Consider the following 56,416-nt stretch of genomic DNA (forward strand, 5'->3'; position numbering starts at 1 on the left):
GGCAAGAATCCAGAAAGTTTCGGTCAGCGTGACGGCGGCGCGGTGCTGGCCCGGACGATCAGCTCGGTGCCCAGCTCGACCCGGGTCTGCGCCAGCGGCTCGCCCTGCGCGAGCTTCATGAGCATGGCGGTGGCCGTGGCGGCCATCTCGGTGAGCGGCTGGCGGACCGTGGTCAGCGGCGGGACCGCCCACTGCACCGAGGGCAGGTCGTCGAAGCCGACGACGCTCAGGTCACCGGGGATGCGCAGGCCCAGCTCGTAGGCGGCGCGATAGACGCCGACGGCCTGCCCGTCGTTGCAGGCGAAGATCGCGGTCGGCGGGTCGGGCAGGCGCAGCAGCCGGTGGGCCTGGGCCAGCCCGCCCTCGATGAGGAAGTCGCCCGAGCCGATCAGCCCGGGGTCGGCGGGCACCCCGGCCAGGTCGAGCGCGGTGCGGTAGCCGTCGAGGCGGGCCCGGCTGGACAGGGCCCAGTCGGGGCCGGTGATGACGGCGATGCGGCGATGACCGAGGTCGATCAGGTGGCGGGTGGCCGACAGGCCGCCGCTCCAGTTGCCCGCGCCGACCGAGGGGACGCCGGGGCCGGGATCGCCTGACGGGTCGAGCAGGACGATGGGGATGTCGCGGGTGACGAGCTGGTCGCGCTGCTCCTCGGTCAGTCCGGAGAACACCGCGATCACGCCCGACGGGCGGCGGCTCAGCACGCCTTCGATCCAGCCGTGCCCGGGGCCGGAGCGCTGCTGCATGTCGGAGATCACCACGGCCAGGTGATGCTCGCGGGCGACCTGGTCGACCCCCTTGATCATCTCGATCGGATAGTCGCCTCCCAGAGCGTGGAACACCACCTCCACCAGGGCGGACGCGGTGACGCGCCGGCGCTGCCGGCGGTAGCCGTGGCGGCGGATGAGGCCCTCGACGAGGGCGCGCGTCTCGGGGGCGACCTCGGAGCGGCCGTTGACCACCTTGGAGACGGTCGCGGTGGACACGCCGGCCAGCTCGGCGAGCTGCGTGATGGTCAGCGGCTGGGGCGTGGCGGACGGCTCCTCGGTGGCGGTCATGGCCGCAGTCTAACGAAAAGTTTTCGGAGGCTGGAACCGATTGTTTCGGCCTTCTTACGTGGAGGTTCTTGACGGGTTTCGGGAATCAGACCTAGAGTCCCGGCTTAACGATCGGACCTTGGACCGAAACTTTCCGACGCGCTGGCGAACCCCCCATTCGAAGGAGCGCGGCATGCATCGACCTGTCTCCGAACGCGGCGTGACGGCCGCGCCCGCCTACTACGTCCTGGCCACAGCGCTCCGCTCCTGAGCGCCGGACCCACCGAAAGAGACCGACGTGAAGATCCGCAACGTAACCCCGGTCGTGCTCGCCGCGGCCCTCGCCCTGTCCACGGCCGCCTGCGGTGGCGGCGGTGGCGGCACCCCGTCCCAGCCGTCGGGCGGCGACAGCAAGTCGTTCGAGTTCTGGTCGTTCTCCGGGATCGACCAGAAGGCCTCGGTCGATGAGTACCAGAAGGTCAACCCGGGCGTGCAGGTCAAGCTCACCGAGGTGGGCAGTTCGACCGAGACGGCGCAGGCGCTGACCACGGCGCTGGCCGGTGGCAAGGTGCCCGACCTCGTGCTCATCCAGGGGGACGACCTGCCGAAGTTCGTGCAGCAGCCGCAGAACTTCTACGACCTGCGGCAGCTCGGCGCGGACAAGATCAAGGGCGACTACCTGGACTGGGTGATCAGCCAGCCCACCGCCAAGGACGGCTCGATCATCGGCATCCCGACGGACGTGGGCGGCATGGCCGTGGCCTACCGGACGGACCTGTTCAAGGAGGCCGGACTGCCGACCGACCGCGAGGAGGTGAGCAAGCTCTGGCCCACCTGGGACGCGTTCATCGAGACCGGCAAGAAGTATGTCGCCAAGACCGGCAAGGCGTTCGTGGACAACGCGTCCACCAGCGTGTTCTACCAGGCGGTCAACCAGGGGCCGCAGAAGTACTACGACCCGTCCGGCAACGTGGTCTACAGCACCAGCCCGCAGGTCAAGACGGCCTTCGACCTGGCGCTCAAGGCCATGCAGGCCGGGATCACGGCCAAGCAGAGCTCGTTCACCGACGGGTGGAGCGCGGGCATGAGCAAGGGGCAGTTCGCGGTGATCTCCGCGCCGTCGTGGATGCTGGGCTCGATCCGCAGGACCGCCCCCGACACCAAGGGCAAGTGGGACATCGCCACGATCCCCGGCGGGGCCGGCAACTGGGGCGGCAGCTACCTGGCCATCCCCAAGGGCGCCAAGAACGCCAAGGCCGCCTGGGACTACATCTCCAAGATGCAGTCGCCGCAGGGCCAGCTCGCGCACTTCCTGAACGCCGGCTCGCTGCCCACGACCCCGTCGGTGTACAAGGACCCCAAGCTGACCGGGAAGAAGGACGAGTTCTTCTCCGGCGCGCCGATCGGGAAGATCTACACCGACTCCCTGCTCGGGCTCAAGCCGTTCTACATCGGCCCCGACAGCTCGGCCATCGGCCAGGAGCTCCAGAACGCCCTCAACAACGTCGAGCTGGGCAAGGGTGACGCCGCCAAGGCCTGGGACACGGCGCTGGCCAACATCAAGACGGCGATCGGCAAGTGACCGCCACACTCGAAAAGGTCGCGGGGACGCCCGCGCCCGCGCTCACGACACGGGTGCGGCAGAGCCTCGGGGAGCGCATCGCCCCCTACGCCTACATCGCGCCGTTCTTCCTGCTCTTCGCGGTGTTCGGGCTCGTCCCCCTGCTGTTCACGTTCTACGTCGCGCTGTTCGACTGGAACCCCATCGGCGAGCACGTCTTCATCGGCTTCGACAACTTCAGCCGCCTGTTCGGCGACCCCCGGTTCTGGAACGCCCTCCGGAACACCATCAGCATCTGGGTGTTGTCCACCGTCCCGCAGCTGGTGATCGCGCTGGGCGTGGCGCACCTGCTCAACCAGGCCCGGCTGCGGCTGGCGGTGTTCTTCCGGATGTCGATGCTGGTGCCGTACATCACCTCGGTGGCGGCCACCGCGATCGTCTTCGCCCAGATGTTCGACCGTGACTACGGCCTGCTCAACTGGCTGCTGGGCTTCGCCGGCATCGGGCCGATCGACTTCAAGCAGTCGGTGTGGGGCAGCCACCTGCTGATCGCCGTCATGGTGACGTGGCGCTGGTTCGGCTACACGACGCTGCTCTACCTGGCCTCGCTGCAGGCGATCCCGCGTGCGATCTACGAGGCGGCGGCGGTGGACGGCGCGGGCGGGTGGAAGCAGTTCCGCCACATCTCGATCCCGTCGCTGCGGCCGGTCATCGTCTTCACGGTCGTGACCTCGACGATCGGCGGCCTGCAGATCTTCACCGAGCCCCTGCTGATGGGCCGCTCCTCGTACACCTGCGGGCCGATCCGGCAGTGTCAGACTCTCACGTTGTTCCTGTACGAGCAGGGCTTCGGCCAGTTCCAGTTCGGCTACGGCGCGGCCATCGGCGTGGCGCTGTTCGTCCTGATCATCGCCGTCGCCACGCTCAACTACTTCCTGTCCACCCGCACCCGCCGGAGCAATCATGAATGACCGGGTCCGCTGGTGGGCCTACCTGCTGCTCGGCCTCGCCGCGCTCGCCTGCCTGTTCCCGCTGTACTGGATGTTCGTGGTGGCCACCACCGACTCGGCGACCGCCACCCAGCTGCCGCCCGAGATCGTGCCGGGCGGCAACTTCTTCCACCTGGCCGGGCTGGTGTTCTCGACGGTGCCGTTCGTGCGCTCGATCGTCAACAGCCTGATCGTGGCCGGGACGATCGGCCTCGGGCACGCGGTGCTCTGCTCGTTGGCCGGGTTCGCCTTCGCCAAGCTGCGCTTCCCCGGCCGCAACGTGCTCTTCCTGATCGTCGTGCTCACCATGACCGTGCCCACGCAGCTCGCGGTCATCCCGCAGTACATGATCATCTCCTCCCTGGACTGGGTGGACACGTTGCAGGCCCTCATCGTGCCCGGCCTGGCCAGCGCGTTCGGCATCTTCTGGATGCGCCAGCACCTGTCCTCGACGATCAGCGACGAGATCCTGCAGGCGGCCCGCATCGACGGGGCGAACACCTGGCAGATCTTCTGGCGCATCGCGTTCCCGCTGGTGCGGCCGGCCGCGTTCGTGCTCGGGCTGCTCGGCTTCGTCACCGCGTGGAACGACTTCCTGTGGCCGTTCATCGTGCTGAAGTCACCCGAGATGTACACCGCGCAGATCGCCATCAAGGCCCTGCAGAACAGCCTCGACATCGACCTCGGCCTGGCCATGTCGGGCTCTTTCCTGGCCACCCTGCCCCTGCTGGTGCTGTTCGTGTTCGTCGGCAGGCGGATGGTGGCGGGGATCATGGACGGCGCCTTCAAGGGCTGAGAACTCAGATTAAGGAAGTCATGACATTCGTGAATGAGCCGTGGCGTGACCGCGGCCGCCCGTCCGCCGAACGCGTCGAGGCCCTGCTGGCCGAGATGACGCTGGAGGAGAAGGTCGCGCAGCTCGGCTCGGTGTGGATCCAGACCGACGACCCCGGCAACGTCGCGCCCCTGCAGGACCGCTTCGCCGCGGTGGAGGGGCTGGAGGAGCGGCTGCGCGACGGGGTCGGGCACCTCACCCGCGTGTACGGCACCGCGCCGCTGTCCGCGGCCGAGGGCGCGGCCCGGCTGCGGGAGCTGCAGGAGCTCGTGGTGACCTCGAACCGGCTCGGGGTGCCTGCGATCGCTCATGAGGAGTGCCTGACCGGGTTCGCGACGTTCGGGGCGACCGCGTACCCGACGCCGCTGGCCTGGGCGGCGACGTTCGACCCCGGTCTCGTCGAGCGCATGGCGGCGGCGATCGGTGATGATCTGCGGGCCGCGGGTGTGCACCAGGGCCTGTCGCCGGTACTCGACGTCGTACGCGACTACCGCTGGGGGCGGGTCGAGGAGACGCTGGGCGAGGACCCGTACCTGGTGGGCAAGATCGGCGCGGCCTACGTGCGCGGGCTGGAGGGCGCCGGGGTCATCGCCACCTTGAAGCACTTCGCCGGATACGCGGCCTCGCGCGCGGCCCGCAACCACGCGCCCGTGAGCATCGGGCCGCGCGAGCTCGCCGACGTGATCCTGCCGCCGTTCGAGGTCGCGCTGCGCGAGGGCGGCGCCCGTTCGGTGATGAACTCCTACACCGACCTCGACGGCGTCCCGGCCGCCGCCAGCGCGGACCTGCTGCGGCGGGTGCTGCGGGACGAGTGGGGGTTCGAGGGGACCGTGGTGTCGGACTACTGGTCCGTCCCGTTCCTCGCGTCCATGCACCGGGTGGCCGAGGACGTCGCGGCGGCGGGCGCGATCGCGCTGTCGGCCGGGATCGACGTGGAGCTCCCCGACACCCGCGGGTACGGCCGCAACCTGGTCGAGCAGGTGAAGGCCGGCCACGTCGACGAGGCGCTGGTGGACGAGTCGGTACGCCGCGTGCTCCGGCAGAAGATCGACCTCGGCCTGCTGGACGACGCCCCGCTCGTCCCGGACGGCGCCGAGGACGTGGACCTGGACAGCGCGCGCAATCGGGAGCTGGCCGCCGAGGTCGCGGAACGTTCCATCGTGCTGCTGGCCAACACCGGCCGGGCCCTGCCCGTCGACCCGCTCGTGACCCGGCGGCTGGCGGTCATCGGGCCGTGCGCCGGCGACCCGCGTACCCTCATGGGCTGCTACTCCTTCCCCAACCACGTGCTCGACCGCTTCCCCGAGCGCGGCATGGGCCTGCCGGTCGCCTCGATCCTGGAGGGGCTGACGGCCGAGTTCCCCCACGCCGACGTGCGCCACTGCCTCGGCGCCGAGGTGTCGGGCGACGACGCGTCGGGGATCCCCGAGGCCGCCGGGGTCGCCGCCCAGGCCGACCTCGTGCTGCTGTTCGTCGGGGACCGGGCCGGGATGTTCGGCGGCGGCACGTCGGGCGAGGGCTGCGACGCGGCCGACCTGCGGCTGCCCGGCCGCCAGGCCGACCTGGTCGAGGCGGTCCTGGCGACGGGCACGCCGACCGTGCTGGTCGTGGTGTCGGGGCGGCCTTACGCGCTCGGCGCCTACCAGGACCGGGTGGCCGCGCTGGTCCAGGCGTTCTTCCCCGGGGTCGAGGGCGCGGCCGCGGTCGCCGGCGTGCTCAGCGGCCGGGTCAACCCGTCCGGGCGGCTGCCCGTGCAGATCCCGCACTCGCCGTTCGTCAACCCGTCCACCTACCTCCAGCCGCCTCTGGGGAGGAAGGCGGAGGGCATCACGGTGCTCGACCCGACGCCGGCCTTCCCCTTCGGGCACGGGCTGTCGTACGCGGCGATCACGTACGAGGCCATGCGGACGTCGCAGGCGGAATACGGCACGGACGGCACGGTCGAGGTGCGGGTGAGCGTGCGCAACGACGGTGACCGGCGCGCCGAGGAGGTCGTGCAGCTCTACGCCACCGACCCGGTGGCCCAGGTCGCCCGGCCCGCCCAGTGGCTGGTCGGCTTCGCCCGCGTGCCCCTGGAGGCGGGGGAGAGCCGCGAGGTGGCCTTCGAGGTGCCCGCCGAGGCGTTCTCGTTCACCGGGCTCGGCGGGCGGCGGCTCGTCGAACCGGGGGAGATCGTGCTGTCCTGCGGGCCGTCGGCCGCCGACCTGCCGCTGAGCGCGTCGATCCGGCTGGTCGGCCATCCGGGGAAGGAGTTCTGAACGTGCGTACGTACGGGAACCCCGTCGTCGCCGGGTTCCACCCGGACCCCAGCGTGTGCCGGGTCGGTGACGACTACTACCTGGTGTGCTCCAGCTTCGAGTATTTCCCGGGCGTCCCGATCTTCCACAGCCGCGACCTCGTGCACTGGCGCCAGATCGGCAACGTCCTCGACCGGCCCTCGCAGCTGAACCTGCCGCCGGACGTGCCCGCCTCCGGCGGCGTCTACGCGCCCACCATCCGCCACCACGACGGGCGCTTCTACGTGATCACCACCAACGTGAGGGCCGGCGGCAACTTCATCGTCACCGCCGAACGCCCCGAGGGCCCCTGGTCCGACCCGGTCTGGATCGACCTGCCCGGCATCGACCCCGACCTGACCTGGGACGAGGACGGCGCCTGCTGGTGCGCCTTCTCCGGCACGCAGGTGGCGCGGATCGATCCCGCCGAGGGGAAGGTGCTGGAGGGGCCGTACCAGGTCTGGTCCGGCACCGGCGGGAAATATCCGGAGGCGCCGCACCTCTACGAGGTGGACGGCTGGTGGTACCTGCTCATGTCCGAAGGCGGGACCGAGCGCGGCCACGCCGTCTCGATCGCCCGCGCCCGCACGCCGCGCGGCCCGTTCGAGCCCGGCCCGGTCAACCCGATCCTGACGCACCGCGGCACCGACCGGCCCATCCAGAGCACCGGCCACGCCGACCTCGTGCAGGCCGCCGACGGGACCTGGTGGATGGTCCTGCTCGGCACCCGCCCGCGCGGCTACACCCCCGAGTACCAGGTCCTCGGGCGGGAGACGTTCCTCACGCCCGTACGGTGGGAGGACGGCTGGCCGGTCGTGGGCCCCGTCGAGGAACGCCACCCGGCGCCCGCCGCCTGGCACCCGCTCCCGCCCGAGCCCTCCCGCGACGACTTCGACGAGCCCTCGCTACGGCCCTGCTGGATCTCGCCGCGCGGCCGCCCGGACGGCTCCTGGTCGCTGACCGAGCGGCCCGGCCGGCTGACCCTGCACGCCACCGGCCCGACCCTCGACCGTCCCGGCCACACCTTCGTCGGCCGCCGCCAGCAGCACCACGACTGCCGCGTCACCGCCCTGCTGGAGCCGGGCGCGGGCACGGCCGGGGTGTCGGTCCGGATGGACGAGGCCCACCACTACGACCTGGAGGTCCAAGGGGGGATGGTGCGGGTGGTCGCGCGCATCGGCCCGCTCCGGCAGTGCCTGGCCGAGCGGCCGGTGCCGGCGGGGCCGCTCACGCTCGCCCTCGACCTCCGCACCCGCGACGTCCTGCCGCCGTCCGTCATCTCGCCGGCGGACGAGCCGGTGGGGGTGGACGGCCGGGGGCCGGACACCATCGCCTTCTCGGCGAACGGCACGCTCCTGGCCGAGCTGGACGGGCGTTACCTGTCCACCGAGGTGGCCACCGGGTTCACGGGGCGGGTGATCGGGATGTACGCGACGGAGGGGAGCGCGAGCTTCGACTGGTTCGACTACCAGCCCGCCACCCCCTGACCCGCCGTACGGGCCGCGGTCCCTCGGAGGGCGCGGCCCGCACCCCGCCACCTCCCGAGGGACCGCGAGGTGGGCCGCCCTTCTCTCCCGAGGACGGCGACGCCGTACGGGGCTCCCCTCCCGAGGGGCCGCAACCCCGTGCGGTGGGGCAGGCGTTTAAGGTGCTTCCCTTATTAAGGCAGTCGCCTTAGGGTTGAGGGCGACTCGTCAACGACAATGGGGGCGTCATGACCGAAACCATGCCCGATTACCCCTTCCCGCGCACGACGGCACTGGAGCCGCCGAAGGAGTGGGCCGAGCTGCAGGACCGCTGCCCCGTGGCCCACGTGCGGCTGCCCAGCGGCGACGCCGCCACGCTGCTGACCCGCTACGACGACGTCCGCGCGCTGCTCACCGACACCAGCTTCCAGCGCGGAGGCGAGGGCGCGGCACGCGTGTCCACGACGGATGACGGCGGGATCTTCAGCCGCGGCAGCACCACGCGCCTGCGGGAGGGGGAGGACCACCTGCGGTGGCGGCGGCTGCTCAGCAAGTCCTTCACCATCCGCAAGATGGAGTCCTGGCGTCCCCGGGTGCAGCAGATGACCGACGAGCTCGTCGACGACCTGCTCAAGTCCGGCTCGCCCGCCAACCTGTCGCTCCAGCTGGGCCTGCCGCTGCCGGTGCGGGTCATCTGCGCGCTCGTCGGCGCCCCCAGCGAGGACCAGGACAAGTTCGCGCACTGGTCCCAGGTCATGCTGACGCTGACGCGCTACACGCAGGAGGAGGTGCTGAAGACGTACGAGGAGTTCGGCGCGTACGTCTCCGCCCTGGTCGAGGAGAAGCGGACGAACCCCGGCGACGACCTGCTCAGCGAGCTGACCCAGATCTCCGACAGCGAGGACGGCCGGCTCGGCCACGAAGAGCTGATCACCACCGTGATGGCGCTGCTGCTGGCCGGGCACGAGACCACGTCCAACATGATCGCCATCATGGCCGCGATGCTGCTGGCGGAGCCGGAGCGCTACCAGGCGGTCATCGACGACCCGGAGCTGATCCCCGGCACCGTCGAGGAGGTGCTGCGGCTGGACAGCACGCTGAGCGTGGTCGGCTTCCCCAGGGTCGCCACCCAGGACTCCGAGTTCGCCGGCACCACGGTGCCCGCGGGCAGCACCGTGATCCCGTGCCGGCCCGCGGCCAACCGCGACCCGCGCAAGTTCGACGATCCGGACGCGTTCGACCCGCGCAGGGACAACGCCAACCAGCACCTGACGTTCGGCGCGGGCCCGCACTACTGCCTCGGCCAGCCGCTGGCCAGGCTGGAGCTGCAGGTCGTGCTCGGCACGCTCGCCCGCAGGCTGCCCACCCTGCGCCTGCGCGACAGCGCCGACGAGCTGCGGCTGCGCACCGGGCTGCTGTCGGGCGGGCTCCAGGACGTGTGGGTCACCTGGTGAGCTCGCGATGAGCGTCCAGGCGTCCGCGCGGGCGGTGACCGCGAGGAGCGCGATCATGCGTGCGGCGGAGCGCCTGTACGCCACGGAGGGCTTCGCCGGGGTGTCGATCCGGCAGATCGGCGAAGCCGCCGGGCAGCGCAACAAGTCCGCGGTGCAGTACCACTTCACCTCCCGGGACGAGCTCGTCAAGGCCATCCTGGCCGAGCACGCCGAGGCCATGGAGGTGCACCGGCTGGCGATGATGAGCCGGCTCGGCGAGCCCGCCGGGATGTCGCCGCGCGACCGGATCCGCTGCGTCGTCCTGCCCCACATCGAGCACCACGTCGACCTGGGCGTCCCCTCCTGGTACGGCCGCTTCCTCGCCCAGGTCGTCGTCGAGCCCGCGCTGCGTGAGTACGCCGTCAGCGTCCACCTGGAGCGGCCGTCCCTGCGCCGCCTGTACGACGCCACCCGGGACCCGGGCGAGCGCGATCCCGCCCGGACCGCGCGGCGGGAAGCCATGACCCGCGTGCTCATCGTGCACATGTGCGCCGAACTGGAACGCGACCTGGCCGCAGGTCACGCCACCGCCGCGTCCGCCGCGACGGCCTGGCGGCGGCTGGGCGACGACCTGGTCACGGCGGTCTGCGGCCTCCTCGGCGCTCTGCGCTCCGACCCACGCTGACCACCGGGTAGGGGCGGGCGGCGCGCTTGTCCGTGACTTGGTCGCGGGTTGGGCGGGGCTCGTCCCCGGTCCAAGAACTCGCGAAGTCCGCGACAAGTGCGCCTGCCTAACGTTGCTCCGTGGACGCCCAGCAGGGCGTCCGGCCCCCGCCAGGCGGCGGGGTGCTCATCCGTCTTCTCCCGGAGGGGCCGCAGATGCCAGGCGAGACTTTCATCCTCACCGCGGACGGGAACGCGCGCGCCGAGCGGGTGACCGTGCTGCTCGATTCCCGCTGGGCCGAGATCGCCGACGGCCGGACGGCGCCGCGCGGCAACCCGTACCTCAGGGGCCTGATGTCCGCGCTGCTGTGGGCGGCGCTGGCCGTGCTCGGGTCGGTCATGTACGTGTTCGGCTGGATGCTGTTCGGCGGCGGCGCCTGAGAAGAGGCGTCGGAGCTCGGCTCGCAATAAGCTAGTGTGCTATGGAATCAATAGCACGCCCGGTTCCGGGTGGTACCGGGAGGTAGGCTGGTGACCATGGCCGAACACGTCTCCGAGACCGTCGCGACGGACGGGAGCCCGCGGGGCATCTCGTGCGACGTGCAGTTCGTCGACGTGTTCAAGGTGCTCGGCAAGCGCTGGAACGGCATGATCCTCGTCGCGCTGATGGAGCGGCCCGCGCGGTTCGGCGAGCTGGCCAGGTCGATCTCCGGGATCACCGACGGCATCCTGTCCGACCGCCTGCGCGAGCTGATGGCGGCCAGGCTCGTCGAGCGCCAGCTCGCCGACGGCCCCGCCACGGCGGTCCTCTACCGGCTCACCCCCATCGGCGAGGACCTGCGCGGCGCCTTCCAGGAGCTGCACGCCTGGGCCGCCCGCAACAACATCCACGAGCAGTGCGCCCCCTGACCGGCGGGCGTCACCGGCGGGCGAGGTCGATGAGCTCGGCGTAGAGGCCGAGCGTCTCGTCGATCCCCGGCTCCTCCTCGGGGCTGCGGCCGGAGGGGGAGAACAGGACGTGGTCCACCCCGGTGCCTTCGAGCCCGGCCAGGTCGTCGGCGATCTGGCGCGGTGAGCCGCCCAGGAACGGCCGGTCGTCGCCTATCGGCTCGGTGGTGATCGGCACGTTGGCCCTGGCGACCACGGTGACCGACTCCGGGTCGCGGCCGAACTCCTCGACCGCCGCCCGGAAGGCCTTGCCGAGGCCGAGCAGCGCGTCGCGCGAGAAGGCCACCGGGTTGAGCCCGTCGGCGATGCGGGCGGCCCGCCGCACGCCGCCCGGCGTCATCGCGCCCAGCAGGATCGGCACCCGTGCCTGCACCGGCTTGGGGTTGATCTCCGACTCGGCGATCCGGGTGAACTTGCCCTCGTACGAGACGGGGTCCGGCCCCCAGCAGGCCCGCATGGCGGCGACGACCTCGTCCATGCCGGGCCCGATCCGGCTCATCGGCACCCCGGCCGCCTCGAACTCCTGCGGCATCCACCCCTGGCCCAGCCCGGCGACGACCCGCCCGCCGCTGAACCGGTCGAGGGTGGCGAAGCGCTTGGCCAGGACGGCGGCCGGGTGCAGCAGGGCGTCGATGATGCTGGTGCCGAGCTTGACGTGTTCGGTGAGCGCGGCCACGTAGCTCAGCGTCTCCAGCGGCTCGTAGGTCTGCCGGTAGACCTCGGGGACGGGCTGGGGCTCCCCGCCGCCCATGGAGACGGGCGCGACGGGCCGCAGCAGCCGCTCGTAGGTCCACACCGAGTCGTACCCGAGCCGCTCCGCCTCGCGTGCGACGCGGGCGATGTTCTCCGGGCCGGCCAGCGGGCCCGACGTGGGCAGGGCGATACCTAGTTCCATACGCGAAGCGTACTATATTTTTCGTAGTTCGCTAGATAACTCTGAGCGAACTGCAACAGCCGTAGTTGACCACGAGAGCGGGCTGCCATACCTTTCTTCCCGAAATGTTCGTTTTCCGCCCGAAATTTTCGGGAACCGAGCTAGAGGTAGGGCGCTGAAGTTGGGGCACTGGGTCACCACGTGGACGGCGATGCCGCAGCTCACCGAGCCGGACAACCTGCCGCCCGCGCCGTACACGCAGGAGGACCTGGTCCTGGCCGACAGCACCGTCCGGCAGACCCTGCGGGTGTCGGTCGGCGGGCAGCGGTTCCGGCTGCGCCTGTCCAACGCGTTCGGCGGCGCCCCGCTGCCCGTCACCCGCGCCACCGTGGCGCTCCCGAGCGGCGGGAAGGCAGGGGTGAGCGCGATCCGGCCGGAGACCGTCCGGCCGGTGACGTTCTTCGGCCGGCCCTCGGCGGTCGTGCCGGTCGGGGCGCAGGTGGTGTCCGACCCGCTCGACCTCGCGCCGGCCGCGGGCACCGTACTGACCGTGACCCTCTACCTGGCCGACGGCCAGGCCTCGACCGGCATCACCTCGCACCCCGGCTCGCGGACCACCTCCTACCTCGCCCGGGGCAACCAGGCCGACGCGGCGGACCTCACCGGTGCCACCCCCGTCGAGCACTGGTACTTCCTCAGCGGCCTCGAGGTGTGGGCCGAGGCCGACACGGCGACGCTCGCCCTGGTCGGCGACTCGCTGACCGACGGCAGGGGCTCCACCACCGACCAGAACAACCGCTGGCCCGACCAGCTCTTCGACCGCCTGCAGGCCGACCGCCGCACCGCGGGGGTCGCCCTCGCCAACCAGGCGGCGGGCGGCAACCGCGTGCTCAACGACGGGCTGGGCCCCAACGTCCTGGCCCGCCTCGACCGCGACGTGCTCGCGCAGAGCGGCGTGAAGTGGCTGATCCTCTTCGAGGGCGTCAACGACCTCGGCACCGCGGAGGCCACCCAGGAGGCCCAGAAGAGGGTCGCCGACGACCTGATCGCCGCCTACGACCAGATCATCGTGCGCGCTCACGCGCAGGACATCCTGGTGTACGGGGCCACGATCACGCCGTTCGGCGGCAGCTTCTACGACGACGCCCAGGGCTGCCGCGAGGCGGCCCGGCAGACGGTCAACGACTGGATCCGCACGAGCGGCGCGTTCGACGCGGTGATCGACTTCGACCGCGCGCTCCGGGACCCGGCCGATCCCCGGCGGATGCTCCCGGCCTTCGACGTGGGCGACCACCTGCACCTGAACCCGACGGGCTACAAGGCGCTCGCGGACGCGGTGCCCGCGCGGCTGCTGCACTGACCCGTCAGTCCCAGGGTTGCCGGTAGGACGGCTGGTAGGCGTGCAGGCGCAGGCGCAACGTGAGGGTGACGGTGGTGCCGGCGGGCAGCTCCACCGTCAGGTGCGGGCCGTTCACCGCGGTCTCGGTGACCGACACCACCGGCTCGTGGTGGACGTACTCGGTGTCGTGGCCGGTCCAGCCCGGCTCGGCGGCCGTGGCCGCGACGCCGGTGATCTCGTGCTCCCCGAACGCCCCCGCCTGCACGACCAGCACCCGGTCGGCGGTGGCGGAGAGGTTGACGAGGGTGACCACCGTGGCCTCGGGCTCGATCGAGCTGACCAGCGCCGCCACCTGCTCGGGCACGCCGGGACGGCGGCGCACGGCGTCGAAGTAGCGGACCCTGGCCTGCTGCAGGCCCCCGTTGTAGATGACCTGCGGCCCGCCCCACATGAGCTGCGTGAGGGCCTCGGTCACCACGGGGTTGACGTTCTGCCAGAGGTGGATGTCCGACTCGGGCAGGTCGCGGTCGGCGTTGTCGAGCAGCAGGGCGATGCGGCGGCGGGCCTGGGCGTGCGCGGCGGCGAGGATCCGCTCGGGGTAACCGGGGTTGTCGCCGCACAGGTACGCGTACCAGGGCTCCTCGTGCCCGGCCTCCTCCTTGTCGCGGAACGGCCGCACCGTGGCCCAGTCGTAGCCGGTCGCGGCGCGCAGCGCGTCCAGGCGGGCGCGGTCCTCAGGGGCGCCGGTGTGGTGCCAGAGCGCGAGCGGCACCGAGGTCTGGACCGGGTTGTAGTCGAACCAGCCCTTGTCGCTGTGCCGGTAGGGGACCAGCAGGGTCGGCACGTCCACGTCGGAGCCGAGGTGGGCGCGCCAGCGGCCCTGGTTGGCCGAGTCGCTCTTGCTGAACGGCAGCCGCACGCCCCTGGCGATGACCGCGTCCAGCAGCGACCTGACGAGGTCCAGGTAGCCGTCGTCGCGGGTGGCCAGGGCGGCGCTGAGGGCGCCGACGGCCGCCGCCTGGCCGATGCTGTACATGCCGTGCGGCCAGGTCCAGCCGTAGTGGCCGCCGTACCAGCGCCCGTCGAGCAGGCTGCCGACCACGCCGTCGAGACCGACGTTGTCGGGCACGACGCCGCCGTTCTCCTCGGCCCGGCGCCGCCAGGCGCCGACGTACTCGCGCAGCCAGGCGGCGTACCGCTCGTCTCCCGAGACGAGGTAGGCGTTGCAGACCAGGCCCGCCACGCTGAGGTTGCCGACCGCGTCGCCCCGGCCGAGGCGGCGCTGCATCTCGGCGCCCAGGCGGGGGTCCTCGGCGAGCGGCGGCACGGGCGCGCCGTCGGGGACGAGCCAGTCCAGCGGGTAGCCGTACTGTGCCGCCTCCGCCGCGGTCCACGGGTACGACGGCGAGCCGGACACCCCTTCCCGCGCCCCCCGGCTGCCGTTGTGCGGGGCCTTGATGATGCGGTGCGCCGGGTCGTAGTTGCCCTTGGCCGGATCGAGGTAGAGGTCGGCGAACCTGGTCGCCCGCCCGGCCCAGGCCGCCGGGTCGGCCGCGGTCAGGAAGTACGTGAACAGCAGGCTCTCGCCCTGGTGGAACCAGTCGTAGCCGATCTCGAACTCGTCGGCGAACATGCCCAGCTCGGTCATCTGCCCGACGACCCCGTGCCAGTGCCGGGCGCTGGTGTCGAGCAGGTCGTCCGCGCCGCCCAGCAGGTAGAGCTGCGGCCAGTTGAAGAACGGCTCGAAGAAGTCGTCCGCGCCGTCGCGGGAGGACAGCCGGCCGGAGTACCGCAGCGACCCGTCCGGCCGGGTGTAGCGGTCGGAGAACAGCCGCCACCCGCTGTCCAGCAGGTCGAGCAGGGCACGCTGGGCCAGCGCCCACGCCGGGGGGTCGAGGACGGGGACGCTGGCTTTCACGACGGTCATGTAACTCCTAGGAGAGGCGGTCATCCCTTGGTCGCCCCGGCGGTCAGCCCGGCGACCAGGAAGCGCTGGGAGAAGAGGAACACCAGCAGCACGGGAGCGATGGACAGCAGGGTCGCCAGGATGAGCTCGGGCGGCTGCACCTCGGCGTTGGCGCCGACGACGGGGTTGAACGTGGGGGTCGCGGCCAGCATCTGCGTGAGCCCGACCTGCATGGGGTAGTTGTCGCTGTCCGGCAGCATCACGTACGGCAGGAAGAAGTTGTTCCAGTTCGTCACGAAGCTGAAGAAAGCGACCAGCGCGACCACCGGCTTGGCCAGCGGCAGCGCCACCCGCAGGAACGTCGCGCCCTCCCCGCACCCGTCCAGCCGCGCCGCGTCGAGCAGCTCGCCGGGGACGCTGGTGGAGAAGTAGATGTACGTCAGGTAGACGCCGAACGGGAAGAACGACATCGGCAGCACGACCGAGGCCGCCTGGTTGACCAGGCCGACGTAGCTGAGCTCCAGGAAGATCGGCAGCACCAGCGCGGTCGCCGGCATGAGCATCACGACCAGCGTGACGATCAGCAGCAGCCGCCGGCCGGTGAAGCTCATGAGCGCCATCGCGTAGCCGGCGGGGATGCTGACCAGCAGGGTCAGCGCCACGGAGAACGCGGCGTAGGTGACGGAGTTGCCCATCCAGGTCAGCACGGCGCCGTCCTGGAAGGACATGAGGTGCTGCCAGTTGGTGACGAGGGAGCCGAGCGAGCCGGGCGACAGCGGGTTCCCGTGGATCAGGTCGGCCGGGCTCTTGGTCGAGGCGAGCAGCAGCCACAGCATGGGCAGGACGAAGAACACCGCGAAGACCAGCAGGAACGCGATGACGAGCACTTTTGCGACAGCCCGCGCGGGGTCAGTCCGTGTCAAAGAGACCTCCCCGCGCGACGAACAGCCCGGCGCAGCACAGCGCCACGATGAGCAGGTCGACGGCGATCGCCGCGGAGCCGTTGAAGTCGTTCTGGTTGAAGGCGTACAGGTACGCGAGCTGGTTGATCGAGTAGTCGTTGCCCACCACGCCGAAGCTGGCCTGGGAGACGAGCTGCGGCTCGACGAAGAGCTGCGTGCCCGCCGCCAGCGACAGGATCAGCATGTAGACGATCCACTTGCGCAGCATCGGCAGCTGCACCCGCAGCGCGATCTTCACCGGCCCGGCGCCGTCCACCCGGGCGGCCTCCATGACCTGGTGGGGGATCGTGTTCAGCGCGCCGTACATGACCACGATCCAGCCGCCCGCACCGGTCCAGAACGCGATCAGGGTGAAGATCCACGGCAGGTGACCCGGCGCGATCACCTGCACGAAGGTCTCGCCCCAGAGGGCGCGGACGAGGTCGTCCACCGGGCTCACGGACGGGTCCAGCATGAACAGCCAGAGCAGCACGCTCGACGCGCCCGCCAGCGCGCCGGGGACGTAGTAGACGAACCGCAGCGCGGCCCGCGACCAGCCCGCGGTGAGCCGGTGGACCAGCAGCGCGAGCAGCAGGACCAGCACGGTCAGGGTGACCAGCCAGAGCACGAGGTAGGTGGCCACGTGCTCGACGGCGGCCAGGAACCGGAAGTCCTGGGCGGTCCTGACGAAGTTATCGAAACCGGTGAAGACCCCGCGGGCATCGGTGAAGGCCAGGTTGAGCGCGTACACCGTGGGCACGATGCCGAACGCGACCAGCAGCACCACGTACCCGGAGACGAAGACGTGCCCGGCGGAGAGCCGCAGTCTCGATCCGGTCACTTGGTGACCTGGTAGCCGAAGACCTGGGCCTGCTGCTCGATGGCCGTCTGCCACTCCGGCAGCAGCGACTCGATCGTCTTGCCCGCGGTCTGCCCCGGGATGACGGTCTTGGCCCAGACCGCCTCCTGGCTGAACTCGGGCGAGCCCCAGCCGGACCACACCTGCCCGGCCGCGGCCGAGATCGGCCCGGCGAGGTCGCCGGCGTAGTAGCCGCTGTCCTGCTGCTTCTTGATCCACTTGGCCGCGGCGGGCGCGTACGCGGGATAGCCGGGGGAGAGCTCGACCTGGTACGCGTCGGCCGTCGCCACCCAGCTGATGAAGTCCTTGGCCGCGTCGAGGCGCGCGCTGTGCCGCGACAGCCACCAGGTGCCGCCGCCGACGTTGCCGGTCACCGGCGTGCTCTGGTCGGACCAGCGCAGGGCGTCGCCCACGGCCAGCTCGCCCTTCGGGGTCTTGAGCGTGCCCTGGAAGACCGCGCCGCCGTACCAGGCCGGGCCGGGCAGCATGAGCACCTTGTCGCCCTGGCTCTTGGCGAACTCGGGGCCGAACAGGGACAGCATCGACATGGTCTTGTTCGCGACGAGCTTGTCCATCATCTTCGCGGTGCGCACGCACTTGGGGTCGGTCGCCTTGACGGTGATCGCCTTGGGCCCGGTGACCTGGTTGGCCGGGCACTCGCCGCCCCACATGTAGATCTCCGGCGCCCACGCGTCACCGGCCGTGCCGATGATGTAGCCGGGATGCTCGGCGGCCACCTTCTCGCCCAGCGCCTGGTACTCCTCCCAGGTGGTGGGCAGCGGGTAGCCGAACTTGTCGAGCAGCTTCTTGTTGTACCAGAGCACGACCTGGGCCAGGTCGTTGCGCAGGCAGTAGACCGTGCCGTCCACGGTGCACACGTCGAGCGCGCCCTTGGCGAAGCCGCTCAGCGTGGCGTCGTCGAGCAGGCCCTTGTTGAGCGGGGCGACGAACGCGTTGTCGCCCTGCGAGGCCCAGGACGCGGTGTTGTTGTCCGTGGTGAACACGACGTCCGGCCAGCCCTCGCCGGCCCGGTCGAACAGCTGCACCTTGGTCTTGAGCGTGTTGGAGCCGTTGGCGTTGCCGTCGTAGGTGACGATGTCCAGCTGCACGTCGGGGTGTGCCTTCTGGTACGCCTTCGCGGCGTCGAGCCGGGTGGAGTCCACCCACACCAGCAGCTTGCCGGCCTTCTGCTCGGCGGGGGTGAAGCCGTACTGCGATGCGGCGGAGCCGGTCGGCTTGGCCTGGGTCGGGGCGTTCGGGGGAGCGCAGGCCGCGACGGTGAGCAGGGCCGCTGCCGCGGTGACCGCCAGGTGGGTGCGTCGTCTCATGGGGGCTTCCTTCGGACAAGGCGGCTTGAGGTACGTAAACGCCGTGTTTCCGGATATGACATCATACGTGTGACGTATTCACAATGCCTTACACTGAAGGGCGTTCGGGCGGACGGGAGGATGCGTTGACTCAGCACGCGACGACGGGGCCTTGGGGTTCGCAGCCGCCCGAGAGGCCCGGCAAGCGGCCACCGCGCCGGGTCCGCGGGGCCAAGCTGGGCACGACCGTGGTGGAGCAGCTGGTCGACGACATCGTCCGCGGGGCGCTGCCGCCCGGCACGGCGCTCCCGCCGGAGGCCGACCTGTGCGAGGAGTTCGGGGTCAGCCGGACCGTGATCCGCGAGTCGGTCAAGGTGATCCAGGAGAAGGGCCTGGTCAGGATCGAGCACGGCCGCGGCACCCAGGTCACCGACCCCCGGCAGTGGAACCTGCTCGACGACGTCGTGCTCACCGCCGTCATCGCGCACGACGAGAACGTGACGTTCCTGGACGAGCTGGTGTCCGTGCGCACGGCCCTGGAGGCCGAGATGGCCGCGGCGGCCGCTCTGGCGCGCACCCCCGACGACGAGGAACGCATCGGCGCCGAGCTGGCGGTCATGCGGGCCAACCTCGCCTCCACGCCCGACTTCGCCGCCGCCGACGTGCGCTTCCACGACGTGATCATGGCCGCGTCACGCAACCGGCTGGGGCGGGCCATCGTCAACAGCATCCACGACAAGGCCCGTACGAGCATGCTCTACCACGGCGAGTACAACGAGGCCGTGATGCGCCAGACGTTGGCCGAGCACCAGGCCATCAAGGACGCGATCGCGGCCGGCGACCCGGAGGGGGCGGCGGCCGCGATGCGCAGGCACATCACCGACTCCTGGAACCGCCGCCGCCCCTGACGCCATAGATTCGCGGGTCCGGCTCCATCTGGACGGGTGAGACCAGAGGAGAGCCTTTGCACCCCGACCAGCAGCGAGATTTCACCGAGTTCGTCACCGCGCGCTCGGACAGCTTGATCAGGCTCGCGTACGTCCTGACCAACGACCAGCACGCGGCCGAGGACCTGCTGCAGACGGCGCTGGCGAAGACCGCCGGACACTGGCGTCGGATCCGGGACAACCCGGAGGCGTACGTGCGCCGCGTCATGTACCACGAACAGGTCGGGCGGTGGCGAAGTCCGCGCTGGGGCCGCGAACGCGTGGTCCAGGCGCCTCCCGACCGGGCCACGGGCGACCGGACCGGCGAGGTCGACACCCGCCTCACCCTGGATCAGGCGCTGCGCGCCCTGCCGGCGCGCAAGAGGGCCGTCCTGGTGCTGCGCTACTACGAGGACCTGCCGGAGTCCGAGGTCGCCAAGATCATGCGCTGCTCGGTGGGCACCGTGCGCAGCCAGACCCACCAAGCCGTCGCCCGGCTGCGCGAGCTGGTCGGCGAGAACGTCACCCTGGAGGCCTAGATGACCATCGACGAACAGCGGATCGGCGCGGAGCTGCGGCGGATGGCGGCCGAGGCCAGGCCCGTCGACGCCCTCGCGTACGCCCGGCGGGCGCGGAAGGGCGCGTTGCGGCGCCGGCGCGCGGCCTGGTCGCTCGCCGGGCTCGCGGCGGCCGCCTCCCTGGCGACGCCGGTGGCCGTCACGGTCTCCTCCGGCGGGCCGGGCCCGGACCTCGCGGTGGAGGTCGCCCGGCTGCCGGAGAACACCCCCGAGCAGCTCCAGGTCGTCCGCGAGTGCATGCCGAACGGCGGTCCCGTCCACAACATGGACGGCAAGCGGCGCCTGCCCGAGCAGGGCTCGGCCGAGGACTTCCGGGTGCTGGCCGATTATCGGGACAAGAAGGGCATGACCGCCCTGGTCGGCAGCGTCGCCGGCTTCGTCCTGTGCACGCCGACCACGCAGAAGGACATGGCGGAGCTCGCGGTCTTCACGTACTGGGGGTTCAAGCCGCCCGGGGACCTGACCGGCTTCCAGGGGGACCTCCAGGTGGACGCGTACACCTCGCACACGCACTCGTACGCGACAGGGCCGGAGCGGATCCAGCACGACGACGTCTACCGGGTCGTCGTCGGCCGGGTCACCTCGGGCGTGAGTCGGGTGGAGATCGACTGGGCGGACGGGCGGCGCACCGACGCGCGGCTCGCCAACGGCTTCTTCATCGCCCGGGTGCCGGGCAAGGTGGGCCCGACCAGCATCCTGGAGTCCCCGCCGGTCACGGTCACCGCGTACGGGTCGCAGGACCAGGTGCTGGGGCGGCAGGAGGACGTGGCGTTCGGCCCGCTGGGCCGGGGGAGCGGCTACTGAGGCCGCCTGAGGCCGCCTGAGGCCGCCTGAGGTCGTCGGCAAAAAGTTCGTGCGGACGTCGGCGACACGCCGTACCCAACCGCTCTTTGCTGCCATTAGTGGGCACTTTTCGACGTAACTCGACATAAGAGGTCCGTGTCGGGTTCGGGGGAAGGAAGGGCCGGGGCCGGAGGAGCGCTCATGTACCGTCTGCTGGGTGCCGTCGTCGTCATCGCACTGGCCGTCATGGCGAGGGCCGCCCATGCCGCGCCGTGGGAGGTCGACAACATCGCGCATCGCGGCGGATCCGGGTACGCGCCCGAGAACACCATCGTGGCCTGCGAGGTGGCCCGGACCCAGCGGGCCACCATGTGCGAGTACGACGTCCAGCAGACGAAGGACCACCGGCTCATCCTGATGCACGACCAGACGCTGGCCCGCACCACCGACGTCGAGCAGGTCTTCCCCGGGCGGTCCCCCTGGAAGGTCTCCGACTTCACGCTCGCGGAGATCCAGCGCCTGGACGCCGGCTCGTGGTTCTCCTCCCAGTTCGAGGGCGAGAAGGTGCCCACCCTGGAGCAGGGACTGCGGGTGATGAGCAGGAGCGGGGTCGGGATGCTGCTGGAGATCAAGCACGATCCGGCCAGCCCGGACATCGACGAGCGGGTGGCTGCCGAGCTGAGGAAGTACCGAGCCCTGTGGAGGGGCAAGCGGCTGGCCGTGCAGGCGTACAACTGGGAGTCGATGCGGAACCTGCACGAGATGATGCCCGACCTCCCCGTCGCGTTGATGGGCAAGCCGGACGCCTCCCGGCTGGAGGACCTGGCCGGGTTCGCCGCCGCGATCACGGTGCCGCACAGCGGCCTCACCGCGGCCTACGTCAGGCAGGTCCACCAGCACGGCATGCGGGTCTACACGTGGACGACGGACCGGCGGGCCGTCATCCGCCGCCTCATGTCGTACGGCGTGGACGGCATCATGACCGGGCGGCCCGACCAGATCGACGCCGTCAAGCGCCGGGCCCTGCGCGTGGTCATGAGGGCCGGCGCGGGCCGGCTGTAAGGCCGTAGCCGGACGCGACCCGGCGTAGGCCGCACCGGTCAAGGGACGTGGCAGCCCTTCGTGTGACGCCGCTTGCACGCCACTCCCGCACGACGCACGCACCCTGCCGCGCGAGCGACGCACGCGCTCTGTCCGCGCCAGGCATCCGGCGATGCTCATGAGGCGCGCACGCCGGACGGGCGCGCGTCGAGGATGGCGGCGGGGTGGTGGGCGGCGGGGTGGCGGCTAGTGTTCGATGCTGGCGTTGAAGTGGGCCAGGCCCCGGGCGAACGCGGCCAGCTCCTCCGGGCTCCAGTCCTTCAGGACCGTGGCGAGGCCCCGTAGCCGGTACTCTCGCTCCCCCTCGACCCGCCGCAGCCCCTCCTCGGTGATGCGGAGCTTGCGGGCCATCCCGCCCTCGGGGTCGGGGATGCGCTCGGCGAGCCCGTCGCGGAGCAGGACGGCGGTCTGCCGGTTGACGGTGGAGGTGTCGAGGCTGAACGCCTGCGCGAGCTGGCCGATCGACATCGGCCCCTCGGCCTCCAGCCGGCTGAGCAGGATGTAGCTGCTGCCCCGCTCCAGCCGTCGCTCCGAGGGAGGCGCGGCCGACGACGCCAGCTCCTTGTATCGGCCGATCAGCATGAGCTCGCGCTCGATGTCAACGATCTCCTCGCGCATGAATACCTCCCCACGGCGGTCAGAATATCCCTCTATATGGTGATGTGTAGGATACATACCATATGCATCGTGCATATAATTCTGCGAGATACGGGAGAACTCATGGGTTCAACGCGTGCCGCACCGTCCAGTGGAGCGATCATCAGCGTGCTGGCGGCGGCGGGCATCACGGTCTCGCTGATGCAGACCCTGATGGTGCCGCTGATCGCGACCCTGCCGATCCTCCTGCACACCACGGCCGCCAACGCCTTCTGGGCCATCACCGCGACCCTCCTGGCCGGCGCGGTCGCCATGCCCGTCTCGGGGCGGCTCGGCGACCTGTACGGCAAGCGCCGCGTCATGATCGTCAGCGCGGTCCTGCTGGCCGTCGGCTCCCTGGTGTGCGCACCCGCCAACTCGCTGGCCCCCATGGTGATCGGCCGCGCGCTGCAGGGATTCGGGATGGGCGTGATCCCGCTGGGCATCGCCATCATGCGGGACGTGCTGCCGCCGCAGCGGCTCGGCTCGGCCATCGGCCTGATGAGCTCCTCGCTCGGCGTGGGCGGAGCGCTCGGCCTGCCCGCCGCCGCGTTCGTCGCCCAGTACGTGAGCTGGCACGCGCTGTTCTGGGGAGCCGCCGGGCTCGGCGTGGTGATGAGCGTGCTGATCTTCATCATCGTGCCGGAGTCGCCGGTCAAGTCGCCGGGGCGCTTCGACTTCGTTGGGGCGGCGGGGCTGGCGGCCGGTCTCGCCCTGTTCCTGCTGCCGGTCTCCAAGGGCAGCGACTGGGGCTGGACGAGTGGCATCACGCTCGGCATGTTCGCCGCCTCGGCGGTGATCCTGCTGCTGTGGGGCTGGTGGGAGCTGCGCGTGTCCGCGCCCCTGATCGACCTGCGCACCAGCGCGCGCCGTCAGGTGCTGCTGACCAACCTGGCCTCCATCGTCATCGGCTTCGCCATGTACGCGATGTCACTGATCACGCCGCAGCTCCTGCAACTGCCCGAGGCCACCGGGTACGGCCTGGGCCGGTCGATGGTCGAGGCCGGGCTGTGGATGGCCCCGGCCGGGCTGGTCATGATGGCGATCTCGCCGGTGGCCGCCCGCCTGTCGGGGGCTCGCGGGCCCAAGACGTCCCTGCTGCTCGGGACGCTCGTCATCGCCTCCGGCTACCTCCTGGCCCTCGTCCTGATGGGCCACGCGTGGGGCGTCCTGATCTTCTCGGCCGTGGTCAGCGCCGGGATCGGCTTCGCGTACGCGGCCATGCCGTCCATCATCATGAGCGCGGTGCCGCGTACCGAGACGGCCGCCGCCAACGGGCTCAACAGCCTGATGCGCTCGATCGGCACGTCCTGTGCCAGTGCCGTGCTCGGGGCGGTCCTGGCCAACCTGACGGTCACATTCGGGTCGGTGACGCTGCCGTCCGAGGCCGGGTTCCGCGCCGGCTTCCTCATCGGCGGCGGGGTCGCCCTGGTGGCGGCGGTGATCGTGCTGACCATCCCCGGCCGCCGCGCCGCGCGGCCGGAGCCGACCGGCCTGCCCGCCGACACCGACGAGCAGGTCCGCACCCGTTGAGCCGCTACCCCACCAGGCCCTGGTGGGGTAGCGCTACGCGGTGCCGCCCAGCTGGCCGCGGCGCAGGCGGGCGGCCTTGGCCATGTTCCAGCCCAGCACCGCGGTGACCACGCCGTCGAGCCGGTAGAGGGCGACGAAGCGGTTCTGCTCGGGGTCGCCCTCGACCACGCTCACCTCCGCCTCGGGCGTCGGCAGCCCGTGGACCTGGAGCTTGACGTCGTACTGGTCGGTCCAGAAGTACGGGACGGGCGCGTAGGCCAGGTCCTCGCCGAGGATGTTGGCGGCCACGACCTGGGCCTGCTCGACGGCGTTGGTCCGGTTCTCCAGCCGCAGCCGGCGGCCGAGCCCCTCGTGCTGCCAGGAGGCCACGTCGCCCACCGCGTAGACGCCGTCGCCGGCGCGGCAGCGGGAGTCGCACTCCACGCCGTCGCGCAGGGCCAGCCCGCTGTCGCCGAGCCACCCGGTCGTCGGGCGGGAGCCGATCGCCACCACCACCGCGTCGGCGGGCAGCAGCTCGCCGGAGGCCAGGCGTACCCCCGTGACCCGGCCGCCCTCGGAGGCCAGGCCCTCGACCGCGACGCCGAGCCGCAGCCGGACGCCGTGCTCGGCGTGCTTCCTGGTCAGCAGCGCGGCGGCCGGGTCGCCGAGCTGGTCGGCCAGGACCGCGCGGCCGAGGCCGACGAGGGTGACGTCCAGGCCGAGGCCGCGCGCGGTGGCGGCCACCTCCGCCCCCAGCACGCCCTCGCCCACGACGACGAGGCGCGGCCCTTCGAGCAGGTGGGCGCGGAGCGCGAGCGCGTCGTCCAGGGTGCGCAGCACGTGCACGCCCGCCAGCCCATCCTGGCCGGGCAGCCGGGACGGGGTCAGGCCGGTGGCCAGCACGACGGCCCGCGCGCGCAGGGTCCGCCCGGACGCGGCGGACACCTCCCGCGCCTCGGGGTCCAGCCGGACCGCGGGGTCGCCGAGAATGAACGTCGCGCCCAGCTTGTCCAGCTCGGTCCCGGCCCGCAGGTGCGCCCGCTCGCTCTCCCACGTGCCGGCCAGCACCTGCTTGGACAGCGGCGGGCGATCGTAGGGCGGGTGCGGCTCGGCGCCCAGGACGGTCAGGCCGCCCTGGTGGCCCTTGCGGCGCAGCGCCTCCGCGACGGCCAGGCCGCCGGCGGAGGCGCCCACGATCAGGACGTCCGTCAAGACGGCCCGTCCAGGGTGATCGCGGAGGCCGGGCAGACGCCGGCGGCCTCGCGTACGGCGGCGTGCAGGGGCTCGGCCGGCGACGGGTCCAGCAGGATCACGATGCCGTCGTCCTCACCCTGGTCGAACACCTCGGGGGCGAGCAGCACGCACTGGCCTGCCCCGCAACATTTGTCCGTGTCGACGGTGACGTTCATCAGGGGGTTCCTCCAGAGGGATAAGGCCGGTCAGGCCGCCGACCAGCCGCCGTCAACCGGGACGATCGCCCCGTTGATGAACGAGGCGGCGTCCGAGGCGAGGAAGAGCGCGGCGTCGGCCATCTGCTCCGGCTGGGCCAGCCGCTCGCCGAGGGCGAGCACGGGGCCGAGCCGGGCGGCGCCGGTGGGGTCGAAGGACGCGTTCGTGGCGATGTTGGTCATGGTGGGGCCGGGCAGGATGGCGTTGCAGCGGATGCCGTCCTTGGCGTGCGCCCAGGCCACGCTGCGGGTCAGGCCGACCACGCCGTGCTTGGAGGCGGTGTAGGCGGCGCCGGCCGCCCCGCCGCGGATGCCGGCCTCCGAGGCGGTGTTGACGATCGAGCCGGAGCCCTGGCGCAGCATGTGCGGCAGCACCGCGTGGGTGACCAGGAACGTGCCGGTCAGGTTCACCCGCAGGACCCGCTCCCACAGCTCCACCGGGATGTCGGCGGGCAGCGCCATCGTGTCCATGATCCCGGCGTTGTTGCACAGCACGTCGATGCGGCCGTACGCGCCGATCGCCGCCTCGGTCAGCGCGGCCACCGACGCCTCGTCGGAGATGTCGGCGGAGACCGCGACGGCCGCCTCGCCGATCTCCTCGGCGGTCTGCCCGGCCGACTCCTTGTCGATGTCGCAGGCCACGACGCGGGCGCCCGCCTTGGCGAACGCCACGGCCATCGCCCGGCCGATTCCGGACCCCGCACCTGTGATCAGTGCGACGCGATCGTCGAATGTGCTCAAGAGCCCGTCCTTTCGCCAGCCGTACTCCGGCCCGCCAACAACCGGACAATGTCGTCCGGTTCGCTACGATACCCGCTGTGCCGGAGTCACGTCGACCCAACAGAGGACCGAGCGCCGCAGCCGAGAACCGGGCGGCGCTGGTCGCGGCCGCACGGGAGGTGTTCGCCAGCGCCGGATACAACGCGCCGCTGAGCGCGGTCGCCCGCGCCGCGGGGGTCGGACAGGGCAGCCTCTACCGGCACTTCCCCGACCGGATCAGCCTCGCGATGGCCGTCTTCGAGGACGGCGTCACGGAGCTGGAGGCGCTGGCGGCCCGGCCCGGCACCACGCTCGACGACCTGCTGGCGCTGCTGACCGAGCAGGCCATCGCCTCGACCGCGTTCATCGAGCTGGTCAGCACGCAGCCGAGCGAGCCCGATCCCCGCATCATCGACGTACGCGATCGCGTGTCCAGGGTCCTGGCGGGCGTGCTCGCCGACGCCCGGCGCGCGGGGCAGGTCCGTGACGGCGTCTCGGCCGACGACCTGGTGCTGGTCGTCGGCATGCTCGCCGGGGTCCTGGCCAAGACCCCGGCGCCCGACCGGCGCGCCACCGCCGGCCGGGTGTGGGCGCTGCTGCGCGAGGGCATCACGCCCTGAGCGAGCCCGCGCCGCCCGCCGCCGGGAGAGGTCACTGGCTGGCCGCCCGCTTGTACAGGCGCGTGGCCAGCGGCACGAACACCACCAGGATCAGCACCGACCAGAACAGCGACACCGCCACCGCGTGCTGGAGCGGCCACGCCTGCGGCCGGGTCGCGGCCGCGTTGCCGAACAGCTCGCGGGCGGCCTGGACGACGGTGGAGACGGGGTTCCACTCGGCGACGGCCCTGAGCGGCCCCGGCAGGCGGCCGGCGTCGACGAAGGCGTTGGACAGGAAGACCAGCGGCATCGACACGATGGTGGCGATGTTGTTGAACACCTCGGGCGTGCGCAGGGCCAGCGCCACCGCCGCCGTCACCCAGGAGAAGGCGTACGCGAAGAACAGCAGCAGCAGGAAGCCCAGCACGGCCTCCAGCGGCGAGGTGTGGATGCGCCAGCCGACGGCCAGGCCCACCAGCGCCATCACGACGATGCTGGTCACGTTCATGAGCGCGTCGCAGATGGTCTGGCCGACCAGCACCGCCGAGGGCGCCATCGGCAGCGTGCGGAACCGGTCGAAGATGCCCTTCTGCAGGTCCTGGGTGAGGGTGTAGCCGGTGATCTGCGCGCTGGTGACGATGGTCTGGACGAAGATGCCCGGGATCATGTACTCGCGGTACGACATGCCCGGCAGCTCGATCATGCTGCCGAAGACGTAGGCGAACAGCAGCACGAACACGATCGGCAGGATGACCGCGCCGCCGAGCAGGTCCGGGGCCCGCCTGATCTTGAGCGCGTTGCGCTTGGTGATCGTCACGCCGTCGGCGAGCGCGATCTGGAGGGCGTTCATCGGGCGGGCTCCTTGTCTGCGGTGACCTCGTGGCCGGTGAGGGTGAGGAAGACGTCGTCCAGGGTCGGGCGGCGCAGCCCGGCGTCGCGGACGGTGACGCGTTCGGCGGCCAGCAGGCCGAGCGCGGTGGTGAGCGCGGCGGTGCCGCCGGTGACCGGGACCGTCACGTGCAGCGCCGCAGGGTCGACGCGTACCTCGCCGAAGGAGGCCAGGGCGTGCCGCGCGGCCGCCAGGTCGCCGGCGCCGGCCACGGTCAGCTCGATCCGGTCGCCGCCGACCTGGTCCTTCAGCTCGTCCGCGGTGCCCAGCGCGATCACGTGACCGTGGTCGACCACCGCGATCCGGTCGGCGAGGCGGTCGGCCTCCTCCAGGTACTGGGTGGTGAGCAGCACGGTGGTGCCGCCCGCGACGAGCTCGGAGATGACGTCCCACAGGCCCGCGCGGGCGCGGGGGTCCAGGCCGGTGGTGGGCTCGTCGAGGAAGAGCACGGGCGGGTCGGCCACCAGCGCGCCGGCCAGGTCGAGCCGGCGCCGCATGCCGCCGGAGTAGCCCCGCACCGGGCGGTCGGCCGCGGCGGTCAGGTCGAAGCGCTCCAGCAGCTCCCGGGCGCGCTGCTTGCTGCGCCTGGCGCCCAGGTGGTAGAGGCGGCCGACCATCTCCAGGTTCTCGGCGCCGGTCATGTGGTCGTCGACGGCCGCGTACTGGCCTGACGCGCCGATGCGCGAGCGCAGCCGGTCGGCCTGCGTGACGACGTCGAGGCCGGCGACGGTGGCGTGTCCGGCGTCCGGTCTCACCAGGGTGGTCAGGATCCGTACGGTTGTGGTCTTTCCTGCGCCGTTGGGGCCGAGCAGGCCGAACACCGTGCCCTCGGGGACGGACAGGTCCATCCCGTTGAGGGCGACGACGTCGCCGTACTTCTTGACCAGGCCCTCGGCGTGAATGGCGGGGGGCATCGCCCGATTTCTCCTTTTGTTGGGGGGTTAACCATGATTTATGGGCATGACGGGATGGCGGACGGTCGCCCGCCCGCTGGGATCAGCGGGGTCTAGATGTCCAGGTCCTCGACGGCCGGCCGCTCGGCCAGGTCGGCGATCAGGTCGTAGAACTCGTCAGGGATCTTGCCGCGCAGCTCCTCGACCGTGTCGAAGACGTCCAGCGTGGCCGCGCCCTGCACGAAGCCCCATCTCGTCTCGCCCAGGCCGAGGTAGCCGCGCCAGGTGCTCACCCAGTCGTCGGACTCCGAGCCGCTCACCCAGTCGGGCGAGCGGTCGACGTGCAGGACGAACTTGCCCTTGCGTGAGCGGTACACCCGGAACATCTCCACCCGCCCGCTGCGGCTGGTGCGGCCCCACTCGCCGAGCAGCACGCCGGAGAAGCGCTGCTTGCGCCCGGCGCCCTGGCCCACCTGCACGATGATCTCTTCGTAGCCCTCCTGGCGGCCCTCCTCCATCTCGACGTAGCGCCGCAGCGCCACGCTGATGGCGGTCGACAGCTTGCCGCCGGCGAGCTCCTGCGCCCGCTGGAAGATCGGCAGATCCTCGTCCGACACGTAGATCGTTTTGTTCGGCATCGTCTCATCCTCATCCCGTATACGTATGAGTCTACGTATATAGGACGAGGATGGCAACGGCTGTTCAGTCCCGGTTGTACGACGTCGCCCTGAACAGGAAGGACGCCCAGGATCGGTAGGGCCGCCACGCCTCGGCCAGCTTCCGGTACGCGCTCGGCGCCGCGTCCTCCGGCAGGCCGTACGCCTCGCGCAGGATCGCGAACAGGCGCGGCTCGTCGCCGGGGAAGGCGTCCGGCGCGCCCGCGCCGCGGATCAGGATCAGCCCCGCGGAGAACGGCCCCACGCCGGGCAGCGCCCGCAGCTCGGCCAGGGCGTCCTGCGGGTCGAGCGCGCGCAGGTGCTCGGTGGTGAGCAGGCCGTCGAGCGCCGCCCGCGCCAGGCCGCGCAGCCACTCCTCCTTCTGCGCCGGCAGCCCGAGGCCCCCGGCCTCCAGCAGCGACACGGGCGGGGGGAAGGCCGAGTGGGCGTGCCCGTCGACGACGACCTTCGCGCCGTACCGGTCGGCGATGCGCTGCTTGATCCGCGAGGCGATGAGCATCGACGAACGCTGCACGATCACCGCCCAGCACGCGGCCTCCCACGGGCTCCAGAAGCACACCGGCCGCAGGCCGGGGCTGCGCCGCTGCAGGTCGCCGAGCACCGGGTCGGCCTCGCCGAGCTTGGCGAAGCCGGCGCCGTCGACGTCGAGGGACAGGATCCGCGCCACCTCGCCCCGGATCCCCGGCCCGGCGGGCCGCGTCGTGGCCACGGCGACCCCGCCCGGCGCGCCCGTCACGGTGACGCCGATCGGCAGCCAGTCGGATTCCGCGCAGTAGGCGAAGCGCATCGCCCGCCCGTCGGAGGGCAGCGCGCTGGTGGCCGGCCAGTCCTCGATGAAACGCAGCGAGGCGGCGAAGTCGAACGGGCCCTCGGCGGTGAGCGTGAATCCGTGCATGGTCATCTGGTACAACCTCCCGCTGGAATCAGACCTGGAGCAGGCGGGCGCAGGCGGCCGCCGCCGCGTCGGCGTCACCGACCACCACGGCTCGGGCCAGAGCCGTCAGGCGCTCGCCGGAGACCCGGGCGTCGTCCAGCGGCGCGGCCTCCGAGAGCAGGTCGTCGAGATCGGCCAGCAGGCTCGACCCCGCGAGCCTGCGCACGCAGGGCCAGGTGTCGGAGAAGCGCACCGGCCGGCCGTCGGCGTCGAGCAGGGCGAGCCGGAGGCTGCGGTCGGGATGCGCCGCCGCGCTGCGCGCCAGCCCCGCCATGATGGCCTCGCGGGCCCGCGCGAGCTCCATCGGGTCGCGCTCGGCCAGCGATAACTCCGCATCCACCCGCGTCTCCTGCGGCGCCGGCGCGAGCACCACGGCGCCGTTGCCGTGCTGGACCTCGACCATGCCCTGGACCTCGAGCGCCACCAGGGCGCGGCTCAGGGTCGCCCGGCTGACGCCGAGCTCGGCGGCCAGGCGACGCTCGGGCGGCAGGCGGTCGCCGGGGGAGAGCCCTTGGGCTTCGATGAAGCGCGCGATGTGGTCTGCCAGCTGCACATAGAGGCGGGGACGCTCCATCCGCTCGGGAACTGCGGAGGTCTGCGGGCGCTTCTTGGTCACGGGGGACAGTCTATTGACATCCGGCGCAGTGGCGCAGAGGCTAGGCCAATCCGGAAATACGCACGTAACCGGAGAGTCACCTGACCCGAGGAGTCGCCGATGTCAGCGGAAGTCGTTGCGTTGGTTGTATTGGTGTTGGTGTTCCTGATAGCCACCGTCCGGTCCATCAACATGGGCGCGCTGGCGCTCGTGGCGGCCTTCGTCGTGGGCACGGCGGTGTTCGGCGTGAAGGTGTCGGACGTCCTCGGCGGCTTCCCGGCGAACCTGTTCGTCATCCTGGTCGGCGTCACGTACCTGTTCGCGCTGGCCAGGAACAACGGCACCGTGGACTGGATCGTGCACCGGGCCGTGGTCGCGGTACGCGGGCGCGTCGCCCTGATGCCGTGGGTGATGTTCGTGGTGTGCGCCGCGATCACGGCGATCGGCGCCGCCAGCCCGGCCGCGGTGGCCATCGTGGCGCCGGTGGCCATGGGCTTCGCGGCCCGCTACCGGATCAACCCGGTCATGATGGGCCTGATGGTGGTGCAGGGCGCCACCGGCGGAAGCTTCTCGCCGATCGGCATCTTCGGCGCGATCACCAACGGCGTCGTGGACAAGAGCCACCTTCCGGGCAACCCGGCCGTACTCTTCTTCAGCGCGATGGGCGCCTGCGCGCTCATCAGCCTGGTCGGCTTCCTCACCCTGGGCGGCACGAAGCTGCTGCAGCGCGACCGCGAGACGCCGAAGGAGCAGGTCGCCACCCTCGCGCGAACGGGCGCCGCCACCGGATCCGCCGGCGACCCCGCGGGCAACTCCACTGGGGACCCCGAGCCCGCCGACGACGCCCTGCCCCGCCTCGACGCGCAGCGCTCCCTCACGCTGATCGGCCTGCTCGTGCTCGCCGTGGGCGCCCTCGTCTTCGACCTCGACATCGGCTTCCTCGCCCTGGCGGTGGCGGTCGCGCTCACGCTGATCTTCCCCTCCGCGGCCCGCGGCACCGTCGACAAGATCAGCTGGGGTACGGTGCTCCTCGTCGGCGGCATCGTCACCTACGTCTCCCTGCTGGAGGACCAGGGCACGGTGAAGTGGCTCGGCGACGGGGTCGCCCACGTCGGCGCCCCGCTCGTGGCCGCGTTCCTGATCTGCCTCATCGGCGCCGTGGTCTCCGCCTTCGCCTCGACGACCGGCATCCTCGGGGCGCTCATCCCGCTCGCCGTGCCGTTCCTGCAGACCGGCCAGGTCGGCGCCGTCGGCCTGGTCACGGCGCTGGCGATCTCCTCCTCGGTGGTCGACTGCAGCCCCTTCTCGACCAACGGCGCCCTGGTCGTCGCGAACGCGGACGTCTCCGAACGCGACAGCGTCTTCAAGCGCCTGATGACCTGGGGCATGACCATCATGGTGGTCGCGCCGGTGCTGTGCTGGGTGATCCTCGTCGTGCCGGGGAGCCTGTCATGAGCGGCCCGCTCGCCGGTTACGTCGTCGTCGACCTGACCAGGGCGCTGGCCGGGCCGCACGCCGCGATGATGCTCGGCGACCTGGGCGCCCGGGTGATCAAGGTGGAGCAGCCCGGGAGCGGTGACGACACGCGGGGCTGGGGCCCGCCGTTCGCCGGCTCGGAGTCCACGTACTTCCTGTCGTGCAACCGCAACAAGCAGTCGATCGCCCTGGACCTGAAGGACGAGACCGGCCGGGCCACCCTCGAGGCCCTGATCCGCAAGGCGGACGTGCTGCTGGAGAACTTCCGCGCCGGCGTGCTCGACCGGCTCGGCTTCACCACCGCGCGCCTGCTCGAGCTCAACCCGCGGCTGGTCGTGCTGTCCATCACCGGGTTCGGCCACGACGGGCCGGAGGCCGGGCGGGCCGGCTACGACCAGATCGCGCAGGGCGAGGCCGGGCTGATGTCGCTCACCGGGTCCGGACCCGACGACCCGCAGCGGGTCGGCGTGCCGATCGGCGACCTGCTGGCCGGCATGTACGGCGCGTACGGCGTGGTGTCCGCGCTGCTCGAACGCGAGCGGACCGGGCGCGGCCAGGTCGTGCGCACCTCGCTGCTGGCCGGGATCGTCGGGGTGCACGCCTTCCAGGGCACCCGCTGGACCGTGGCCGGCGAGGTCGGGCGCGCCCAGGGCAACCACCACCCGTCCATCGCCCCGTACGGGCTGTTCCGGTGCGGGGACGGACACGTGCAGATCGCGGTGGGCAGCGAGGGGCTGTGGCAGCGTTTCTGCGCCGAGTTCGGCCTGGACCCGCAGGAGGCCGGCCTGGCGACGAACGCCGAGCGGGTGGCCGCGGGCCGGCGGCTGGTCGAGCTGGTCGAGGCCGCCTTCGCCCCCTTCGGCGCGGACGAGCTGCTGCGCCGGCTGGCCGCCGCGGGCGTGCCCGCCGGCCGGGTGCGCAGCCTCGACGAGGTGTACGAGTGGCCGCAGACCAGGTCGCAGGGCCTGCTCATCGACGTCGAGCACGAGAGCATCGGCGAGATCACGCTGCCCGGCCCGCCGCTGCGGTTCTTCGACCCGGCCGGGCCGGACGGCGAGGTGGAGACCACCCGGACCGACCACGCGGCGCCTCCCGTGCTGAACGCCGATGAGGAGGAGATCCGCTCATGGCTGGCCGGATGACCGCGCTCGAACTCGTCGAACTCGCGCTCGACGACGGCTCCTTCCGCAGCTGGGACCGGCCGCTCGGGCCGGTGGCGGACGCCGACGTGACCGCCGCCAGGCAGCGCACGGGCCTGGACGAGGCGGTGATCACGGGGGAGGGGCTGCTGCACGGCCGCCGGGTGGCGGTCGTCGCCTGCGAGTTCGGCTTCCTCGCCGGATCCATCGGGGTCGCCGCCGCCGAACGCCTGGTCTCGGCCGTGGAGCGGGCGACCGCCGAGCGGCTGCCGCTGCTCGCCGCGCCCGCCTCGGGCGGCACGAGGATGCAGGAGGGCACGGTGGCGTTCCTGCAGATGGTGAAGATCTCGGCGGCGGTCACCCAGCACAAGGCGGCGGGCCTGCCGTACCTGGTCTACCTGCGCAACCCCACGCTCGGCGGGGTGCTGGCCTCGTGGGGCTCGCTCGGGCACGTCACGGCCGCCGAACCCGGCGCGATGATCGGCTTTCTCGGTCCGCGCGTCTACCGGTCCCTGTACGGGGAGCCGTTCCCGGAGGGCGTCCAGGTCGCCGAGAACCTGTACCGGCACGGCCTGATCGACGCCGTGCTGCCGCCGCAGGCGCTGGCCGGCATCGCCGACCGCGCGCTGCGCATCCTGCTCGCTCCACCGGCGGAGCCGCCAGTGGAACTGCCCGTGGGTGGCACGCCGCTGCGGGAGCCACTGCCAGAGCCCCTGTCGGAGCCGCTGCCGGACGTGCCCGCGTGGGAGTCGATCACCCGCTCCAGGCGCGCCGACCGGCCCGGCGTCCGCCAGTTGCTGCGCTACGCCGCCTCGGACGTCCTGCCGCTGAACGGGACCGGCGAGGGAGAGCAGGACCCGGGGCTGTACCTGGCGCTGGCCCGCTTCGGCGGCGTCTCGTGCGTGCTGCTCGGCCAGGACCGCCGCACCCAGACCGACGTGGGGCCGATGGGCCCGGCGGCCCTGCGCGCGGCCCGGCGCGGCTTCCGCCTGGCGCACGAGCTGAACCTGCCGCTCGTGACCGTCATCGACACCCCCGGCGCGGCGCTCAGCCCCGAGGCGGAGGAGGGCGGGCTGGCGGGCGAGATCGCCCGGTGCCTGTCCGAGCTCGTCACCCTTGAGGCGCCGACGCTGTCGATCCTGCTCGGCCAGGGCTGCGGCGGCGGCGCGCTCGCGCTGATCCCGTGCGACCGGGTGCTCGTCGCCCAGCACGGCTGGCTGTCACCGCTGCCGCCCGAAGGCGCCAGCGCCATCGTGCACCGCGACGTCGAGCACGCCCCGGAGCTGGCGGCCGCCCAGGGTGTGCGCTCCGCCGACCTGGTCGCCGACGGCATCGCCGACCGGGTCGTCCCCGAGCACCCGGACGCGGCCGACGAGCCGGAGGCGTTCTGCCGCCGTGTCGGGCGCGAGCTGGAGCGGGAGCTCGCCGCGATGCTGCACCGCCGCCGCCCCGACCTGCTCACCGAACGGCTCCGGCGCTACCGCGCCCTCGGCACCACCCGCGATCGGGCCCAGGCGGTCGGCTAGAAGCCCCGCCCGCCCACCGAGGCACCTCCAGGCAGCGGCCGCTCAGGCGTCCCCGCGGAGCGCCCGTTCAGGCGTCTCTGCGTAGTGCCCATTCGACGCCCGGACAGCGGTCCATGACGACGTCGAGGCCGGCGCTCAGGGCGCGTTCGGCGGCCGCCTCGTCGATCACGCCGAGCGGGAGCCAGATCGCCTTGGCCCCTGCCGCGATCGCCTCGTCCACCGACTCCCCCGCCAGCTCGGCCCGCCGGTACACGGCGACGACGTCCAGCGGGTCCGGCACCTCGGCCAGCGACGCGTACCCGGGCTCGCCCAGCACGGTCTCGGCGGCCGGATGGACGGGAATGATCCGTTTGCCGCGTGCCTGGAGCAGCCGGGCCTGGTCGTAGGCCGTGCGCTCCGGGTTGTCGCTCAGGCCCACGAAGGCCCAGTGCCGCGCCTCGTGAAGCAGGCGCTTGATGACGTCGCCGTCAGCGAAGCGGTGTCCCATGCTCGGCACCAACACGGCGCGCCCGCCGGAACTTCCCGCATTCATCTTCCGCTCAGCGGTTGCGGTGCTTTCACCGCCGCATATGGTCCGGGGCGGCGTAGAGCTCTTGTGACCGGCCTTACTGCCCCACAGAGGTGGAGCATGAGAACTTCTCTCGTTGTCGTCGCGCTGGTCGAGCGCCTTCGGCGACCCGCAGTGGCTGCGGATCGGCTCCGGCGGCACCGCCGCCATCAGCCCGCTTCGCCCCGTTCCTGTGCGGCAGCCCGCGGGACGCCGACCGGAACAACACTTCACTGGTGACCCAGTGGACGGACACCTGCCCGTTCTGAGCGGCGCGACCGGGCGCGGCTCCCAGGAGGGGCCGTGCCCGGCCCGGGCTAATTGAGCGCCGAGTGGCGCCGGCCGTAGGCGAAGTAGATGATCAGCCCGATCAGGAACCAGACGGCGAAGCGCAGCCACGTCACCGGATTCAGGAACGTGATCAGCCAGATCGAGAAGAGCGCCCCGATGCCCGGCACCACCGGCATCCCCGGCATGCGGAACTGGCGCGGCAGGTCGGGCTGCCGGTAGCGCAGCACGATCACCGCCACGCACACGACCACGAACGCCAGCAGGATCCCGATGTTCGTCAGCTCGGCCGCCTCCCGGATGGGCAGGAACCCGGCGATCAACGCCGACGCGACGCCCACGATCCAGGTGACCCGCGTGGGCACCCGGCGCACCGGATGCAGCTTGGCGAACCAGATTGGCAGCAGCCCGTCCCGGCTCATCGAGAACCAGACCCGGGTGACGCCGAGCATGAACGTGAACATGACCGTGAGGATGCCCACCACGGCCCCGGCCGCGATCAGGGACGCGAGCCCGGGCAGCCCGACGGAGGCGAACGCCGAGGAGAAGCCGCTCTCGGGATCGATCTCCCGGTAGTTCTGCATGCCGGTGAGCACGAGCGTGGCCAGCACGTACAGGACCATGGAGATGGCCAGCGAGTAGATGATCGCCTTCGGCATGTGCCGCCGCGCGTCCCGCGACTCCTCGGCGGCGGTGCTCATCGCGTCGTAGCCGAACACCGCGAAGAACACGGTGGCGGCGCCGGTGATCGCTCCGCTGACCCCGAACGGGAAGAACGGGGTGTAGTTGTACGGGTTGATGTAGAAGAACCCGACCACGATCACCAGCAGCACGACGCCGACCTTGATGGCCACCACGGACGTCTCGAACCTGGCCGCGGCGCGGATCCCGAGGTTCAGCAGGAAGGCGATGAACAGGCACAGGATCGCCGCGAACAGGTCCACCACGTGCCCCGCGCCGGTGCCGGGCGCGCCGAGCATCCACGCGGGCAGCGTGAAGCCGAGCTGCTGCACGAGGAAGCCGAAGTAGCCGGAGATGCCGATGGCCACGACCGCGACGATGGCGGTGTACTCCAGCAGCAGGTCCCAGCCGATGCACCAGCCGACGATCTCCCCGAGGACCGCGTACCCGTAGGTGTAGGCGGACCCGGCCTTCGGGATCAGGCCCGCGAACTCGGCGTAGGAGAACGCGGCGGCGGCGCTGGCGATCCCCGCGATGATGAACGAGACGAGCACGGCCGGCCCCGCGGTCTGGTTGGCGACCGCGCCCGCCAGGGCGAAGATGCCCGCGCCGATGATGCCGCCCACCCCGATGGCGGTGAGCTGCCACAAGCCGAGCGACCTGGCCAGCTCGCCCTCGTGCTCGGTGGCGATGAGCTCCACCGGCTTGCGTCTGAAGACGCCTCCTGAAGTGACCATGACGCCCCCGATGCGGCTATGTGCGTCCGTCCTGCCCGCCAGGGCCGTCCCCATGCGAGGCAGCCCTGACGGGCGGGGTCGCGGGCGCCACGTGCCGCCCGTTCGCGAGGTGCTGCTGCAGTTCGATGTGCCGGAACTGGTAGTACGGCCCTTCCGTGCGCAGCAGGCCCAGCCGGTGGGCGTCGTCCAGGAAGTCCATGGCCCGCAGCGGCAGGCTTCCCCGGCTGGCCAGGCGGGGGACCGTCAGCTTGTAGGCCAGCCAGGCGTGGTGGCGGCCGAGGACGAGCCCGAACAGCAGCCCCAGCACCAGGCCGACCATAATCGCCATGCCCGTGGGGAGCCTTGAATACAGCAGGACGCCGGCGGTCGCGAACCCGACGACGAGTCCGCCGATGATCCGGATGGCGGTCAGGTTTCTGTCGGCCTGCCAGGTGGAGCGCGGGGATCGCGCTGTCAGATCAACGGTGGGGCTCTCGACCCAGCGGATCAGGCTGAGCAGGGCGACGAACCCGATGAAGGACAGCAGACCGATCTGCACCGAGGACCTCGCGGCGAATTCTGGCGTCCTGCTCGCGTAGGGCATGAGCCACCCGATGACGGCCCCCAGAGCTCCGACGATCAGCCCGTCCTGAAGGGCGGGGAGGAGTTCGGCGAGCCTGCCGCGGAGGTGGAAGTCGGCGTGTCCCGGCGACTCGGTGAACCAGGAACCGATCAGAATCTCGGACACGAGAGCGGAGAACAGCCCGATCATCGCGCCGAGGTAAGGCTCCCCTGTCAGCAGTGCGAAGGCCAGCCAGACCATGCCCCCGACCACGATGGCGGCCCCGATCCGGACCGTGCGGCTGGAGGTGAAGCGGGCCAGATGCCACCACGCCATGTCGCGCGTGTCCTCCTGGTTGCGCGCGAGCTGGCGGGACAGGTACCTGAGCCAGCGGTCGACCTGCTCCGGGGTCCACGTGTGTTGCGGCCGGAACGGCTGCGGCGGGCCGCCGGCGGGCGTCCGCGTGCTCACCAGGGCGGGGATGAGCTGGTCGCACAGATGGTCGTGCAATTCGGCCGCGCTGCCGCGCCCCAGCTCCAGCAGCGGCGTCGGATCCACCCGCGGCGCGATGTATGTGGCACGGACCAGCCAGAGCCCCAGAGACGTCGAGGCGATCTCGGACATGGCGGGAACGGTGCCCTTGCGCAGCTCCGTCAGGACCTGGCGCCAGACAGGGTGGGGCACGGGAGGCAGGCACGCCTCCAGGTAGCCGGCCGCCGCAGCGGGGGACATGGGCTGGGGCTCGATGACCGCCGCTGCCGTGAGGGCGTCGCCGATCTCCTCGACGGACTCGGCGAACTGCTCCGTACGGCAGGTGAGAATCAGCTGGTCGGTCTCGTACAGTGACCGGTTCAGTGCGTTCAGCATGTCGGCGCGGGCGGTGTCGGGCAGCTCGTCCAGCCCGTCGATGACGGGCAGCACCTCGCCACGGGTCACGAGCGTCTCCGGGATGTCCGTGCCGAGGGCTTCCGCGCGCAACGCGGGGTAGTCCGTTGCCAGGCTCGAGGCCAGCCAGTCCTGCAGCCGCCGATATACGCGGTCGTCCCAGCGAGCGGCGGATACCAGCACCGGGACGGGCTCATCCGGCTCTCGCGTACGCAGCAGTTCGAGCAGGAGTTGCACGGCCAGAGTCGTCTTCCCGGTGCCGGGACCGCCCAGGATGACCAGTCGGCGGCAGCGCAGGGCGCGAAATTTACGCGCCATGTCGGCGATGTGCACGTCCAGGCCGGGGAAGGCCACGGTGCCCTTGGCGATGATCTCGGGACGGTCGGCGAGTTCGCGATGCCCGGTCGAGTGCCAGGGCAGCGGCATGGGCTCGGGGTCGCATAGCGAGCGCACGACCGTCTCGTCTCGCCACTGCTGGGTCACCAGTCCGGCGAGGACGTCCTTCGCGGTGGCGATGGTGGCGGACGTGGGCGCGGACACGACCGTGCCATGCTTGCGCCACCAGGACAGGAACTGCACCAGGCCGTTGCCCAGCCCTATGACGGCCGTCACGGCCGCCACGATCTGCGCGATTCCGGTTGGTATCCCCCACTCCTTCGGGAATTTGCCGACCACGGCCAGGATCACGGTGGCCAGAACCAAGAGGAGAACACCTATCACTACTGACGTCTTGGCCTGGCGATTCTGCCAATATCGTGCGGACATATAACCAGTATGTGCAGATTTGATGGCATAAAGAGGATGATCATTCTCTACGGAAGGTCGATAAAACGGAAAAACCTGTCACCTCATTGATGGGGCTGCCAATTGGGCGGCATTGATTCGGAAACTCTGCCGGTCGCGGCGGCCAGCCCCCGTCGGCCGGGCAGGACGAGGTTGCCGTCGATGATCAGCATGAACCGCTCCAGGTCCGGCACGATCACGTGCACGGCGGTGACCCCGCAGGGGAGGACGCGCACCATGCGGTGGTAGGCCGGGTGGCCCCGCGCGGCCAGCATCGCCGTCACTTCCCGCAACTGGCTGCCGGGGGGCCCGGCAGCCGCGGCGGCCCGCGGGAAGGGGACCATATGCGCCTCGCGCAGGGCGCCGGTGAGGTCGAACCGCCCGCACGCCAGCAGCGCCGGGTGCGCCGCCAGCCCTGTCAGATCGCCGCGTACGGCGGCACCGGAGTGCGGCAGGCTCTCGCCGAGCGTGGTCTGGACGAGCTCAGTGAGGGCGCGCCAGACGGCATAGGCCGGGTCCAGCGAGGTCCCGCCGCCGCGCCGGTGCGGATGCCGGGAGGTCGGAGCCGTGTACGCCAGCATCGTCGGCACGTCGAGGTCACTGGTGATGTCCAGCAGGTGCACCGTTGACTCGGTCAGCTCTTCCGCCGTCGCGTACGCCCGCGCGAGGCCGTGCGGAAGCGTCCGCGGGTCGATCAGCCTGGGCCGGAAGCCGTCCCCGCCCAGGAAAGCCCTTATCAGGAGCAGGGACAGAGCATCCCGTTCGATCGCCTCGTTGACGGCGTGCAGCAGCGCCTCGGCAGCGGTGACGCCGACGGCCGAGCCGCTGTTGCAGCTGTAGCGCATCAGGTGGGCGTAGTCGCAGTCGTCCCCGGCCAGCTCACGCAGCGGGGCGGCACCGATCTCGACGTACCAGGGAGCAGACAGGAACAGCGGCACTAGTGCCTCGGTGTGGGTACGGGGAAGGGCCGGGCCGCCGAGCGGGTGGTAGCGCATGCAAGCCATCCGCCCACCGGGCGTCCCGGTCAGCAGCAACGCACAAGCGTCCCCTTGCAGGGGTCCCGTGGCGAGCGCGGCAGGCGGAACGGACCGCACGGCGGTGGGGTCGAAGCCGGCGGGGCCGGTGAGGTAATGCTCCACGGCCTCGAACAGCGCGCCCACGCGTGCCTCGTCTGGGCGTCCTTTGCCCATCCCGCACGCGACCGGTGAGACGTCCCCCTCGCCGCCGAACAGGCGGCACCGCCAGGCGGTCGGGTCGCGGCCGTCGCCCGCGTCCACGAGCTCCGCCCGCAGGCCGAGCGCGGTCAGTGCTGCGGAAACCCGCCTTCCGGCCTCGTCCACCGGCACCGCCCGTTCCGTCTCGCAGAATGGCCGCCCCGCCCGCCGCGAGGATTCCGGAAATTGATGCGATCTACTGTCTGCCATCGCCGGTTGTGGCGGTCAGCAGTTCACGCAGCCGGTCAAGTTCGGCCTGGGTCAAGTGCTGGGTCTCGCGATCCAGCGACTCGACCGCGCCAAAGTCCGCGCCTCCTCCCATGAGCTTCCCCCTTCCTTCACTCTTAATTGTAGCTCCACCTCTGCAAAGCCCTAGAAAGGCTATTTATGGACTTATTTGCATATCGGGGCAGGACGTCGGTTCGCCCTGTGTTCATCCGGAGTTCCAAGATCGTCACTCTGAGTGAGATGTGGGTCGTTACGGTCACGAACCGTGTGCTGACAAAGAGTCAACCCGCCATTCGTGATGTTTCTTCGCATCTGTACCTTGAAGTACCCCTGCCCCATCGGCATAGTGGACGCACCACAGGCGTGCCAGTCGTGGCGGACATTCTCGGGGTAGTGCCGGTTCGCGACTGCCCGGCGGCGCATCATCCGGTGCGCGGAATTGGACATGATGGATGAGTTCGCCCCCGCCGATCCGTACCAAGCTGCTCAGGATTCTCCTGCTTCCGCTGGTCTCCATGGTCGCTCTGTGGGGGTTCATCGCCTACTCCAGCGTTGAGGAGATCATCACCGTCTCCCAGGCGCAGGACCGCTGGGAGGGCATCGGGTCACCGGTGCTGCAGCTGATCGTCGAGTTACAGCGGGAGCGCCAGCTCTCGGCCGAGGCGGTCCGCGGCACCGGCTCGTACGAGCCGCTGGCCGAGCAGCGGCGGGTCACCGACGGCAAGGCCAAGCACCTGCGCGAGGTGATCAGCGCCCTCGACGTCGGGGCGGCGGACGGGGAGACCCCCGTCCAGGTGCAGGCGCTGCTGCAGGCGCTCGACGGGCTGCAGTCGCTGCGCGATTCCGCCGACGGCGGCGTGCTGGCCCCGCCGCTGACCATCATCGAGGCGTACAACAACCTGATCAGCGTCGCCAACGGGCAGTTCAACGACCGTGACGCGCTCAGCGACGTCTCGTCCTACCAGGCGGTGCGCGGCATGGCGGCCTACAGCGCCGCGGCCGAGTATCTGGGCCGTGAGCACGCCGTGCTCACCACCACGATCGTGCACCGCAAGATGACCCCCAGGGACCGGGCCTCGTTCGTCTCCGCGATGACCAGCCGCCGGCTCGTCTTCGCCAACGCCGAGCGCGACGTGGGCCCCGAGCTGCGGGCGAACTACGACCGGCTGGTCGCCAGCGCGTCGTACAAGCGGCTGGTGGACGCGGAGGACCTGCTGTTCGGCTGGGACACCAGCGGCGGCGCGCCGCCCGTGGACCCCACCGTGTGGAAGCGCGACGCCGACGCCATCTTCGGCGCGATCAGCCGCGACACGCAGACGGAGCTGGCCCGCACCGCGGCGGAGGCGCAGTCCCAGAAGTCCGGCGCGTACTGGCGGATCGGCCTGGTCCTGCTCCTGGGGCTGGCCGCGGTGGTGGCGTCGGTCGCGCTGTCGTACCGGTTCGGCCGCTCGCTGATCACCGAGCTCAGCCGGCTGCAGGAGTCGGCCGTGGAGCTGGCCGAGCGGCGGCTGCCCCGGCTCGTCGAGCGGCTGCGCCGCGGCGACGACGTGGACCCGGCCACCGAGGCGCCCGGCCTCGACCGCGCCGACACCGCCGAGGTGGACCGGGTGGTGCACGCCTTCTCCGCCGTACGCCGTACGGCGGTCGAGGCGGCCGTGGGCCAGGCGACCCTGCGCAAGGGCGTCGGCCTGGTCTTCCTCAACCTGGCCCGGCGCAACCAGGCGCTGCTCCACCGCCAGCTCACGCTGCTCGACACCATGGAACGCCGGGTCGAGGAGCCGGAGGTCCTGGAGGACCTGTTCAAGCTCGACCACCTGACCACCCGCATGCGGCGGCACGCCGAGAACCTGATCATCCTGTCCGACTCCGTCCCCGCGCGGCGCTGGCGCGACCCGGTGCCGCTGTTCGACGTCGTACGCGCGGCGGGGCTGGAGGTCGAGGACTACACCCGGGTCACCGTCGTGCCGATGCCGAACGCCCCGCTGCTGGTCGGCCCCGCCGTCACCGACGTGATCCACCTGGTCGCCGAGCTGGTGGAGAACGCCACCGTCTTCTCCCCGCCCGACACGACCGTGCACATCCGCAGCATGACGGCGGCCAACGGCTTCGCGCTGGAGGTGGAGGACCGGGGCCTGGGGCTGAACCACGCCACCCTCGACGAGCTCAACGCCAGGCTGGCCGACCCGCCGGAGTTCGACCTGGCCGACAGTGACCGGCTCGGCCTGTTCGTGGTGTCCCGGCTCGCGGCCCGGCACGGGATCAAGGTGTCGCTGCGCCGCTCGCCGTACGACGGGACCACCGCGATCGTGCTGCTGCCGGCCTCCCTGCTCGTCAACCTCCAGCCGCCGGTCGCCGTGGCGCCCGTCGCGGACCGCGTCGCCGCGCACATCGCCAGGCCCATGCGCGCGCTCGGCACCGGGCCCGCCGAGTCCCGGCCCGGCGGGGTGGCCGTCGCGCCCGAGCCCTTCCCGCCCCTCGGGCCGGACGCGCCCGCCCGCGCGCCGGAGCGCGGGACCTGGTTCGAGGCCGGACCGGCCCCGACTCCGACCATCGGGAACGGGCTCGCGAACGGATTCGCGGGCGGATCTGCGAACGGACTCGCGGATGGGCCTTCCAATGGGCTCGCGAACGGACTCGTGGGCGGACTTGTGGACGGGTCTTCCAATGGGCTCGCGGACGGGCCGGTGGACGGGCCGGGTGATGGGCCCGCCACCGGGCCGATCCGGATCCCGATGCCGGTCCCCGGCCCCGCCACCCCGCCCGGCCCGCCCGCGGGCTGGAGCGTCACGGTGCCGGCCGAGGAGGCCGACGACGACCTCGACGGGCTGCCCATGCGGGTGCCGCAGGCCAGCCTTGCTCCCCAGCTCCGCTCCGCCAGACGCGCGGACCGGCGCAGCACCTCGGCGCGCTCGCCGGAGGAGCTTGCACAACTCATGTCGTCCATGCAACGCGGCTGGCAGCAAGGCCGCCGGCAAGTGGAGCAGGGAGAAGACGTGTGGAACCGAAAGGACGACCATCCCGATGCCCGACCCGAGAAGTGAACTGAGCTGGCTGCTGGACGACCTCACCCAGCGCGTCCCCGGCATCCGGCACGCCATCGTGCTGTCCGCCGACGGGCTGGCCATGGGCGGCTCCCGGAACCTGACCCGCGAGGACGCCGAGCACCTGTCCGCCATCTCCGCCGGCAGCCACAGCCTCGCCATGGGCGCCGGGCGGCACTTCGGCATGGGCGGCGTACGGCAGACGATCATCGAGATGGAGGACGGCTTCCTTTTCGTCACCGCGGCCGGCCAGGGCGCCAGGCTGGCCGTGCTCGCCACGGGCGACGCCGAGCTGGGCATGGTCACGTACGAGATGGCGCTCATGGTCAAGCGGGTCGGCGAGCACCTCTCCGCGCAGCCGAGGGGAGCGGCACCGGCACCCGCCTGGAACGGCGCGAGACAGTGACCGGGGAGGATCCCGGGCCGCTGCTCCGGCTCTTCGGGCTGACCGGGGGCCGGGCGCGCCCCCAGGGCGAGGCGTTCGACCTGGTGGCCATCGTCACCACGGTCGCCGGCACCTACGAGCCCACGGAGCTGCTCCCGGAGCATCGCGCCGTGCTGTCGCTGTGCCAGCGGCCCACGCCGGTGGCCGACGTCGCGGCGCACCTCAGGCTGCCGCTCAACATCACCCGGGTGATCCTGAGCGATCTGCGGCGAGAGGGCCTTGTCACCATCGAGCGCCCGCGCCCCGCGGCGCAGACGATCGACGAACGCATCTACAGGGAAGTGCTGCATGGACTACGCAGCCTCTGAGCCGGGGACGACCGCGGTCGCCTCGGCCTTGGCCATCAAGATCCTCATCGCGGGCGGTTTCGGCGTCGGCAAGACCACCCTGGTCGGCACCATCAGCGAGATCCGGCCGCTGCACACCGAGGAGCTGCTGAGCGAGCGGGGCATCGGGGTGGACGACACCTCGGGCGTGGAGTCCAAGACCACCACCACGGTCGCGCTCGACTTCGGCCGCATCACCATCCGCGACGGGCTGTGGCTGTACCTGTTCGGCACCCCCGGGCAGGACCGCTTCTGGTTCATGTGGGACGAACTGGCCCTCGGCGCGCTGGGCGCCGTCGTGCTCGCCGACACGCGCCGCCTGGGCGACTGCTTCCCCGCGGTGGACTACTTCGAGCAGCGCGGCGTCCCCTTCGTGGTCGGCGTGAACTGCTTCGAAGGCGCCCGCCGCCACGACCCGGCCAAGGTCCGGCGGGCGCTCGCGCTGAACGAGCGCATCCCGATCGTGCTCTGCGACGTCCGCGACCGCACGTCGGTCAAGGAGGTGCTCACCACGTTGGTGAAGTACGCGGTGGAAGGCGGATGAGCCGGCTTCAGGGGGCCGGCGTGAGTGGCGGGACGGCGTTGCGCGCCCGTTCCAGGGCCTGGTCGGGCCACCACTGGCCGGAGGCCGGGGTGACGATGCCGTACACCGGGTCGGCCGGTCCCGGGGTGCCCCGGGTGCACTGGCCGTTGGAGAACCCCGGGCTGTTGAGCCAGAGGTACGCGTCGGCCAGCGGCTTCCCGGTGTCGGCGGACGGCCGGGCGCCCGCGCCTCTGCCAGGGGGATTGCACCATTCGTCCGGCACCCGGAAGCGCCCGGCGGGCGGCTGCCACTCGCCGGTCCCGTTCCGGCTCGTGTCGACGACGAAGTGCGGCAGGCCGGGCGCGTCGTCCGGCACGGCGGCCAGGGCCGCGTCGGCGCACGAGGCGGTCCCCGACGCCGCCCTCAGGTAGACGCACCTGGACAGCTTCGCGGCGTACGTGAGCGATCGCGCGGTCTGCCGGTAGCCGACGGCGTTGACGTAGAAGCCGTCGGCGCGCACCGCCCCCGCGTTGACCAGCCGGTCGGCGATCTGCGTGAACGCGGGCCAGCCCGCCAGCCCGCCGTCCAGGTAGACGCCGGTGCGGGCCAGGCCGGTCAGGGTCTCCACGGCGTAGGAGAGATCGGCGTACCGCTGGACGGCGGCGGACTCCCCGCCCCTCGGGCACTCGGGGCTGCCGGGCATGCGGGCCAGGCCGCTGGGCTCCAGGGCGACGACCGCGGGCCGGTTCCCGATGCCCTCGGCCACCGCGTCGATCCACGCCCGGTAGCTTGCGGTGTCGGGGGCGCCGCCGTTCCAGCAGTCACGTCCCGGGATGTTGTTGGTGACGAACACCGGGACGGTCCGCCCGCCTGCGGCCTGGGCGGCCGCCTCCCGTACGGTGCGGGAGACGTCGGCGGGGGAGCCGCCGGCGAGCCAGATCGCCTGGGGGACCTGCGACAGGGACCGCATGAGGGCGGCGTCGGCCGTCCTGCCCTGCGCCGACCACGTCCGCGCCTGCCGGGCCGCGTCGGTGTCCGGCTGCACGTAGAACCGCACGCCGTCGGCGCGCAGCGGGTTCTCGCCGGGGAGCTCCCGCCACAGCCTGCCCGCCTCCTCGACGGCGGGGTGAACGGCGGGGTTCACGGACGGGTTCACCGCCGGGCTGCCCGCCTGGGTCACGGCGGGCAGGCCGGGCAGCAGGCCAGGCACCAGCACCACGCCCGCCGCCGCCACGGCGAGCGCGGCCACCGCGCCGCCGGCCCACGCCCAGCGCCTGGACGCGCCCCGTCGCCGCCCCCTGTGCGCCGGCGCGGCGCGGCCCCGGTCGGGCGCAGTGCGGCTACGGTCCGGGGTGGTGCGGCTCCGGTCCAGCGCGGCGCGGCCCGGGTCCCCGGCGGTGCGGCCCTGGTCCGGCGTGGTGCGGCCCTTCTCCGTGGCGGGGTGGGCTCCGTCCGGGGTGGCGTGGCCCTGCTCGGGGACGGCGTGGGTCCGGCCCGAGGCGGTTTCAGCCGGGTGCGGCACCTGGGGTTCGTACGGGAAGCGGCCGCTCGACCGGCGTCGTGGAAGGGGCCCGATCGGGACGCAATCGGGCGAGAGCCGCAGCGTGGCGCCCCCGCCGAGCGCGTCCACGAGCTCGGCGGCCGTCGGCCGGGCCGCCGGGTCCTTGCTCAGCGCCCGCGCCACCAGCTGGCCGAGCACGCCGCCCAGCTCGGGGAGCTCGGGCTCCTCGTGGACCACGCGGTAGAGCACGTCATGCCCCGCCCCCGAGCCGAACGGCGGCCGCCCGCTCGCGGCGAAGACCATGACACCGCCCCAGGCGAAGACGTCGGAGGCCGGCGACGCCAGCCCGCGCACCTGCTCGGGCGACATGTACGCCGGCGTCCCCATCCGCGTGACGGACAGGGTCGTGGAGTCGGAGACGAAGGCGAGGCCGAAGTCGATGACTTTCGGGCCGACGGGGGACAGCAGCACGTTCGACGGCTTGAGGTCGCGGTGGACGACGCCGGCCGCGTGGATGGCCCACAGCGCCACCGCCGTGCTCATGGCCAGGCCCTCGAGCTCGGAGCCCGACATCGGGCCCCGCTCCACGACCGCGCGGAACAGCGTCGGTCCTGGCACGTACTCGGTGACGACGTACGCCGTCTCGCCGTCCAGGTCGGCCGTGAGCACGGGAGCCGTCGAGAAGGGGGCGACCCGCCGCATGGTCGCGACCTCGCGGCGGAAGCGCCGCCGGAACTCCGGGTCGCCGGCGAGGTGCCGGTGGATGACCTTGATCGCCACGAGCCGCCGCGAACGGCTCTTCGCGAGGTAGACGATGCCCATCCCGCCGGAGCCGAGCCGGCGCACGATGCGGTGGCCGCCGATCCGCCGCGGGTCGTCGCCGGTCCGCCCGTCCACCGCCTCGCCGTGTTTGGTGCCGTACGCCATCGCCCGCCCATCCCGACCCGACAGTCGACAGGAGGTACGGCCGGGGCGGCACCGGGGTTCAGCCGAACGCGAGCAGGACCTTGCTGGAGCGCCGGGCGTCGGCCGCCTCCTCGAACGCCGCCACCGCCGCGCCGAGCCCGAAGACGGACGTGACGATGGGCGCGAACCGCCCGGCCTCCCGGCTCATGATCGACAACGCGGCCGGCATCTCGTGGTAGAAGCGGCTCGACCCCATCAGGGTCAGCTCGCGGGTGACCGCGAGGTGCAGCGGCGCGGTGACCCCGCCCGGAGGCAGGTGTCCCACGTTGACGAGGGTTCCGCCGGGGCGCAGCGCCTCGAGGGCCGAGACGAGCCCGGCCTGGGAGCCGGAGGACTCGATCGCGACGTCGGCGGAGGGGATCGGCTCGCCGCGGTCGGCCCGTACGACATGGGTCGCGCCCACCTGGAGCGCCAGCCGGAGGGGTTCGCCGAACACGTCGGTCGCCGTGACCGTCGCCGCGCCCGCGCAGGCGGCCAGGGCGGCGGAGAGCAGGCCGATGGGGCCCGCGCCGATCACCAGGACGTCGCGGCCCTCGACGCCGGAGCTCGGCCGGCGCAGGCCGTGGAGCGCCACCGAGGCGGGCTCGGCCAGCGCGGCCGTCCGCAGGTCGAGCCCGTCGGGGATCGGCACGAGGCGGTTCGCGGGCACGACGAGGCGCTCGGCGAACCCGCCGTCCGTGTGCGGCACCCGGGCGGCACTGCCCAGATAGCGCAGCTCCTCGCAGAGGTTCTGCTCGCCGCGCAGGCAGTGGCCGCAGCGGCCGCACACCTGGGCGGGGTGGACGGCGACGCGGCCGCCCGCCGGCGGCCCCGAGCCGTCGGCGGCGGGCTCGGCGACGATCCCGACCACCTCGTGTCCCAGGACCATGGGGGAGCGCAGGACGGACTCGCCCACCCGCCCGCTCCTGTAGTAGTGCAGGTCGGAGCCGCAGATGCCGCCGTAGACGACCGTGACGACGGCTTCGTGCGGCCGTGGCGCCGGGGTGGCCCGGGTCTCGATCGTCAGGTGCCCGGGGTTGGTCACGACGAGGGCCTTCGCGTCCATCAGATCACCGCCGTCATGCCGCCGTCGACGTAGATGACCTGGCCGTTGACGAAGTCGGACGCCGGTGAGGCGAGCCAGATCGCGGGGCCGACGACGTCCTCGACGCGGCCCCAGCGCGCGGCGGGCGTGCGCCGCGTGATCCAGCGGCTGAAGTCGGGGTCGGCGACCAGGGACGCGTTCAGGTCGGTGTCGATGTAGCCGGGGGCCAGGCCGTTGACCTGGATGCCGGCGGACGCCCATTCGGCGCACATCGCCCGGGTGAGCCCGCCGAGCCCGCTCTTCGCGGCCGCGTAGGGGGCGGTGGTGGCGCGTACCAGGTGGTTCTGGACCGAGCAGACGTTGATGATCTTCCCGCTACCCCGTGGGAGCATGTGGCGCGCGAAGGCCCGGCCGACGAGGAAGCCACTGGTGAGGTTGACGTCGACCACGCGTTTCCAGTCGTCGACCGGGAGCTCGGTCAGGGGGCCGCGGATCTGCACGCCGGCGTTGTTGACGAGGATGTCCGGACAGCCGTGCGCCGCGACGACGGCCTCGCAGGCCTGCTCGACCTGCGCCGGATCGGCGACGTCGAACGCGTGGACCTGCACGTCGCCGGGCGGACGGCCGGGGGCGAGCTCCTCGCGCAGGGCCGCGGCCGCCGCCTTGAGGCGTTCCGGGTCGCGGCCGTTCAGCACGACGCGCGCTCCCGACAGCGCGTAGCCGCGCGCGATGGCATGTCCGATGCCGCGACCCGAGCCGGTGACCAGGGCGAGCCTGCCTGTCAGGTCGAACGCCGGAACGCCTGGAGCGGTCTGGAGGGGCACGTCATCTCTCCCATGCTGGTGCGGATCCGAGAACCTCGACGCGTGACGCGCGGACGAGCACCGCGGCCACGGCCTGCGCCGCCGTCGTTGCGGCCACGGACTGCGCCGCCGTCGCTGTGGCCGCGGCCTGAGCCGCCGCCGCGTCCATGGCCGCGATGGCCTCGACGACCTGCTCGCGCCGGTCCGGCGAGGCGTCGGGGACGTCCGCTCGCCGGGCGATGACCTGGGTGTTGACCAGCGCCCCGCTCTCCTGGGGCTGGACGGTGGCGCCGGCGTTGTGGCGCTGGCCGCGGACCATGCCGAGCACCTCCAGCGAGCACAGCGCCTCGCGCACGACCGTCCGGGACATCTCGTACTCGGACTTGACGCGTCCAGGGGAGACGAGGCCGCCCACGGGGAAGCCGCCGCTTACGGGGAAGCCGCCGTGCGTGATCGGGCGTGCCTGCGTGATCGGGCGTGCGTGCGTGATCCGGCGTCCGAGCGTGATCGGGCGTGCGTGCGTGATCCGGCGTCCGAGCGCAATCAGACGTCCGAGCGCAATCCGGCGTGCGTACACGATCCGGTGTCCGAGCGCGTCCACGAGCTGCGCGTGCAGGCCACCCGGCCCGGCGCCGGGCGCTCCGAGGCTCGTCATCCGCAGCTCCTTCGGGACTCGATGGAAGACGACGCTACCGCCGGAGGGGGCGTCGCACGGAATCGGCGGACCCAAGGCTCGCCCGTGCCACCGACCGCGACAGCTACCACTACGCCGGAGTCGGGGCCGGCTCGTCCTGCCCGTCGTCGATCCCACCCCGAGCCCTGCCTTCAGCTTCCTCGGCCTGCAGACCAGCAGGGGAACCGGCCAGCCATTCATTACGAGAAATGCTCATAAATATCAGAGCTATGTGTATGAGTATTGGTTTTCTCTGCCTTGGCCGCATAAAAGCGTAACCGCAGGTCTATGGGCCACTTCAGTGTGATTCGTAACCCCCCTACGCTGTCCCCCGTTCCACTTACGGCGAGGGGGATCACGTGCTCGGAATCGACACCTGCCTGGCGGAGGTCATGTCCATACCGGGGGCGCTGGACGCCATGCTGCTCGACCACACCAGCGGCATGGCGGTGGCCTTCAGCAGCGCCTCGGGCGTGGACGCCGACCGGTCGGCCGCCGCGTTGACCGAGGCGCTGCGGGCCACGACCGACGGCCTGGCCCGAGCCTGCCCGGGCGAGATCGTCCGCATTGACGACATGCTCGTCACGACGGACAAGGGGCATCATCTGCTCAGGCCGCTGGAGACGGTCTTCGAGGGGCCGCTGGTCATCTACGTACGCCTTGACCTGGAACGATCCAACCTCGCCCTGGCCCGCCACCGCCTGCGGTCGGTCTCCAGCCAGCTGACGACGTGAGTCATGACGAGGCTCGACGCACTCCTGGCCGGGCTGGCGCGCGAGCGTTCGACGGGCGCGCTCCGGCTCGGGAGGAACGGCACGATCTTCCTCCACGACGGGCGCGTGACGTACATGGAGTGCGCCCAGACCCCGGGCGTCGAGCGCCTGCTCACGGCCAGGGGCCGGATGACGGAGGCGGCGCTGCGCGGGCTCCAGGCGGACGGCGGCTGCGCGCGGCTCCTCGAGGAGGGGGTGCTCACACCCGGCGAGCTGCAGTTCGCGGTGCTGGGCGCGGTCCTGGACGCGGCCTTCTTCCTGCTGCCGATCAGCGGGACGCGGCCCAAGTTCCGGCCGGGGGAGCTGCACTGGCTCGGCGGGCAGTGGTTCTTCGACGTGGCGGGGCTGGTGCGGGAGTGCGCGCGGCGGCGGGCGCACCTCGCCGACATCTGGCCGTCCGCGGAGGTGGACACGCTGCCGGTACGGCCGGTGCCGTGGCTGCCGGGGCACGGGGTGACGCTGACCCGGGTCCAGTGGGAGGTGATCGTCCGTGCCGACCACAAGGCCACGCCACTGGAGCTGGCCAAGCAGCTCGGCCGGTCGGGCTATGCGGTGCTGCTGGCGGTCAGAAGGCTGGCAGCCACAGGCCTGCTCGCCCCAGGGGACCCGGACCGCACGGCCGTACCCGCTCCTGGCCGGTCCAGGCATGCCGAGGACGCCGAGTCCGATGAGGCCGCCGACGGTGGTGAAGCGCCTGGAGCCGGGCTGCCGAAGCGGGCGCGGCACCCCTACGAACGGCCGCCCCACGATCCCGGGGCGGTGGCCCAGCCGCTCGGCCCGCCCGTGACGGGAGACCCGACCGATCTGGCGCTGCTGATGCGGCTCAAGAAGGCGCTCGAGGAGCTGGCGTGAGGTTCCCCGTACTCAGGAGGAAGCCACCGGTGGAGCTGCGGAAAGAGGTTCTGGAGGAAATGACGCTCCTGCGCGAGCGCACGCCGGACGTGAGCGGAAGCGTCGCCTGCACCGTGGACGGCATACAGATCGCCTGCGACCTCGAAGGAGACCGCGGCGAGCAGACCGCGGCCCTGTCGGCGGCGCTGCTCGCGATGAGCAGGCGGATGCTGACCATGACCGGTCATGGCGCTCTTGAGGAAACGCTCATCTCGGGCACCGCCGGCTTCGTGGCCTTCTACGCCGCCGGCCCCACCATCGTCCTCACAGTCCTGGCCAAGCCCGGCGCGAACGTCGGGCTGCTGCGGCTGGAGGGCAGGAAGACGGCCGCCGGACTGGCCGCCGTCGCAGCACGTAGGCACTGAACCGTCCCCTGGCAGAAAGGGAGAAGCAATGGCGAGCATGGACGTCTCTCTCAAGGAGATGATGACGATCGACGGCGCCCTCGGAGCGGCGATCGTCGATCACGGCAGCGGCATGGCGCTGGGCATCCTCGGCGGCTCCAAGGACCTGGACCTGCAGGTCGCCGCGGCGGGCAACACGGAGGTGGTCAAGGCCAAGCTCCGTACGATGGACTCGCTCGGGCTCAAGGACAGCATCGAGGACATCCTCATCACGCTCGGTGGCCAGTACCACATCATCCGGCCGATCACGGGGCGCGGGGGGAAGGGGCTGTTCCTCTACCTGGCGCTCGACCGTGGGCGCGCCAACCTGGCCCTGTCCCGGCACCAGCTCCGGGGCATCGAGGAGAAACTGGAGGTCTGACCCCGACCCTCGGGTGGCCCGCCCGGCTCGACCACGGGCCACCCACCCTCCCCCCGCCGCGCCGCTCACGGCAGGCCGTCCCATGGTTGGGTACATGGTGGCCGGGCCGGTGAGGGGTGCCGGTCATGTGGATCACGAAGAGGGCGGGCGGCGATGGTCGCGGGCCGTAGCCAGGCGCCGTATTGAAACGGGTTGCAGTTCGTCCTTAGGCTGAGCCCATGATCCTGGACCGCTTCCAGATCGGCGGCGCCGCGGCCGTGGTCACCGGCGCGGGCCGGGGCATCGGTGCGGCCACCGCCGTCGCCCTCGCCCAGGCCGGCGCCGACGTCGCGATCTGCGCCCGCACCGAGGACCAGCTCCAAGCCATAGCCGAACAGGTGGAACGGGCCGGCAGGCGGGTCCTGGTCGTCCCCGCCGACCTGACGCTCCCGGGCGCCGCCGAGGACTTGGCGGAGCGGGCCGCGGCCACCTTCGGCCGCCTGGACGTGGTCGTCAACAACGTGGGCGGTGCAATGCCCCGCGCGTTCCTCGACACGAAACGCAAACACCTCGAGAACGCGTTCCAGTTCAACGTCGGCGTGGCCCACGAGCTGACCAGGGCCGCCGTACCGCACCTGCTGAAGGCGGGCGGGGGCGCGGTCGTGAACGTCTCCTCCGCCGTGGGCCGCGTGGCGGGCCGCGGCTACCTGGCCTACGGCACCGCCAAGGCGGCCCTGGCGCACTACACCCGGCTGGCCGCGCTCGACCTGGCCCCCGCCGTTCGGGTCAACGCGATCGCCGTCGGCGCGGTCGCCACCTCCGCGCTCGACATCGTCATGAACGACGAGGGCCTGCGCGCCCAGATGGAGCAGGCCACGCCGCTGCGCCGGATCGGCGAGCCGGAGGACGTGGCGGCCGCCGTGCTCTACCTGGTCTCCCCGGCCGCCCGGTACGTGACGGGCAAGGTGCTCGAAGTGGACGGCGGGATCGACCGGCCCAACCTCGACCTCGGGCTGCCCGACCTGTCATGACTTGGTGAGGACGTAGGCGCGGCCGGGGTCGATCCCGACGGTCACGTTCGTGCCCTCCGCCAGCAGGCCCTGCGGATCCGGCCCCGGCACGGTCACCAGCAGGGTGCCCGAGGCGGTCTCCACCTCGTAGTCCACGCTGTGCCCGTGGAAGGCGGTCCGCAGCACCGAGCCGGTCCCGTTCTCGGGGGCCGGGCGGAGCGACAGTGCCTCCGGCCGGAGCATGAGGTAGGCGGCGGCGTTCACCTGCACGTCGAGGCGGGCCGCCACCGTCATGGTCCGCCCGAGCGCCGTGACGACTGCGCCGCCCGCGTCCATCCGCTCGGGCACGACCTCGACGAAGTTGGCCCGGCCGATGAAGTCCGCCACGAACACGGTCGCCGGCCGGAAGTAGATGTCGGCGGGGGTGGCCGCCTGCTCGATCCGGCCCCTGTTCATCACCACGACGCGGTCCGACATGGTCATCGCCTCGTCCTGGTCGTGGGTGACGTACAGGCTGGTGATGCCGAGCCGCCGCTGGATGCGGCGGATCTCGGCGCGCATGGCGCCGCGCAGCTTGGCGTCCAGGTTCGACAGCGGCTCGTCGAACAGCAGCACTTTCGGCTGCACGACGAGCGCGCGGGCCAGGGCGACGCGCTGCTGCTGGCCGCCGGACAGCTCGTGCGGGGCACGGTTCTCCAGGCCGACGAGATTCATGCTGGTGAGCGCGATCTGGAGGGCGGTGTCGGTCTCGTCCTTGGCCCGGCGCTGGGTACGCAGGCCGTAGGCGATGTTCTCGCCCACGCTGAGGTGCGGGAACAGGGCGTAGTTCTGGAACACCATGGCCATCGGGCGGCGCTGCGGTGGCAGCCCGTCGATGGCCTCGCCGTCGAGCCGCACGTGCCCGCTCGACGCCTCCTCCAGCCCGGCCACGATGCGCAGCGTCGTGGTCTTCCCACAGCCGGAGGGCCCGAGCAGCGTGATGAACTCGCCGGGTGCCACGTCGAGCGTGACCGTGTCGACCGCGACGACGGGGGCGCCGGCGCGGCCCGGGAACGCCTTGGTCAGTTTGTCCAGGTGGAGGCGCCCCCCGCGGGTCTCGTCCGTCATCGTTCCTGCCTTCCGGGGGAGCGGTGCAGTGTCGCGGAGCGCCCGACGAGCAGCCGGATGACCCCGAAGCCGGCCAGCACGATCGCGGTCAGCACCGTGCAGTAGGCGAACGCGACCCCGTAGCGGCCGGTGTTGGCGGCGCTGAGGATCTGCGAGGTGATGATGTGCGTGCCAGGGGTGACGAGCAGGATGATCGTCGAGACGGAGGTCATGCAGCGCGCGAAGCCGTAGCTGAGCCCGGTGAGCAGCGCCGGGCGGATCAGCGGCAGCGTGACCTTGCGGAAGGTCCGCAGCGGGCCGGCGCCGAGGTTCCTCGACGCCTCTTCCAGGCTCGGGTGCAGCTGTGACAGCGCCGCCGTGCCCGTACGCAGCCCGGCCGGGACGGAACGGACGACGTACGCCAGCACGATCGCCAGCGCCCCGCCCGCCACCGCGCTGCCGCCCACCAGGCCGGGCAGGACCAGCAGGTCGCCGACGTACCGGGCGGGCCGGTAGGCCAGCACGTAGCCGATGCCGAGCACCGTACCCGGGACGGCCACGCCGAGCGTCCCGGCGAAGTCCAGCCAGCCGCCCGTCCGCGCCAACTGCCGCACCGCGAGCCAGGCGATGAGCAGCCCGAACCCTCCGGCGACCGGGGTGGCGATCGCCGCCAGCAGGGTCGTGTCCTTCAGCGCCTCCTGGCCCACGCCGAGCAGCACCTCGCGCAGGTGCGTGAACGTGAGCGCGTTGTCCACGCCGAACACCCGCGTGACCCCGCCGGCCACCATGGTGCCGTAGAGGCCGACGATGACCAGTGCGACCAGCATCGCCAGGGCGAGGACGGGCCAGCGCACCCAGCCCGTGACCGGGTGCACGCTGCCGGACGGCCTGCCGGTGATCGTGGTGCGGACCTTGCGGCCCAGCCAGTACCGCTGCGCCACGAACACGCCCACGGACGGCACCAGCAGGATCAGGCTGTAGACGGCCGCGCCCGTGGTGTCGTACTCGCCGGTCACGGCCAGGTAGGCGCGGCTGGCCAGCACCGTGTAGTCGCCGCTCACGACGAGCGGGTTGGCCAGGTCCGCGACGGCCTCCACGAACAGCAGCAGGAACGGCGCCGCCAGCCCCGGCGCCAGCAGCGGCAGCATGACGGTCCTGAAGACGCGCCACCGGGACGCGCCCATCGTCATCGCGGCCTCCTCCATGGCCGGATCGAGCCCGCGCATCATGCCGAGCAGCCCCAGGTAGGCCACGGGGAACAGCGACAGCGACTGGACGAACACCAGCCCGTCCAGCCCGTAGACGTCGTACTCGACGCCGAGCAGGTCGTGCGTCACCATCCCGCGCCGGCCGAACAGCACGATCGTGGCCGTGGCCACCGCGAACGGCGGGCTCACCACCGGCGTCAGCGCGATGAGGTGCAGCAGCCGCTTGCCCGGCACGTCCAGCCGGGTCTGCACGAAGGCGAACAGGAAGCCGATCGCCGTGCCGCACAGGCCGACCAGCACGCCGAGGACGAGCGTGTTCCAGAGGATCCGCAGGTCCACCGGCGAGGTGAAGAACCGGGCGTAGCGCGGCCACGCCTCGGCCGACAGCGCCGAGGCGAGCACCGTGCCGAGCGGGAAGAGGCTGCCGGCGAGGACGAGGACGACGCAGGCGGCGATCGCCAGCGCCACGCTGGTCTCGCGGCGCCGCCTGCGGCGCGCCCGCGAGGGCTGCGCGGGAGGGGAACCGACGAGGGCGGTCATCTGGGGGCCTTCGCGATCTCGGCGTCGAAGCGCCGGACCAGGTCGAGCTTGCGGGC

Annotated in this window: 54 protein-coding genes (1 of these 54 running past the window's edge); 28 read left to right on the forward strand and 26 right to left on the reverse strand. The window is 71.9% G+C overall.

Translation table 11 applies throughout. The features are described from left to right. Positions 1–23: 23 nt before the first annotated feature. Positions 24–1,055 (reverse strand): LacI family DNA-binding transcriptional regulator, encoded by a 1,032-nt coding sequence (locus HD596_RS28955; RefSeq protein WP_185072457.1) that lies wholly within the window; start codon positions 1,053–1,055, stop codon positions 24–26. Between the two features lie 277 nt (positions 1,056–1,332). On the opposite strand from HD596_RS28955, the gene HD596_RS28960 reads away from it, so the two are divergent. From HD596_RS28960 to HD596_RS29000, 9 genes are all read left to right on the forward strand, one after another. Continuing rightward, positions 1,333–2,616 carry an ABC transporter substrate-binding protein gene (locus HD596_RS28960; RefSeq protein WP_185072458.1) on the forward strand — a complete coding sequence of 428 codons (1,284 nt, stop codon included), beginning with the start codon at positions 1,333–1,335 and terminating at the stop codon, positions 2,614–2,616. Next, complete coding sequence (locus tag HD596_RS28965; RefSeq protein ID WP_185072459.1) at positions 2,613–3,566, forward strand: carbohydrate ABC transporter permease; 954 nt, start codon at positions 2,613–2,615, stop codon at positions 3,564–3,566. Before HD596_RS28960 ends, HD596_RS28965 begins: the two co-directional genes overlap by 4 nt. Continuing rightward, entirely contained in the window at positions 3,559–4,380 is an 822-nt protein-coding gene (locus tag HD596_RS28970; RefSeq protein WP_185072460.1) for a carbohydrate ABC transporter permease, read from the forward strand. Before HD596_RS28965 ends, HD596_RS28970 begins: the two co-directional genes overlap by 8 nt. A gap of 20 nt (positions 4,381–4,400) precedes the next feature. Then, positions 4,401–6,677, forward strand: coding sequence for a glycoside hydrolase family 3 N-terminal domain-containing protein (locus HD596_RS28975; protein WP_185072461.1), 2,277 nt, complete (start codon positions 4,401–4,403; stop codon positions 6,675–6,677). 2 nt (positions 6,678–6,679) lie between these two features. Continuing rightward, positions 6,680–8,182, forward strand: a complete 1,503-nt coding sequence (locus HD596_RS28980; protein WP_185072462.1) for a glycoside hydrolase family 43 protein — start codon at positions 6,680–6,682, stop codon at positions 8,180–8,182. 227 nt (positions 8,183–8,409) lie between these two features. Next, positions 8,410–9,615, forward strand: a complete 1,206-nt coding sequence (locus HD596_RS28985; RefSeq protein WP_185072463.1) for a cytochrome P450 — start codon at positions 8,410–8,412, stop codon at positions 9,613–9,615. 7 nt (positions 9,616–9,622) lie between these two features. Then, a complete protein-coding gene (locus HD596_RS28990) occupies positions 9,623–10,279 on the forward strand; it encodes a TetR/AcrR family transcriptional regulator (RefSeq protein ID WP_185072464.1) in 657 nt (218 codons plus the stop codon). Between the two features lie 194 nt (positions 10,280–10,473). Next, on the forward strand, positions 10,474–10,698 hold the full coding sequence (locus HD596_RS28995; RefSeq protein ID WP_185072465.1) for a hypothetical protein: 225 nt from the start codon (positions 10,474–10,476) through the stop codon (positions 10,696–10,698). A 96-nt stretch (positions 10,699–10,794) separates the two neighbouring features. Continuing rightward, entirely contained in the window at positions 10,795–11,166 is a 372-nt protein-coding gene (locus HD596_RS29000) for a winged helix-turn-helix transcriptional regulator (RefSeq protein ID WP_185072466.1), read from the forward strand. A gap of 10 nt (positions 11,167–11,176) precedes the next feature. On the opposite strand, the gene HD596_RS29005 is transcribed toward HD596_RS29000, so the two are convergent. Further along, positions 11,177–12,100: an LLM class flavin-dependent oxidoreductase gene (locus HD596_RS29005; protein ID WP_185072467.1), complete on the reverse strand. Its 924-nt coding sequence runs from the start codon at positions 12,098–12,100 to the stop codon at positions 11,177–11,179. 160 nt (positions 12,101–12,260) lie between these two features. On the opposite strand from HD596_RS29005, the gene HD596_RS29010 reads away from it, so the two are divergent. Continuing rightward, on the forward strand, positions 12,261–13,439 hold the full coding sequence (locus tag HD596_RS29010; RefSeq protein WP_246554919.1) for an SGNH/GDSL hydrolase family protein: 1,179 nt from the start codon (positions 12,261–12,263) through the stop codon (positions 13,437–13,439). Positions 13,440–13,443: 4 nt separating this feature from the next. On the opposite strand, the gene HD596_RS29015 is transcribed toward HD596_RS29010, so the two are convergent. Genes HD596_RS29015 through HD596_RS29030 form a run of 4 tightly spaced genes read right to left on the reverse strand, consistent with a single transcriptional unit; the run spans position 13,444 to position 18,452 of the window. Next, on the reverse strand, positions 13,444–15,345 hold the full coding sequence (locus HD596_RS29015) for a DUF8034 domain-containing protein (protein WP_185072469.1): 1,902 nt from the start codon (positions 15,343–15,345) through the stop codon (positions 13,444–13,446). 20 nt (positions 15,346–15,365) lie between these two features. After that, positions 15,366–16,247, reverse strand: coding sequence for a carbohydrate ABC transporter permease (locus HD596_RS29020; protein WP_221519571.1), 882 nt, complete (start codon positions 16,245–16,247; stop codon positions 15,366–15,368). Continuing rightward, positions 16,234–17,106 (reverse strand): carbohydrate ABC transporter permease, encoded by an 873-nt coding sequence (locus HD596_RS29025; protein WP_221519572.1) that lies wholly within the window; start codon positions 17,104–17,106, stop codon positions 16,234–16,236. Before HD596_RS29025 ends, HD596_RS29020 begins: the two co-directional genes overlap by 14 nt. Then, a complete protein-coding gene (locus tag HD596_RS29030) occupies positions 17,103–18,452 on the reverse strand; it encodes an ABC transporter substrate-binding protein (RefSeq protein WP_185072471.1) in 1,350 nt (449 codons plus the stop codon). The genes HD596_RS29025 and HD596_RS29030 overlap by 4 nt, the downstream gene beginning before the upstream one ends. Before the next feature lie 125 nt (positions 18,453–18,577). Here HD596_RS29030 and HD596_RS29035 point away from each other — a divergent pair, with 125 nt between their 5' ends. The 4 genes from HD596_RS29035 (at position 18,578) to HD596_RS29050 (ending at position 21,780) form a co-directional block, all read left to right on the forward strand. After that, positions 18,578–19,339, forward strand: a complete 762-nt coding sequence (locus tag HD596_RS29035) for a FadR/GntR family transcriptional regulator (RefSeq protein ID WP_185072472.1) — start codon at positions 18,578–18,580, stop codon at positions 19,337–19,339. Between the two features lie 56 nt (positions 19,340–19,395). Then, entirely contained in the window at positions 19,396–19,896 is a 501-nt protein-coding gene (locus HD596_RS29040) for a SigE family RNA polymerase sigma factor (RefSeq protein WP_185072473.1), read from the forward strand. Next, positions 19,897–20,739 carry a hypothetical protein gene (locus HD596_RS29045; RefSeq protein ID WP_185072474.1) on the forward strand — a complete coding sequence of 281 codons (843 nt, stop codon included), beginning with the start codon at positions 19,897–19,899 and terminating at the stop codon, positions 20,737–20,739. It abuts the gene before it with no gap. 180 nt (positions 20,740–20,919) lie between these two features. After that, entirely contained in the window at positions 20,920–21,780 is an 861-nt protein-coding gene (locus HD596_RS29050; RefSeq protein ID WP_185072475.1) for a glycerophosphodiester phosphodiesterase, read from the forward strand. Between the two features lie 225 nt (positions 21,781–22,005). On the opposite strand, the gene HD596_RS29055 is transcribed toward HD596_RS29050, so the two are convergent. Continuing rightward, complete coding sequence (locus tag HD596_RS29055; protein ID WP_185072476.1) at positions 22,006–22,437, reverse strand: MarR family winged helix-turn-helix transcriptional regulator; 432 nt, start codon at positions 22,435–22,437, stop codon at positions 22,006–22,008. A 102-nt stretch (positions 22,438–22,539) separates the two neighbouring features. Here HD596_RS29055 and HD596_RS29060 point away from each other — a divergent pair, with 102 nt between their 5' ends. Continuing rightward, a complete protein-coding gene (locus HD596_RS29060; RefSeq protein ID WP_185072477.1) occupies positions 22,540–23,988 on the forward strand; it encodes an MFS transporter in 1,449 nt (482 codons plus the stop codon). A gap of 33 nt (positions 23,989–24,021) precedes the next feature. Here HD596_RS29060 and HD596_RS29065 read toward each other — a convergent pair whose 3' ends face one another. Genes HD596_RS29065 through HD596_RS29075 form a run of 3 tightly spaced genes read right to left on the reverse strand, consistent with a single transcriptional unit; the run spans position 24,022 to position 26,156 of the window. Next, entirely contained in the window at positions 24,022–25,179 is a 1,158-nt protein-coding gene (locus tag HD596_RS29065; protein WP_185072478.1) for an NAD(P)/FAD-dependent oxidoreductase, read from the reverse strand. Continuing rightward, the gene (locus tag HD596_RS29070) at positions 25,176–25,376 is read right to left on the reverse strand and encodes a ferredoxin (protein ID WP_185072479.1); all 201 of its coding nucleotides are present in this window, start codon (positions 25,374–25,376) and stop codon (positions 25,176–25,178) included. Before HD596_RS29070 ends, HD596_RS29065 begins: the two co-directional genes overlap by 4 nt. A 30-nt stretch (positions 25,377–25,406) precedes the next feature. Beyond that, the gene (locus HD596_RS29075) at positions 25,407–26,156 is read right to left on the reverse strand and encodes an SDR family NAD(P)-dependent oxidoreductase (RefSeq protein ID WP_185072480.1); all 750 of its coding nucleotides are present in this window, start codon (positions 26,154–26,156) and stop codon (positions 25,407–25,409) included. A gap of 77 nt (positions 26,157–26,233) precedes the next feature. Here HD596_RS29075 and HD596_RS29080 point away from each other — a divergent pair, with 77 nt between their 5' ends. After that, positions 26,234–26,794, forward strand: a complete 561-nt coding sequence (locus HD596_RS29080) for a TetR family transcriptional regulator (RefSeq protein WP_185072481.1) — start codon at positions 26,234–26,236, stop codon at positions 26,792–26,794. Between the two features lie 31 nt (positions 26,795–26,825). Here the strand turns inward: HD596_RS29080 and HD596_RS29085 are convergent, their stop codons facing one another. From HD596_RS29085 to HD596_RS29105, 5 genes are all read right to left on the reverse strand, one after another. Then, entirely contained in the window at positions 26,826–27,623 is a 798-nt protein-coding gene (locus tag HD596_RS29085) for an ABC transporter permease (RefSeq protein ID WP_185072482.1), read from the reverse strand. Further along, positions 27,620–28,576 carry an ATP-binding cassette domain-containing protein gene (locus HD596_RS29090; protein ID WP_185072483.1) on the reverse strand — a complete coding sequence of 319 codons (957 nt, stop codon included), beginning with the start codon at positions 28,574–28,576 and terminating at the stop codon, positions 27,620–27,622. Before HD596_RS29090 ends, HD596_RS29085 begins: the two co-directional genes overlap by 4 nt. Before the next feature lie 92 nt (positions 28,577–28,668). Further along, positions 28,669–29,193 carry an EXLDI protein gene (locus tag HD596_RS29095; RefSeq protein WP_185072484.1) on the reverse strand — a complete coding sequence of 175 codons (525 nt, stop codon included), beginning with the start codon at positions 29,191–29,193 and terminating at the stop codon, positions 28,669–28,671. Between the two features lie 64 nt (positions 29,194–29,257). After that, the gene (locus HD596_RS29100) at positions 29,258–30,133 is read right to left on the reverse strand and encodes a DNA-3-methyladenine glycosylase family protein (protein WP_221519574.1); all 876 of its coding nucleotides are present in this window, start codon (positions 30,131–30,133) and stop codon (positions 29,258–29,260) included. Between the two features lie 22 nt (positions 30,134–30,155). Beyond that, complete coding sequence (locus HD596_RS29105; RefSeq protein WP_313044947.1) at positions 30,156–30,782, reverse strand: FadR/GntR family transcriptional regulator; 627 nt, start codon at positions 30,780–30,782, stop codon at positions 30,156–30,158. 99 nt (positions 30,783–30,881) lie between these two features. Here HD596_RS29105 and HD596_RS29110 point away from each other — a divergent pair, with 99 nt between their 5' ends. The 3 genes from HD596_RS29110 to HD596_RS29120 are packed head-to-tail and all read left to right on the forward strand — an operon-like array spanning position 30,882 to position 34,902. After that, positions 30,882–32,216 (forward strand): SLC13 family permease, encoded by a 1,335-nt coding sequence (locus tag HD596_RS29110; RefSeq protein WP_185072485.1) that lies wholly within the window; start codon positions 30,882–30,884, stop codon positions 32,214–32,216. Further along, positions 32,213–33,379 (forward strand): CaiB/BaiF CoA transferase family protein, encoded by a 1,167-nt coding sequence (locus HD596_RS29115; protein WP_185072486.1) that lies wholly within the window; start codon positions 32,213–32,215, stop codon positions 33,377–33,379. The genes HD596_RS29110 and HD596_RS29115 overlap by 4 nt, the downstream gene beginning before the upstream one ends. After that, a complete protein-coding gene (locus HD596_RS29120) occupies positions 33,364–34,902 on the forward strand; it encodes a carboxyl transferase domain-containing protein (protein WP_185072487.1) in 1,539 nt (512 codons plus the stop codon). The genes HD596_RS29115 and HD596_RS29120 overlap by 16 nt, the downstream gene beginning before the upstream one ends. Positions 34,903–34,969: 67 nt before the next feature. Here the strand turns inward: HD596_RS29120 and HD596_RS29125 are convergent, their stop codons facing one another. The 4 genes from HD596_RS29125 to HD596_RS29140 form a co-directional block, all read right to left on the reverse strand. After that, on the reverse strand, positions 34,970–35,389 hold the full coding sequence (locus HD596_RS29125) for a CoA-binding protein (RefSeq protein ID WP_185072488.1): 420 nt from the start codon (positions 35,387–35,389) through the stop codon (positions 34,970–34,972). Between the two features lie 377 nt (positions 35,390–35,766). Beyond that, on the reverse strand, positions 35,767–37,155 hold the full coding sequence (locus tag HD596_RS29130) for an amino acid permease (RefSeq protein ID WP_185072489.1): 1,389 nt from the start codon (positions 37,153–37,155) through the stop codon (positions 35,767–35,769). A gap of 16 nt (positions 37,156–37,171) precedes the next feature. Continuing rightward, positions 37,172–39,283 carry an NACHT domain-containing protein gene (locus tag HD596_RS29135; protein WP_185072490.1) on the reverse strand — a complete coding sequence of 704 codons (2,112 nt, stop codon included), beginning with the start codon at positions 39,281–39,283 and terminating at the stop codon, positions 37,172–37,174. Between the two features lie 146 nt (positions 39,284–39,429). Further along, entirely contained in the window at positions 39,430–40,710 is a 1,281-nt protein-coding gene (locus HD596_RS29140) for a YcaO-like family protein (RefSeq protein WP_185072491.1), read from the reverse strand. A 548-nt stretch (positions 40,711–41,258) separates the two neighbouring features. Here HD596_RS29140 and HD596_RS29145 point away from each other — a divergent pair. The 4 genes from HD596_RS29145 to HD596_RS29160 are packed head-to-tail and all read left to right on the forward strand — an operon-like array spanning position 41,259 to position 45,162. After that, positions 41,259–43,847, forward strand: coding sequence for a sensor histidine kinase (locus HD596_RS29145; protein WP_185072492.1), 2,589 nt, complete (start codon positions 41,259–41,261; stop codon positions 43,845–43,847). Beyond that, positions 43,828–44,253 carry a roadblock/LC7 domain-containing protein gene (locus HD596_RS29150; protein ID WP_185072493.1) on the forward strand — a complete coding sequence of 142 codons (426 nt, stop codon included), beginning with the start codon at positions 43,828–43,830 and terminating at the stop codon, positions 44,251–44,253. The genes HD596_RS29145 and HD596_RS29150 overlap by 20 nt, the downstream gene beginning before the upstream one ends. Continuing rightward, positions 44,250–44,600, forward strand: a complete 351-nt coding sequence (locus tag HD596_RS29155; RefSeq protein ID WP_221519575.1) for a DUF742 domain-containing protein — start codon at positions 44,250–44,252, stop codon at positions 44,598–44,600. The genes HD596_RS29150 and HD596_RS29155 overlap by 4 nt, the downstream gene beginning before the upstream one ends. After that, a complete protein-coding gene (locus HD596_RS29160) occupies positions 44,581–45,162 on the forward strand; it encodes a GTP-binding protein (protein WP_185072494.1) in 582 nt (193 codons plus the stop codon). Before HD596_RS29155 ends, HD596_RS29160 begins: the two co-directional genes overlap by 20 nt. A 7-nt stretch (positions 45,163–45,169) precedes the next feature. On the opposite strand, the gene HD596_RS29165 is transcribed toward HD596_RS29160, so the two are convergent. The 4 genes from HD596_RS29165 to HD596_RS62165 are packed head-to-tail and all read right to left on the reverse strand — an operon-like array spanning position 45,170 to position 50,090. Beyond that, positions 45,170–47,569: a glycoside hydrolase family 6 protein gene (locus tag HD596_RS29165; protein WP_185072495.1), complete on the reverse strand. Its 2,400-nt coding sequence runs from the start codon at positions 47,567–47,569 to the stop codon at positions 45,170–45,172. Positions 47,570–47,627: 58 nt separating this feature from the next. Next, complete coding sequence (locus HD596_RS29170; RefSeq protein ID WP_185072496.1) at positions 47,628–48,653, reverse strand: alcohol dehydrogenase catalytic domain-containing protein; 1,026 nt, start codon at positions 48,651–48,653, stop codon at positions 47,628–47,630. Continuing rightward, positions 48,653–49,456, reverse strand: a complete 804-nt coding sequence (locus tag HD596_RS29175) for an SDR family oxidoreductase (RefSeq protein ID WP_185072497.1) — start codon at positions 49,454–49,456, stop codon at positions 48,653–48,655. The genes HD596_RS29170 and HD596_RS29175 overlap by 1 nt, the downstream gene beginning before the upstream one ends. 1 nt (position 49,457) lies before the next feature. After that, entirely contained in the window at positions 49,458–50,090 is a 633-nt protein-coding gene (locus tag HD596_RS62165; RefSeq protein ID WP_246554920.1) for a hypothetical protein, read from the reverse strand. Between the two features lie 377 nt (positions 50,091–50,467). Between HD596_RS62165 and HD596_RS29190 the strand changes: the two genes are divergently transcribed. From HD596_RS29190 to HD596_RS29210, 5 genes are all read left to right on the forward strand, one after another. Then, complete coding sequence (locus tag HD596_RS29190; protein WP_185072500.1) at positions 50,468–50,842, forward strand: roadblock/LC7 domain-containing protein; 375 nt, start codon at positions 50,468–50,470, stop codon at positions 50,840–50,842. A 3-nt stretch (positions 50,843–50,845) separates the two neighbouring features. After that, positions 50,846–51,733 (forward strand): ADAM 12 protein, encoded by an 888-nt coding sequence (locus HD596_RS29195; RefSeq protein ID WP_185072501.1) that lies wholly within the window; start codon positions 50,846–50,848, stop codon positions 51,731–51,733. Then, entirely contained in the window at positions 51,730–52,137 is a 408-nt protein-coding gene (locus tag HD596_RS29200; RefSeq protein ID WP_313044957.1) for a roadblock/LC7 domain-containing protein, read from the forward strand. Before HD596_RS29195 ends, HD596_RS29200 begins: the two co-directional genes overlap by 4 nt. A gap of 28 nt (positions 52,138–52,165) precedes the next feature. Beyond that, on the forward strand, positions 52,166–52,537 hold the full coding sequence (locus HD596_RS29205; RefSeq protein WP_185072502.1) for a hypothetical protein: 372 nt from the start codon (positions 52,166–52,168) through the stop codon (positions 52,535–52,537). Between the two features lie 218 nt (positions 52,538–52,755). Continuing rightward, positions 52,756–53,547 (forward strand): SDR family oxidoreductase, encoded by a 792-nt coding sequence (locus tag HD596_RS29210; RefSeq protein ID WP_185072503.1) that lies wholly within the window; start codon positions 52,756–52,758, stop codon positions 53,545–53,547. On the opposite strand, the gene HD596_RS29215 is transcribed toward HD596_RS29210, so the two are convergent. The 3 genes in view from HD596_RS29215 to HD596_RS29225 are tightly spaced (each overlapping or abutting the next) and all read right to left on the reverse strand, a layout consistent with a single transcriptional unit that may run on beyond the window. Further along, complete coding sequence (locus HD596_RS29215; RefSeq protein ID WP_185072504.1) at positions 53,542–54,633, reverse strand: ABC transporter ATP-binding protein; 1,092 nt, start codon at positions 54,631–54,633, stop codon at positions 53,542–53,544. The genes HD596_RS29210 and HD596_RS29215 overlap by 6 nt on opposite strands. Then, positions 54,630–56,360 (reverse strand): ABC transporter permease, encoded by a 1,731-nt coding sequence (locus tag HD596_RS29220; protein WP_185072505.1) that lies wholly within the window; start codon positions 56,358–56,360, stop codon positions 54,630–54,632. Before HD596_RS29220 ends, HD596_RS29215 begins: the two co-directional genes overlap by 4 nt. Beyond that, positions 56,357–56,416, reverse strand: partial view of an ABC transporter substrate-binding protein gene (locus HD596_RS29225; protein ID WP_185072506.1) — the 3' portion only. Its footprint extends 993 nt past the window's final position; the window shows 60 of its 1,053 coding nt (coding positions 994–1,053); the start codon falls outside the window, past its right edge; it ends in the stop codon at positions 56,357–56,359. The genes HD596_RS29220 and HD596_RS29225 overlap by 4 nt, the downstream gene beginning before the upstream one ends.

It is taken from the genome of Nonomuraea jabiensis (genome assembly GCF_014204795.1).
Lineage (GTDB): Bacteria > Actinomycetota > Actinomycetes > Streptosporangiales > Streptosporangiaceae > Nonomuraea > Nonomuraea jabiensis.

Bases quoted from the DNA above. Each gene is read 5' to 3' on its own strand.
- HD596_RS29055 (WP_185072476.1), bottom strand. From the start codon at position 22,437: ATGCGCGAGGAGATCGTTGACATCGAGCGCGAGCTCATGCTGATCGGC.
- HD596_RS29070 (WP_185072479.1), bottom strand. From the start codon at position 25,376: ATGAACGTCACCGTCGACACGGACAAATGTTGCGGGGCAGGCCAGTGC.
- HD596_RS29150 (WP_185072493.1), top strand. From the start codon at position 43,828: ATGCCCGACCCGAGAAGTGAACTGAGCTGGCTGCTGGACGACCTCACC.
- HD596_RS29170 (WP_185072496.1), bottom strand. From the start codon at position 48,653: ATGGACGCGAAGGCCCTCGTCGTGACCAACCCCGGGCACCTGACGATC.
- HD596_RS28975 (WP_185072461.1), top strand. From the start codon at position 4,401: ATGACATTCGTGAATGAGCCGTGGCGTGACCGCGGCCGCCCGTCCGCC.
- HD596_RS29100 (WP_221519574.1), bottom strand. From the start codon at position 30,133: ATGACCATGCACGGATTCACGCTCACCGCCGAGGGCCCGTTCGACTTC.
- HD596_RS29060 (WP_185072477.1), top strand. From the start codon at position 22,540: ATGGGTTCAACGCGTGCCGCACCGTCCAGTGGAGCGATCATCAGCGTG.
- HD596_RS29050 (WP_185072475.1), top strand. From the start codon at position 20,920: ATGTACCGTCTGCTGGGTGCCGTCGTCGTCATCGCACTGGCCGTCATG.
- HD596_RS29045 (WP_185072474.1), top strand. From the start codon at position 19,897: ATGACCATCGACGAACAGCGGATCGGCGCGGAGCTGCGGCGGATGGCG.
- HD596_RS29160 (WP_185072494.1), top strand. From the start codon at position 44,581: ATGGACTACGCAGCCTCTGAGCCGGGGACGACCGCGGTCGCCTCGGCC.
- HD596_RS29090 (WP_185072483.1), bottom strand. From the start codon at position 28,576: ATGCCCCCCGCCATTCACGCCGAGGGCCTGGTCAAGAAGTACGGCGAC.
- HD596_RS28985 (WP_185072463.1), top strand. From the start codon at position 8,410: ATGACCGAAACCATGCCCGATTACCCCTTCCCGCGCACGACGGCACTG.
- HD596_RS62165 (WP_246554920.1), bottom strand. From the start codon at position 50,090: ATGACGAGCCTCGGAGCGCCCGGCGCCGGGCCGGGTGGCCTGCACGCG.
- HD596_RS29015 (WP_185072469.1), bottom strand. From the start codon at position 15,345: ATGACCGTCGTGAAAGCCAGCGTCCCCGTCCTCGACCCCCCGGCGTGG.
- HD596_RS29145 (WP_185072492.1), top strand. From the start codon at position 41,259: ATGAGTTCGCCCCCGCCGATCCGTACCAAGCTGCTCAGGATTCTCCTG.
- HD596_RS29215 (WP_185072504.1), bottom strand. From the start codon at position 54,633: ATGACGGACGAGACCCGCGGGGGGCGCCTCCACCTGGACAAACTGACC.
- HD596_RS29085 (WP_185072482.1), bottom strand. From the start codon at position 27,623: ATGAACGCCCTCCAGATCGCGCTCGCCGACGGCGTGACGATCACCAAG.
- HD596_RS28990 (WP_185072464.1), top strand. From the start codon at position 9,623: ATGAGCGTCCAGGCGTCCGCGCGGGCGGTGACCGCGAGGAGCGCGATC.
- HD596_RS29130 (WP_185072489.1), bottom strand. From the start codon at position 37,155: ATGGTCACTTCAGGAGGCGTCTTCAGACGCAAGCCGGTGGAGCTCATC.
- HD596_RS29165 (WP_185072495.1), bottom strand. From the start codon at position 47,569: ATGGCGTACGGCACCAAACACGGCGAGGCGGTGGACGGGCGGACCGGC.
- HD596_RS29110 (WP_185072485.1), top strand. From the start codon at position 30,882: ATGTCAGCGGAAGTCGTTGCGTTGGTTGTATTGGTGTTGGTGTTCCTG.
- HD596_RS29210 (WP_185072503.1), top strand. From the start codon at position 52,756: ATGATCCTGGACCGCTTCCAGATCGGCGGCGCCGCGGCCGTGGTCACC.
- HD596_RS29195 (WP_185072501.1), top strand. From the start codon at position 50,846: ATGACGAGGCTCGACGCACTCCTGGCCGGGCTGGCGCGCGAGCGTTCG.
- HD596_RS28970 (WP_185072460.1), top strand. From the start codon at position 3,559: ATGAATGACCGGGTCCGCTGGTGGGCCTACCTGCTGCTCGGCCTCGCC.
- HD596_RS29120 (WP_185072487.1), top strand. From the start codon at position 33,364: ATGGCTGGCCGGATGACCGCGCTCGAACTCGTCGAACTCGCGCTCGAC.
- HD596_RS29000 (WP_185072466.1), top strand. From the start codon at position 10,795: ATGGCCGAACACGTCTCCGAGACCGTCGCGACGGACGGGAGCCCGCGG.
- HD596_RS29205 (WP_185072502.1), top strand. From the start codon at position 52,166: ATGGCGAGCATGGACGTCTCTCTCAAGGAGATGATGACGATCGACGGC.
- HD596_RS29030 (WP_185072471.1), bottom strand. From the start codon at position 18,452: ATGAGACGACGCACCCACCTGGCGGTCACCGCGGCAGCGGCCCTGCTC.
- HD596_RS28955 (WP_185072457.1), bottom strand. From the start codon at position 1,055: ATGACCGCCACCGAGGAGCCGTCCGCCACGCCCCAGCCGCTGACCATC.
- HD596_RS29220 (WP_185072505.1), bottom strand. From the start codon at position 56,360: ATGACCGCCCTCGTCGGTTCCCCTCCCGCGCAGCCCTCGCGGGCGCGC.
- HD596_RS29125 (WP_185072488.1), bottom strand. From the start codon at position 35,389: ATGGGACACCGCTTCGCTGACGGCGACGTCATCAAGCGCCTGCTTCAC.
- HD596_RS29095 (WP_185072484.1), bottom strand. From the start codon at position 29,193: ATGCCGAACAAAACGATCTACGTGTCGGACGAGGATCTGCCGATCTTC.
- HD596_RS29005 (WP_185072467.1), bottom strand. From the start codon at position 12,100: ATGGAACTAGGTATCGCCCTGCCCACGTCGGGCCCGCTGGCCGGCCCG.
- HD596_RS28995 (WP_185072465.1), top strand. From the start codon at position 10,474: ATGCCAGGCGAGACTTTCATCCTCACCGCGGACGGGAACGCGCGCGCC.
- HD596_RS29115 (WP_185072486.1), top strand. From the start codon at position 32,213: ATGAGCGGCCCGCTCGCCGGTTACGTCGTCGTCGACCTGACCAGGGCG.